This window comes from Endobacter medicaginis (assembly GCF_014192375.1).
In the GTDB taxonomy this organism is placed as follows: domain Bacteria; phylum Pseudomonadota; class Alphaproteobacteria; order Acetobacterales; family Acetobacteraceae; genus Endobacter; species Endobacter medicaginis.
On record NZ_JACHXV010000004.1, the window covers coordinates 1 to 56511 of the forward strand.

At 69.2% G+C, this 56511-nt stretch carries 50 protein-coding genes (1 of these 50 only partly in view); 25 read left to right on the forward strand and 25 right to left on the reverse strand.

Annotated elements, in window-relative coordinates; genetic code table 11:
• Window positions 1-74: 74 nt before the first annotated feature.
• A complete protein-coding gene (locus FHR90_RS05725; protein ID WP_218062212.1) occupies window positions 75-734 on the reverse strand; it encodes an alpha/beta fold hydrolase in 660 nt (219 codons plus the stop codon).
• Between the two features lie 173 nt (window positions 735-907).
• Window positions 908-1501, reverse strand: a complete 594-nt coding sequence (gene ssb, locus FHR90_RS05730; RefSeq protein WP_183274905.1) for a single-stranded DNA-binding protein — start codon at window positions 1499-1501, stop codon at window positions 908-910.
• Window positions 1502-1669: 168 nt separating this feature from the next.
• Here ssb and uvrA point away from each other — a divergent pair, with 168 nt between their 5' ends.
• The 3 genes from uvrA to FHR90_RS05745 all read left to right on the forward strand — a co-directional run bounded on the left by uvrA (window position 1670) and on the right by FHR90_RS05745 (window position 6049).
• Window positions 1670-4597 carry an excinuclease ABC subunit UvrA gene (gene uvrA / locus FHR90_RS05735; protein WP_176624289.1) on the forward strand — a complete coding sequence of 976 codons (2928 nt, stop codon included), beginning with the start codon at window positions 1670-1672 and terminating at the stop codon, window positions 4595-4597.
• Window positions 4598-4606: 9 nt separating this feature from the next.
• Complete coding sequence (locus tag FHR90_RS05740) at window positions 4607-5503, forward strand: NAD(P)-dependent oxidoreductase (RefSeq protein WP_176624291.1); 897 nt, start codon at window positions 4607-4609, stop codon at window positions 5501-5503.
• Between the two features lie 267 nt (window positions 5504-5770).
• Window positions 5771-6049, forward strand: a complete 279-nt coding sequence (locus FHR90_RS05745) for a MarR family winged helix-turn-helix transcriptional regulator (protein WP_176624293.1) — start codon at window positions 5771-5773, stop codon at window positions 6047-6049.
• Window positions 6050-6052: 3 nt separating this feature from the next.
• Here FHR90_RS05745 and FHR90_RS05750 read toward each other — a convergent pair whose 3' ends face one another.
• Window positions 6053-6604: a hypothetical protein gene (locus FHR90_RS05750; RefSeq protein WP_183274906.1), complete on the reverse strand. Its 552-nt coding sequence runs from the start codon at window positions 6602-6604 to the stop codon at window positions 6053-6055.
• Window positions 6605-6731: 127 nt separating this feature from the next.
• Entirely contained in the window at window positions 6732-7427 is a 696-nt protein-coding gene (locus FHR90_RS05755; RefSeq protein ID WP_183274907.1) for a squalene/phytoene synthase family protein, read from the reverse strand.
• A 125-nt stretch (window positions 7428-7552) separates the two neighbouring features.
• Between FHR90_RS05755 and FHR90_RS05760 the strand changes: the two genes are divergently transcribed.
• Entirely contained in the window at window positions 7553-8161 is a 609-nt protein-coding gene (locus FHR90_RS05760; protein WP_176623932.1) for a superoxide dismutase, read from the forward strand.
• Between the two features lie 189 nt (window positions 8162-8350).
• Here the strand turns inward: FHR90_RS05760 and FHR90_RS05765 are convergent, their stop codons facing one another.
• The 3 genes from FHR90_RS05765 to xylF are packed head-to-tail and all read right to left on the reverse strand — an operon-like array spanning window position 8351 to window position 12231.
• Window positions 8351-9565 carry a sugar ABC transporter permease gene (locus tag FHR90_RS05765; RefSeq protein WP_176623930.1) on the reverse strand — a complete coding sequence of 405 codons (1215 nt, stop codon included), beginning with the start codon at window positions 9563-9565 and terminating at the stop codon, window positions 8351-8353.
• A complete protein-coding gene (locus tag FHR90_RS05770) occupies window positions 9565-11127 on the reverse strand; it encodes a xylose ABC transporter ATP-binding protein (protein ID WP_176623928.1) in 1563 nt (520 codons plus the stop codon). The genes FHR90_RS05765 and FHR90_RS05770 overlap by 1 nt, the downstream gene beginning before the upstream one ends.
• Window positions 11128-11169: 42 nt before the next feature.
• Entirely contained in the window at window positions 11170-12231 is a 1062-nt protein-coding gene (gene xylF, locus FHR90_RS05775) for a D-xylose ABC transporter substrate-binding protein (RefSeq protein ID WP_176623926.1), read from the reverse strand.
• Between the two features lie 286 nt (window positions 12232-12517).
• Between xylF and FHR90_RS05780 the strand changes: the two genes are divergently transcribed.
• The 4 genes from FHR90_RS05780 to FHR90_RS05795 are packed head-to-tail and all read left to right on the forward strand — an operon-like array spanning window position 12518 to window position 16857.
• Complete coding sequence (locus tag FHR90_RS05780) at window positions 12518-13531, forward strand: LacI family DNA-binding transcriptional regulator (protein ID WP_183274908.1); 1014 nt, start codon at window positions 12518-12520, stop codon at window positions 13529-13531.
• A gap of 50 nt (window positions 13532-13581) precedes the next feature.
• Window positions 13582-14901: a xylose isomerase gene (gene xylA / locus FHR90_RS05785; RefSeq protein ID WP_176626062.1), complete on the forward strand. Its 1320-nt coding sequence runs from the start codon at window positions 13582-13584 to the stop codon at window positions 14899-14901.
• Window position 14902: 1 nt separating this feature from the next.
• Complete coding sequence (xylB, locus tag FHR90_RS05790) at window positions 14903-16369, forward strand: xylulokinase (RefSeq protein ID WP_183274909.1); 1467 nt, start codon at window positions 14903-14905, stop codon at window positions 16367-16369.
• Complete coding sequence (locus FHR90_RS05795; protein ID WP_176624910.1) at window positions 16366-16857, forward strand: GNAT family N-acetyltransferase; 492 nt, start codon at window positions 16366-16368, stop codon at window positions 16855-16857. Before xylB ends, FHR90_RS05795 begins: the two co-directional genes overlap by 4 nt.
• A 7-nt stretch (window positions 16858-16864) precedes the next feature.
• On the opposite strand, the gene yajC is transcribed toward FHR90_RS05795, so the two are convergent.
• The gene (yajC, locus tag FHR90_RS05800) at window positions 16865-17203 is read right to left on the reverse strand and encodes a preprotein translocase subunit YajC (RefSeq protein ID WP_218062087.1); all 339 of its coding nucleotides are present in this window, start codon (window positions 17201-17203) and stop codon (window positions 16865-16867) included.
• An 83-nt stretch (window positions 17204-17286) separates the two neighbouring features.
• On the opposite strand from yajC, the gene FHR90_RS05805 reads away from it, so the two are divergent.
• Window positions 17287-18126 (forward strand): ATP-binding protein, encoded by an 840-nt coding sequence (locus FHR90_RS05805; protein WP_176624912.1) that lies wholly within the window; start codon window positions 17287-17289, stop codon window positions 18124-18126.
• Between the two features lie 133 nt (window positions 18127-18259).
• Here FHR90_RS05805 and serS read toward each other — a convergent pair whose 3' ends face one another.
• From serS to FHR90_RS05845, 8 genes are all read right to left on the reverse strand, one after another.
• The gene (gene serS / locus FHR90_RS05810; RefSeq protein WP_176624914.1) at window positions 18260-19525 is read right to left on the reverse strand and encodes a serine--tRNA ligase; all 1266 of its coding nucleotides are present in this window, start codon (window positions 19523-19525) and stop codon (window positions 18260-18262) included.
• A 2-nt stretch (window positions 19526-19527) separates the two neighbouring features.
• Complete coding sequence (gene tatC / locus FHR90_RS05815) at window positions 19528-20322, reverse strand: twin-arginine translocase subunit TatC (protein ID WP_176624916.1); 795 nt, start codon at window positions 20320-20322, stop codon at window positions 19528-19530.
• An 8-nt stretch (window positions 20323-20330) separates the two neighbouring features.
• A complete protein-coding gene (tatB, locus tag FHR90_RS05820; protein ID WP_183274910.1) occupies window positions 20331-20867 on the reverse strand; it encodes a Sec-independent protein translocase protein TatB in 537 nt (178 codons plus the stop codon).
• Window positions 20868-20919: 52 nt separating this feature from the next.
• Entirely contained in the window at window positions 20920-21546 is a 627-nt protein-coding gene (gene scpB, locus FHR90_RS05825; protein WP_176626692.1) for an SMC-Scp complex subunit ScpB, read from the reverse strand.
• Window positions 21539-22336, reverse strand: a complete 798-nt coding sequence (locus FHR90_RS05830) for a segregation/condensation protein A (RefSeq protein WP_266153144.1) — start codon at window positions 22334-22336, stop codon at window positions 21539-21541. The genes scpB and FHR90_RS05830 overlap by 8 nt, the downstream gene beginning before the upstream one ends.
• Window positions 22333-23400 (reverse strand): beta-N-acetylhexosaminidase, encoded by a 1068-nt coding sequence (gene nagZ / locus FHR90_RS05835; RefSeq protein ID WP_183274911.1) that lies wholly within the window; start codon window positions 23398-23400, stop codon window positions 22333-22335. Before nagZ ends, FHR90_RS05830 begins: the two co-directional genes overlap by 4 nt.
• Window positions 23400-24305 carry an SPOR domain-containing protein gene (locus FHR90_RS17615; RefSeq protein WP_183274912.1) on the reverse strand — a complete coding sequence of 302 codons (906 nt, stop codon included), beginning with the start codon at window positions 24303-24305 and terminating at the stop codon, window positions 23400-23402. The genes nagZ and FHR90_RS17615 overlap by 1 nt, the downstream gene beginning before the upstream one ends.
• Before the next feature lie 82 nt (window positions 24306-24387).
• Window positions 24388-25017, reverse strand: coding sequence for a hypothetical protein (locus FHR90_RS05845; protein ID WP_183274913.1), 630 nt, complete (start codon window positions 25015-25017; stop codon window positions 24388-24390).
• Between the two features lie 42 nt (window positions 25018-25059).
• On the opposite strand from FHR90_RS05845, the gene FHR90_RS05850 reads away from it, so the two are divergent.
• Window positions 25060-25422, forward strand: coding sequence for a HesB/IscA family protein (locus FHR90_RS05850; protein ID WP_176624664.1), 363 nt, complete (start codon window positions 25060-25062; stop codon window positions 25420-25422).
• A 19-nt stretch (window positions 25423-25441) separates the two neighbouring features.
• The gene (gene xth / locus FHR90_RS05855; protein ID WP_176624666.1) at window positions 25442-26227 is read left to right on the forward strand and encodes an exodeoxyribonuclease III; all 786 of its coding nucleotides are present in this window, start codon (window positions 25442-25444) and stop codon (window positions 26225-26227) included.
• Here the strand turns inward: xth and FHR90_RS05860 are convergent.
• Entirely contained in the window at window positions 26221-28035 is a 1815-nt protein-coding gene (locus FHR90_RS05860) for a glycoside hydrolase family 15 protein (RefSeq protein ID WP_176624663.1), read from the reverse strand. The two genes, xth and FHR90_RS05860, sit on opposite strands and share 7 nt — an antisense overlap.
• Window positions 28036-28390: 355 nt before the next feature.
• Here FHR90_RS05860 and FHR90_RS05865 point away from each other — a divergent pair, with 355 nt between their 5' ends.
• Window positions 28391-30082: a DEAD/DEAH box helicase gene (locus tag FHR90_RS05865; protein ID WP_338082152.1), complete on the forward strand. Its 1692-nt coding sequence runs from the start codon at window positions 28391-28393 to the stop codon at window positions 30080-30082.
• A complete protein-coding gene (locus FHR90_RS05870; protein ID WP_266153116.1) occupies window positions 30079-31344 on the forward strand; it encodes an RsmD family RNA methyltransferase in 1266 nt (421 codons plus the stop codon). The genes FHR90_RS05865 and FHR90_RS05870 overlap by 4 nt, the downstream gene beginning before the upstream one ends.
• On the opposite strand, the gene FHR90_RS05875 is transcribed toward FHR90_RS05870, so the two are convergent.
• Window positions 31317-31814, reverse strand: a complete 498-nt coding sequence (locus FHR90_RS05875) for a DUF6622 family protein (RefSeq protein ID WP_183274915.1) — start codon at window positions 31812-31814, stop codon at window positions 31317-31319. The genes FHR90_RS05870 and FHR90_RS05875 overlap by 28 nt on opposite strands.
• A 159-nt stretch (window positions 31815-31973) precedes the next feature.
• Between FHR90_RS05875 and FHR90_RS05880 the strand changes: the two genes are divergently transcribed.
• From FHR90_RS05880 to FHR90_RS05900, 5 genes are all read left to right on the forward strand, one after another.
• A complete protein-coding gene (locus tag FHR90_RS05880) occupies window positions 31974-32774 on the forward strand; it encodes a LytTR family DNA-binding domain-containing protein (RefSeq protein WP_221188225.1) in 801 nt (266 codons plus the stop codon).
• A 1-nt stretch (window position 32775) separates the two neighbouring features.
• On the forward strand, window positions 32776-33822 hold the full coding sequence (locus FHR90_RS05885) for a 2OG-Fe(II) oxygenase (protein WP_176625045.1): 1047 nt from the start codon (window positions 32776-32778) through the stop codon (window positions 33820-33822).
• 31 nt (window positions 33823-33853) lie between these two features.
• Window positions 33854-34333: a glycine zipper family protein gene (locus FHR90_RS05890; protein WP_246330070.1), complete on the forward strand. Its 480-nt coding sequence runs from the start codon at window positions 33854-33856 to the stop codon at window positions 34331-34333.
• 87 nt (window positions 34334-34420) lie between these two features.
• The gene (locus tag FHR90_RS05895) at window positions 34421-35680 is read left to right on the forward strand and encodes an MFS transporter (protein ID WP_176625043.1); all 1260 of its coding nucleotides are present in this window, start codon (window positions 34421-34423) and stop codon (window positions 35678-35680) included.
• 42 nt (window positions 35681-35722) lie between these two features.
• Window positions 35723-36109: a nuclear transport factor 2 family protein gene (locus FHR90_RS05900; RefSeq protein ID WP_176625041.1), complete on the forward strand. Its 387-nt coding sequence runs from the start codon at window positions 35723-35725 to the stop codon at window positions 36107-36109.
• Window positions 36110-36182: 73 nt separating this feature from the next.
• On the opposite strand, the gene FHR90_RS05905 is transcribed toward FHR90_RS05900, so the two are convergent.
• The 6 genes from FHR90_RS05905 to FHR90_RS05930 form a co-directional block, all read right to left on the reverse strand.
• Window positions 36183-37484, reverse strand: a complete 1302-nt coding sequence (locus tag FHR90_RS05905; protein WP_183274916.1) for an MFS transporter — start codon at window positions 37482-37484, stop codon at window positions 36183-36185.
• The gene (gene thiL, locus FHR90_RS05910) at window positions 37474-38412 is read right to left on the reverse strand and encodes a thiamine-phosphate kinase (RefSeq protein ID WP_183274997.1); all 939 of its coding nucleotides are present in this window, start codon (window positions 38410-38412) and stop codon (window positions 37474-37476) included. The genes FHR90_RS05905 and thiL overlap by 11 nt, the downstream gene beginning before the upstream one ends.
• Window positions 38409-38912, reverse strand: coding sequence for a transcription antitermination factor NusB (nusB, locus tag FHR90_RS05915; protein WP_183274917.1), 504 nt, complete (start codon window positions 38910-38912; stop codon window positions 38409-38411). Before nusB ends, thiL begins: the two co-directional genes overlap by 4 nt.
• A 10-nt stretch (window positions 38913-38922) precedes the next feature.
• Window positions 38923-39441 carry a transcriptional regulator NrdR gene (gene nrdR, locus FHR90_RS05920; RefSeq protein ID WP_176623227.1) on the reverse strand — a complete coding sequence of 173 codons (519 nt, stop codon included), beginning with the start codon at window positions 39439-39441 and terminating at the stop codon, window positions 38923-38925.
• 18 nt (window positions 39442-39459) lie between these two features.
• Window positions 39460-40761, reverse strand: coding sequence for a serine hydroxymethyltransferase (gene glyA, locus FHR90_RS05925; RefSeq protein WP_176623225.1), 1302 nt, complete (start codon window positions 40759-40761; stop codon window positions 39460-39462).
• A gap of 204 nt (window positions 40762-40965) precedes the next feature.
• Window positions 40966-41376, reverse strand: a complete 411-nt coding sequence (locus FHR90_RS05930; protein WP_176623223.1) for a VOC family protein — start codon at window positions 41374-41376, stop codon at window positions 40966-40968.
• Between the two features lie 365 nt (window positions 41377-41741).
• Between FHR90_RS05930 and FHR90_RS05935 the strand changes: the two genes are divergently transcribed.
• From FHR90_RS05935 to FHR90_RS05960, 6 genes are all read left to right on the forward strand, one after another.
• A complete protein-coding gene (locus FHR90_RS05935; RefSeq protein ID WP_176623221.1) occupies window positions 41742-43196 on the forward strand; it encodes an amino acid permease in 1455 nt (484 codons plus the stop codon).
• Entirely contained in the window at window positions 43180-44067 is an 888-nt protein-coding gene (locus FHR90_RS05940; protein ID WP_176623219.1) for a glycerophosphodiester phosphodiesterase family protein, read from the forward strand. The genes FHR90_RS05935 and FHR90_RS05940 overlap by 17 nt, the downstream gene beginning before the upstream one ends.
• 31 nt (window positions 44068-44098) lie before the next feature.
• Window positions 44099-45097, forward strand: coding sequence for a porphobilinogen synthase (hemB, locus tag FHR90_RS05945; RefSeq protein ID WP_176623217.1), 999 nt, complete (start codon window positions 44099-44101; stop codon window positions 45095-45097).
• Window positions 45098-45190: 93 nt separating this feature from the next.
• Complete coding sequence (locus FHR90_RS05950) at window positions 45191-45736, forward strand: RDD family protein (RefSeq protein WP_176623215.1); 546 nt, start codon at window positions 45191-45193, stop codon at window positions 45734-45736.
• Entirely contained in the window at window positions 45733-46482 is a 750-nt protein-coding gene (locus FHR90_RS05955; RefSeq protein ID WP_176623213.1) for an arginyltransferase, read from the forward strand. Before FHR90_RS05950 ends, FHR90_RS05955 begins: the two co-directional genes overlap by 4 nt.
• A gap of 163 nt (window positions 46483-46645) precedes the next feature.
• Window positions 46646-52696 carry an autotransporter outer membrane beta-barrel domain-containing protein gene (locus FHR90_RS05960; RefSeq protein ID WP_183274918.1) on the forward strand — a complete coding sequence of 2017 codons (6051 nt, stop codon included), beginning with the start codon at window positions 46646-46648 and terminating at the stop codon, window positions 52694-52696.
• Window positions 52697-52786: 90 nt separating this feature from the next.
• On the opposite strand, the gene parC is transcribed toward FHR90_RS05960, so the two are convergent.
• Window positions 52787-54994: a DNA topoisomerase IV subunit A gene (gene parC, locus FHR90_RS05965; protein ID WP_183274919.1), complete on the reverse strand. Its 2208-nt coding sequence runs from the start codon at window positions 54992-54994 to the stop codon at window positions 52787-52789.
• A gap of 300 nt (window positions 54995-55294) precedes the next feature.
• On the opposite strand from parC, the gene FHR90_RS05970 reads away from it, so the two are divergent.
• Window positions 55295-56511, forward strand: the 5' portion of a protein-coding gene (locus tag FHR90_RS05970; RefSeq protein ID WP_246330071.1) for a carbohydrate porin. 322 nt of this gene lie beyond the right edge of the window; the window shows 1217 of its 1539 coding nt (coding positions 1-1217); it begins with the start codon at window positions 55295-55297; the stop codon falls past the right edge of the window.

Here is a 56511-nt window from a genome sequence, read left to right on the forward strand (position 1 = left end):
CCGGCCACCGGCCGCAATCCGCGCCGCGCAGCTTCCACTCGCGGCCGTCGCCGCGTAGGCTTCAGATCGGTGTCTCACAATCTGCGGGCGGTACAGCGACAGTCGTTCGGAAGCCTCATCCAGTTCGTCCAGCGAACTGCGGCTCGATACCAGTTGACCATGGCCCTGACAGCCCCACGCTCGCATGCCGCGGCGGCATAAATGTCGAGAAGCGCATCAGAAAAGCGCGACTTGTCGACGGCCATTCCGCGAAAAAGTCGGCGGATCGCCACGCCGTCACGTCGGCAAAGCCACCACTCCGGCAACCATGGGATCTGCATTGCCACGATGTACCAGCTGCGTCGCCGTTGAGGCCAGCGCCTCAGTGCCTCGCGCAGGCAGGCCGGATGGGGGTTGTTCATCACCACCAGTCGCTCGACGGGGCGAACCCTGTTGATCGCAAAAATCCAGGCGACAAAGCCACCCCAATCATGGCCGATGAGCGTAAGACGTGCAGCCTTGCTTGCATCGAACAGTGCCGCGACATCGGCGACAAGCTTGTCGACAGTATAGTCTTGGACGCCGCCCGGCCTCGACGATCCGCCATAGCCCCTCTGATTGGGTGCCCAGACCCGATACCCCATCCGGGCAAGCAGGAGCATCTGGTAGCGCCAGGCGTAGTTCAATTCGGGAAAACCATGGAGGCAGAGGGCAAGGTGGTCGCCCGAACCCGCTTCTGCCACATCGAAGGTCATCCCACCGATCTGGACCCGAAGCAGGCGAATACCTCGGGGCTCATGTTCGCTCCAGATCATGCCCCTCAGAGCCCAGCGCGCGGAATGGACGGCGGGTGGGTAATCGCCTGATCGACCGGAGTCCGGGGCCTGAGACTCCGACGGGTGCAGGGCGGTACCCCGCCCGCCCTCACTTAAAACGGGATTTCGTCGTCGAGATCGCTGGCGCCGGGTTCCCAGCCGCCCTGGGTGCCGCCGCCGCCCTGGACGCCGCGATTGTTGCCGCCCATGCCGCCGCTCTGGCGGTTGCCGCCGCCGGAGGGGCCGGAAAGCGCGCGGCCGCCGCCGTAGCCGCCGCCCATCTCGTTGCCGCCGCCGGAACGCGCACCGTAGCCGCCGTTGGAGTCGGAGTCGCCGCTGTCGTCACCGCCGCCGCGTTGGCTGTCGATGAGGACGAGCTGGCCGTTGAAGCGGTCGATCACCACCTCGGTGGTGTAGCGGTCCTGGCCGGACTGGTCTGTCCATTTGCGGGTCTGCAGGCTGCCCTCGACGTAGACCTTGCGGCCCTTGCGCAGAAAGCGCTCTACCACGTCCGAAATGCGTTCGTTGAACACCACCACACGGTGCCACTCGGTGCGCTCCTTGCGTTCGCCGGAGGCGCGGTCGTTCCAGGTGTCGGAGGTGGCGAGGGTGAAGGTGGCGATCTTGGAGCCGGACTGGGCGTTGCGGATCTCGGGGTCCTTGCCCAGATTGCCGACCAGAATGACCTTGTTGACGCTGCCGGCCATGGCGATGCTCTCCGCACTTTAGCGAGTGGTATCTATCGATGCGCCTCTATAGGCCGCCGAACCAAATCGGGACAGGCGGAGTTTAGGCTTTCCATAGGGGCGGCGGCACCCTATCTCATTGTGAACGCAAAGTGAACATGGCGGCGCCTCGGCGCGGCAAGGGGCAAGATGAGCGGCAGCAGCGGGGCGATCCGGGTCAGAGGGGCGCGGGAGCACAACCTCAAGAACATCGATGTGGCGATCCCGCGCGACCGGCTCACGGTGATCACCGGGCTGTCGGGGTCGGGCAAATCGTCGTTGGCGTTCGACACGATCTATGCCGAAGGGCAGCGGCGCTATGTCGAGAGCCTGTCGGCCTATGCGCGGCAGTTCCTCGAGCTGATGGGCAAGCCGGATGTCGATTCGATCGAGGGGCTGTCGCCGGCGATTTCGATCGAGCAGAAGACCACCTCGCGCAATCCACGCTCCACCGTCGGCACGGTCACGGAAATCCACGACTACATGCGCCTGCTGTGGGCGCGGGCAGGAACGCCTTATTCACCGGCGACGGGGCTGCCGATCGAGGCGCAGACGGTCAGCCAGATGGTGGACCGGGTGCTGGCGATGGATGAGGGCACGCGGTTGCTGCTGCTGGCCCCGGTGATCCGCGACCGCAAGGGCGAATACCAGAAGGAACTGGCCGAGCTGCAGCGGCGCGGGTTCACCCGGGTGAAAGTGGATGGCGTGCTGCACGAGATCGGCGATGTGCCGAAGCTGAACCGCAAGCTCAAGCACACGGTCGAGGCGGTGGTGGACAGGGTGGTGGTCAAGCCGGGGATCGAGCAGCGGCTGGCGGAGAGTTTTGAAAGTGCGCTCGGGCTGGCGGACGGGATCGCCTATACCGAGGAAGCGGTGCGGGCCGGCGATTCCGGTGAGCCGGTGCGCACGGTGTTCTCGTCGCGGTTCGCCTGTCCGGTGTCGGGGTTCACGCTGGAGGAAATCGAGCCGCGGCTGTTCAGCTTCAATGCGCCGCAGGGGGCGTGTCCGGAATGCGACGGGCTTGGGGTGGAGCATGTGTTCGATCCGCATCTGGTGGTGCCGGACGAGCGGCTGACGCTGGCCGGCGGGGCGGTGGCCCCCTGGGCGAATGCGAAGAGCCCGTACTATGCGCAAACCCTGCAGAGCCTGGCGGCGCATTACGGGGTGAAGCTGACGGTGGCATGGGAGGACCTGCCGCTGACGTTCCGCAACGCGGTGCTGTTCGGCACAGACAGCGAGGCGGTGGAATTGACCTACAAGGAGGGCTCGCGCGCCTATAAGGTGACGAAGCCGTTCGAGGGCGTGCTGCGCAATCTGGAGCGGCGCTACGCGGAGACCGACAGCGCCTGGGTGCGCGAGGAGATGGCGCGGTATCGGGCGGAGCGGCCGTGCGGGGTGTGTCATGGCGCGCGGCTGAAGCCGGAGGCGCTGTCGGTGAAGGTGGCGGGGCTGACCATCGCCGAGGCCTCGGAGATGCCGATCCGCCGCGCGCTGGACTGGTTCCGTGACGTCGAGGGGAAACTGCCGGCGCAGAAGGCGGAGATCGCGCGACGCGTCCTGCGCGAGATCGTCGAGCGGCTGCGGTTCCTCGACGATGTGGGGCTGGATTACCTCACCCTCGCACGCGGGTCGGCAACGCTTTCGGGCGGGGAGAGCCAGCGCATCAGGCTCGCCAGCCAGATCGGGTCGGGGCTGACGGGCGTGCTGTATGTGCTGGACGAGCCGTCGATCGGGCTGCATCAGCGCGACAACGAGCGGCTGCTGGGCACGCTGGAGCGGCTCAAGACGCTCGGCAACACGGTGCTGGTGGTGGAGCATGACGAGGATGCGATCCGGGCCGCCGACCATCTGATCGACATGGGGCCGGCGGCGGGGGTCAATGGCGGGCATGTGATCGCCCAAGGCACGCCGGCGGAGGTGGCGGCCCACCCCGACAGCCTGACGGGGGCGTATCTGTCGGGGCGGCGGCGGATCGAGGTGCCGAAGGCGCGGCGGAAGGTGGATGCAAAGCGGCGGCTGAGGCTGGTCGGCGCGTCGGGCAACAATCTGCACGATGTGGATGCGGATTTTCCGCTCGGCACCTTCACCTGTGTCACCGGCGTGTCGGGCGGGGGCAAGTCCACGTTGGTGGTGGATACGCTCTACAAGGCGCTGTCGCGGCGGCTGATGGGGTCGGGCGAGGTCCCTGCCCCGTATGTGCGGCTGGACGGGATCGAGCTGCTGGACAAGATTATCGACATCGACCAGTCGCCGATCGGGCGGACGCCGCGGTCGAACCCGGCGACCTATACCGACCTGTTCGCGCCGATCCGGGACTGGTTCGCCGAGCTGCCGGAGAGCAAGGCGCGCGGCTACAAGTCCGGGCGGTTCAGCTTCAACGTCAAGGGCGGGCGCTGCGAGGCGTGTCAGGGCGACGGGGTGCTGAAGATCGAGATGCACTTCCTGCCGGACGTGTTCGTCACCTGCGACACCTGCCGTGGCGCGCGGTATAACCGCGAGACGCTGGAGGTGAAGTTTCGCGGCAAGTCCATCGCCGAGGTGCTGGCGATGAGCGTGGACGAGGCGGTGCCGTTCTTCTCCGCCGTGCCGCGCATCCATGACCGGCTGTCGATCCTGCAGCGGGTGGGCCTGGGGTATGTGGCACTGGGACAGTCGTCGACGACGCTGTCGGGGGGCGAGGCGCAGCGGGTGAAGCTGGCCAAGGAGCTGGCCCGGCGGGCGACGGGGCGGACGCTGTATATCCTCGACGAGCCGACCACGGGGCTGCATGCGGAGGATGTGCGCAAGCTGCTGGAAGTGCTGCATGCGCTGGTCGACCAGGGCAATTCGGTGCTGGTGATCGAGCACAATCTCGACGTGATCAAGACCGCGGACTGGATCCTCGATCTCGGACCGGAGGGTGGCGAGGGCGGCGGGCGGATCGTCGCCGAGGGCACGCCGGAGGTGATCGCGGCCAATCCGCACAGCCATACCGGGCGGTTCCTCGCACCGCTGCTGCGGCGGGAGGCGGCGCCGGCTGCGGTCTCGACGCGGGGCGCGGTTGGGGCCAAAAGGAAGCGTGCGACGGCCAGTGCCTGAGGAGTGACGATGCCTGAACAGCCGCGACCCGAGACGATCGGGTTCATCGGGTTCGGTGCGATGGGCAAGCGCATGGCGCTGAACCTGCGCCGTGGTGGCTATGTGATCGCCGCCTATGCGCCCTCGCGCAGCTCGGAGAACAACAAGGAGGGGGTGAGTTTTCTCGCCTCCGCCCAGGATGTGGTGCGGGCGGCGGAGATCGTGGTGATCTCGCTGCCCAACGACAAGGTGGTGCAGCGCACGGCCTATGGCGAGGACGGGTTCCTGGCCGCGTGCCATCCGGGGCAGCTGCTGATCAACACCTCGACCATCTCGCCGCAGACCGCGCTGCATCTAGCGGAAGCAGCACGCGCGCAGGGGGTGGCGGTGCTGGATGCGCCGGTTTCGGGCTCGACGCCGGAGGCGGAGGCGGGCGAGCTGGTGGTGCTCGTGGGGGGCGAGGCGGCGGATGTGGCGCGCGCGCAGCCGATCTTCGATCTGATCGGCAAGAAGACGGTGCATGTCGGTGCGTCCGGCATGGGCGCGACGATGAAGCTCGCCGTCAACGGCATCATGGGCCAGGCCTATGCGGGGATTTCGGAGGCGATCGGCTATGGCCTCGCCGCCGGGCTGGACCGCGCGACGCTGTTCGACACGCTGGAGGGCCTGGCGGTGATCTCGCCGCATCACCAGCGCAAGCTCGGGCTGGCGGCGGACCGGCATTTCTCACCGCAGTTTCCGGTCAAGCTGATGCACAAGGATCTGTCGCTGCTGCTGGCCGATGCCGGGCGGCTGGGAATGCCGATGGGCAGCATCGCCGCCGCGACACAGCTCTTTGCCGCCGCACGTACGCAGCATGATGCGGACGATTATGCCTGCGTGGTGGGAATGCTGGAGGATTTTGCCGGCAACCGGCCCAAGGACTGACCGCAGCAACGGGCTGCCCTCTGCCACGCCCACCCGCGAGGAAACCGATCTTGTCCAAACGTGCCGACGGCCGTCCCGAGCCGATGGTTCCGCCGGATGCGTTGCGACGTCGCTATGCGGAGGTGCTGCCGGCGAGCGATGTGCTTGCGCTCGAGGTGCTGTTCACGCTGCGCTCGAGCGTGCACGCGGTGGACAATACCCTCGCCCGCTGGCTCGGGTCGGATGCGGTCAGTCCCGGGCGGTTCCAGGTGCTCGCCCTGCTGTGGTGTGGAGATCGCACTGCCGCAGCGCGATATCGTGGATGCGATGCGGGTGTCACGGGCGACGGTCTCGGACCTGATCGATGCGCTGGTCCGCGAGGGGATGGTCGTGACCAACCCGTGCGACAGCGATCGCCGCAGGGTTCTCTGTCGCCTAACCGAGGCCGGGCACGCGGCGACGCAGCGACTGATCTGCGACAATGCGACGCGGCTGCGCGAGAGTTTCGGCGGGCTGTCGGATGCGGAATTGATGACGCTCACCGGACTGCTGGGCCGGCTCGGCTGACACTCAGCCGGGGAGTGCGCCTGCCGAGCGGCGGACGGCGGCGAGGATCGCCTCGGCGCGCTGCGGGGGAAGGCCGGACCAGGTGACGGTGTAGGTCAGGCTGCCCTCGCGCCACTGGAGCTGCGCCGGAAACGTGTCGGCCATGGCGTGTTCAGGCGTGAACAAGGTGCCGTCGGGCAGGCGACGGGTGATGAGCATGCCGTGCAGGTCGCGCATCGGCTGCGGGGCGGCGGGCGAGACGGTCACGGCGCCGAGGCTGCAATAATGCGCCCCGTGGCAGTCGGGCGTGGTGTCGAACGAGATCGCGGCGTGGCGGCGGCGGTTCAGGGCGGGATCGGCCCAGGCGGTGAGGTGCTGGCCGGGGGCCGGCGGCGGGATGCGGCCGGGCAGGTCGAGGGCGATGCCGCTGCGCTGGGCGGCGAAGGCGGCGGCCTGCTCGTAGAAACGGGCGATGGTGGCCGGAGCCAGCACCGGCGGGGCGGGGTCGGCGCCGGGCGCTGGGGTGGCGAGCCAGGTCAGGGCGAGCGGGGCCAGGAGGCGGATCGCCTTCGGCATGCTGGAACTCCTCATTCGGCCGGCGCGCGAGCCTGTGGTCGCCGCGTGCAGCCGGGTGATGTGATGACCGTGTTGCGGGCGGCTGGCAACGGGTCGGGGTCCGTGTTTCCGCAGGTGGAACGGAGTGTCAGGGTCCACCGCCGAACAGCCACAGGCGCAGCATCGACGCCTGCACGGCGAGGCCGGTGTGACGGGCACGGATCCGGGCGGCACGGGCGGGCAGCAGCAGCATGCGGGCGGGGCGCGACAGGTCGAGGCGGCCGGCTGCGTCCAGCACGGCGGCGGCGGCGGCCGGAAGGTCGTCGAAGCGGGCGCCGGCGGGGAGGAAGGCGGTGTCGGGGCGGATCGACCAGATCGCGCGGGCGATGCCGGCCGGGGCGAGGTGCTCGGGGCGATCGACGCCAAAAAGGCGGGCGGAGGCGATGGCCCAGCCGCCGGCGGAAGCGCGCAAGGCATCGTGCCAAGTGGGCCAGTCGGGGACGCCCTCGGCCTCGGCTTCGCGGCCATCGAGCATGGCGAGCAGGTCGGACGCAGCCACCCTGCCCTGCGCAAGCGCCGCGTGCAGCGGGCCGGCGATTCCGTGGTTGGGATCGGCGGTGCGCCCTTCGATCAGGTCGCGCCACCATTGCAGGCGGATCAGCGCCGGGTACGGGCCGGCGAGCTCGGTGCGGCGGCGGGCGGCGGCTTCGATCTCGAGGTCGAAGGCGGCGAGCAAAGCGAGGTCGGCGCGCAGCGCAGCGGGGGCGAGCAGGACGGCGAAGAAGCGGTCGGGGTCGTCGCGGCGGAGGCGGGCGACGAATTGAGGCAATGCGGGTCCGGGCATGGCGCCTGAATGCGCGTTGCGCGGGCTGCAGCGCAAGCCGGGGCACATGACATCACGGCGACGCGCCTTGACGGGTCCGGGGCAGGCTCATAGCTCTTGGACATCCCATCAATGGAGATGCCGTCATGGCCTTCGAACTGCCGCCGCTGCCCTTCCAGACCAATGCGCTTGCCGCGAAGGGCATGTGCCAGGAGACGCTGGAGCTGCATCATGGCAAGCACCACCAGGCCTATGTCACCGCGCTGAACGGGTTCGTCGAGAAGAACCCCGATCTGCAGGGCAAGTCGCTCGAGGAGATCGTTCTGTTCAGCAAGGACAAGCCCGATCTGGCCGGCGTGTTCAACAATGCCGGGCAGGACTGGAACCACATCATCTTCTGGCAGAACCTCTCGCCGAACGGCGGTGGCATTCCGGGGGCGTTGGAGAGCAAGATCGTCGAGGATTTCGGCAGCGTCGAGGCGTTCAAGGACGCGTTCAAGACGGCGGCGACGACACAGTTCGGCTCGGGCTGGGCGTGGCTGGTGCTGGGGCCCGACGGCAAGCTGAAGGCGACCAAGACGCCGAACGGCTCGAACCCGCTGGCGACCGGCGAGGGCAAGGTGCTGCTGGCCCTCGACGTGTGGGAGCACAGCTACTACCTCGATTTCCGCAACGTGCGTCCGAACTACGTCACCAACTACCTCGACAAGCTGGCGAACTACGAATACGCCGAGGCCGCGCTGAAGGCGGCCTGACCCCCCTTCCCCACACGAGACGAAACGGGCGCCCCACGGCGCCCGTTTTTCGTTTCAGTCGGCGGTCGTGAATGGCGTCTGGAATGGCCAGATGGCGTGAGGCTTGCGAGACCCGGAGCGGAGCCGCCTTGATGGCCGTGAGCACCGAAGCGCAGCAAACGCGCGCCAGATGGCCGTTCCAGGCGCCATTCACCTGCGCGAGGTGGTGGCGACGTCGAGCCAGACGGCAAGCAGCAGGATCCCGCCCTTGACGATCATCTGCCAATAGGTGTCGACGCCGAGCATCGACATGCCGTTGTCGAGCGTGGCCATGATGAGGGCGCCGGTCAGTGCGCCGAACACCGTCCCTGCCCCGCCGCGCATCGAGGTGCCGCCGATGATGCAGGAGGCGATGGCGTCGAGTTCCTGCAGCGAGCCGGCCGAGGGGGAGCCGGCGGCGAGGCGGGCGGTGGTGGAGATGCCGGCGAGAGCGGCCATCACCCCCATCAGCACGAACACCAGCAGCTTGACCATCTGCACGTTGACGCCGGACAGGCGGGTGGCCTCGATGTTGCCGCCGATGGCATAGATGCGGCGGCCGAACACGGTGCGGCGCGCCATCACGGTGAGCACGCCGAGCAGCACGATCACCACCAGCACCGGCAGGGGCACGCCACGATAGGCGTCGAGGATGGCGAAGAAGCCGAAGATGCCGATGGCATAGACGGCGAGCCGGGCGAGATCGGCCCAGAGCGGCGGCACGGCGAGGTTGAACGCGGCGCGCTTGCGGCGCGACATCATCTGCGTCGTGGCGAGGGTGGCAAACACCAGGGCGGCGAGGATCCACCCGGCCACGGTCGGCAGGTAGCTCTGGGCGACGGCGACGAGCGGGCGCGAGACCGGGGCGATGGTCACGCCGCCGGTGATGCCGAGCAGGATGCCGCGGAAGGCGAGCAGGCCGGCAAGGGTGACGATGAAGGAAGGCACGCGCAGCCAGGCGACCCAGTAGCCGTTGAACGCGCCGACCAGCCCGCCGGCGAGCACCACGATGGCGATGTTGAGCGCGAGCGGGAGATGGAACTGGACGTCGAGGATGGCGGAGATGCCGCCGAGCAGGCCGAGCAGCGAGCCGACCGAAAGGTCGATCTCGCCTGCGATGATGACGAACACCATGCCGCAGGCGAGCATGCCGGTGATGGCCATCTGGCGCAGCAGGTTGGACAGGTTGCGCGCGGTGAGGAAATCGCCGTCGGTGGCGTGGGCGAACAGCGCCCAGAGCAGCGCGATCGCGACCAGCAGGGCGAGAATCTTGTAACGGGAGAACAGGGTCTTGATGTGTTCGGCGCGAAAGGTGCGGCGGCGTTCGCCGATGGCGGCCTCGGCGACGGCGGGGCTGATGGCGGCTGGAGGCGGTCCCTGGGTCATCACGAATGGCTCACGGCGGAAAGTTCACTGATCGGTTGAGCGTTGATGGCGGCGGCCATGATGCGTTCCTGGGTCAGGGTCTCGTCGTTGACGAAATCGCCGCGCAGGCGCCCTTCCCCGATCACCAGCACGCGGTCGGAGATGCCGAGCACCTCGGGCAGCTCGGAGGAAACCATGATGATCGACAGGCCCTCACGCACCAGGGCGAAGATCAGCTTGTAGATCTCGTATTTGGCGCCGACATCGACGCCGCGCGTCGGCTCGTCGAGGATCAGGATGCGCGGGTTGGGGCCGAGCATCTTGGAGATCACCGCCTTCTGCTGGTTGCCGCCCGAGAGATTGGCGATCGGCAGCAGGGGGGATGCGGTCTTGATGCGCAGGCGCGAGATGGCGGCGTCGATGTCGGAGAGTTCGCGCGCCTCGTCGATCAGGCCGCCGCGGGTGAGGTCGCCCAGCACCGAGAGCGAGATGTTGTAGCCGACGGCGAGGCCGGGGACGATGCCGTGATGCTTGCGGTCCTCGGGCACCATGCAGATGCCAAGGCGCACCGCGTCGCGCGGGGTGCGGATGCGCACGGGCCTGCCGTCGAGCAGGATCTCGCCGCTATGGCTGCCGGGCCAGGCGCCGAAGATGGCGCTGACCAGTTCGGTGCGGCCCGAGCCGACCAGGCCGGCGATGCCCAGGATCTCGCCGCGGCGCACCGAGAACGACACGTCGTCGACGCGGCGGCGGGCGGGGTTGTCGGGATCGAGACAGGTGATGCCGACAGCCTGCAGGATGGTGTCGCCGATCTCGTGCGCCTCGCGGGGAAAGAGGTTGCTCATGTCGCGGCCGACCATCAGGCGGATGATGTCGGCGCGGGTGAGTTCTCCCATCGGTGCCTCGCCCACGAAGCGGCCGTCGCGGATCACGGTGACGGTATCGGCGATCTCCTCAATTTCCTCGAGCTTGTGCGAGATGTAGACGCAGGCGGTTCCCCGCGCCTTGAGGTCGTGGACCAGGCGCAGCAGGGTGGCGGTCTCGGTGGAGGTGAGTGACGAGGTGGGTTCGTCGAGGATCAGCAATTTTGCATCCTTGCTGAGCGCACGGGCGATCTCGATGAGCTGCTGTTGCCCGCCGCCATAGCGCGAGACCGGCTGGGTGGGATCGATATGGCCCATGCGCAGCTCGGCAAGCAGACGGGCGGATTCGATATACATGCGGTCGAAATCGATCAGTCCGGCCGCGTTGTGCGGCTCACGGCCGAGGAAGATGTTCTCGGCCACCGAGAGCTGCGGCACCAGCATCAGCTCCTGATGGATGATGACGATGCCGACGGCCTCGGTGTCGCGGACGGACGCGGCGCGCAGGGGCTCGCCGCGCCAGAGGATCTCGCCGCCCCAGCTTCCGTAAGGATGGACGCCGGACAGCACCTTCATCATCGTCGATTTGCCGGCGCCGTTCTCGCCGCACAGGCCAACGCATTCGCCCTCGCGCACGCGCAGGTCGATGCCGCCAAGAGCGACGACGCCGGCAAAGTCCTTGGTGATGCCGCGCATCTCCAGAAGATAAGGTGAGGTCATGAAGTGCTCGCCTTCAACCGGCAGACGATCCCGGAAGGTCTCTCAGTTGCCGTAGATCTGGGCGTGGGTGAAATACCCGTCCGTCACGAGGCGGTCGATGTTGGACTTGTTGAGCGGGATCGGGGTGAGCAGGATCGTGTTCACGTCCTTCATGCCGTTGTTCATCTTGGTGGTGTAGGCAGGGGACTTGCCGCGCACGAGGTCGACGGCGAGTTGGGCCGCGGTGGTGGCGATCAGCTTGAGCGGCTTGTAGACGGTCATCGTCTGGGTGCCCTTGACGATGCGCTGGGCGGCGGCGAGGTCGGCGTCCTGGCCGGAGACGGCGGTCTTGCCGGCCAGCCCCTGCGCGGCGAGGGCCTGGATGGCGCCGCCGGCGAGGGCGTCGTTGGAGGCGACGATGCCCTGGATGTTGTTGTTGTTGGCCGTCAGCGCGTTCTCGACGATCGAGAGGCCTTCCGTGGGGCTCCACTCCTTGACCCACTGCGCGCCGACGATCTGGATCTTGCCGCCGTCGACGAGCGGCTTGAGCACCTTCATCTGGCCTTCGCGCAGCAATTTCGCGTTGTTGTCGGTGGGCGCGCCGCCGAGCAGGTAGTAGTTGCCGGTGGGGGCGGCATCGACGACGCCCTGAGCCTGCATCTGGCCGACGCGGACGTTGTCGAAGGAGACATAGGCGTCGATGTCGGAATCGAGGATCAGGCGATCGTAGGAGATCACCTTGATGCCGGCCTGCTTCGCCTCCGCGATGGTGTTGGCCAGAACCTTGCCGTTGAACGGCACGATGACGATCACGTCCATGCCGCGCGAGATCAGGTTCTCGATCTGGGCGGTCTGGCGCTCTTCAGACGCGTCGGCGGACTGGACGTTGACTGTGGCGCCGAGAGCCTTGGCGGCGGCGACGAAATAGTCGCGGTCATGGCCCCAGCGCTCGAGACGCAGGTCGTCGATCGAGAAGCCGATCTTGGGGTGGGCGGCGTCGGCGCGCGCCTGGCCGGTGGTCGCGATGCCCGCGCCCAGCGCGAAGCCGGCGCAAAGCGCCAGTGCGCCGACGCGCCGACGCGCGATACCAGAGACGCGCGCCTTCGCGCGTGACCGAGTGATCATCCGTATCCTCCCTGCGCTCCCCGCACGAATCGTTGCCGTGCGGGGGCGTCGCTCAGTGTCCAACCGCTCTGAATGGCGATCTTGGGGGAAAGTTGAAAGCAGAATGCGGTGCGTTACGCAAGGGCCGGAATTGGAACGAAATTTTGCTGCATTGCGGAAAGCAATGGAAATGGCTGCTGTATTCCGGATTTCGCATGCCGGGTGCGCGAGAACTGTGTCAATTGCGACGCGACGTGAGGGGCGCATGATTGACGTAACTCAGAACTCGGCGTAGGTCGCTGGACCCATGAACCGGGTGACCGTCTTCGATGTCGCGGCAGAAGCGGGGGTCAGCGTCGCGACGGTCGATCGCGTGCTCAACAATCGCGGCGGCGTACGCCCGGCCACGATCGAGCGGGTGCAGGGCGCGGTCGGGCGGCTGGGATTCCGGCGCGACGCGTTCGCCGCCGGGCTCGCGACGCGCAAGGTGGAGCGCTACGCTTTCGTGATCCCCGAAGGGCCGAACAGCTTCATGAACGCGCTGCGCGCCTCGGTGCTGACGCTGGCCGGGTCGATGGTCGAGCAGCGGGTCGATGTGACGGTCATCGGGTACCGGGCGTTCGACGACCGTTCGCTGGTGGGCGCCCTCGTCGCGCTGGACCCGGAGCACTGTCACGGGGTGGCGCTGGTCGGCATCGATTCGCCCGCGGTGCAGCGCGAGATCGATCGGCTGGCGGGCAGCGGCGTCCGGGTGGTGACGCTGGTGTCGGATGTCACACCGTCGCGGCGGCAGGCCTTCGTCGGTGCCGACAACAAGGCGGCCGGGCGGGTCGCGGCGGCGCTGATCGGGCGGATGACGCGAGCGTCGGGCCGGGTGGCGATGGTGGTCGGGCACATGACGCTGCACGACCATGTCGAGCGCCGACTGGGCTTCGAGCAGGTGCTGCGGCGCGATTATCCGCATCTGTCGCTGGCGGGCGTGATCGAGGGGTTCGACGACAGCGATCGCACGCGCCCGCTGCTGGCGGCGCTGCTCGGCGAGCACCGCGATCTCGTGGCGCTGTACAGCGCGGGCGCGGGCAATCGCGGGGTGGTGGCGGCGCTGCGCGACAGCGACGCGCGGCCCGTGACGATCGCACATGAGCTGACGCCGCATGCGCGCGAGGCGCTGCTGGACGGCATCTTCACCGTCGTGCTCGACCAGGATCGCGCGCAGGCGGCGGCGGAGGCGCTGGGGGCGCTGCGCGCGCTGGTGCGCGGTGAGACGGCGCGCCCACCCCATGTACGAACACGGATTTTCCTGCGCGAGAACCTGCCCTGAAGCAGGCGCGGGACAACGACAAGAAGAGGAACGGGATCATGGAGGGGACGATGCTGACCACGGGGGAGTTCTCCGGGTTCGAGACGGTGCGCTACGAGGGGCCGCAGAGCGAAACGGCGCTGGCGTATCGGTGGTACGATGCCGGTCGGGTGGTGATGGGGCGGCCGCTCGGCGAGCATCTGCGGTTTGCGGTGGCCTACTGGCACAGTTTCGTGATGAACGGGGCGGACCCGTTCGGCGCGCCAACCATCCGGCGCGGCTGGATGGCGGAGGGCGACGCCATGACGATGGCGCGGGCCAAGGCGGACGCGGCGTTCGAGTTTTTTCGCATCCTCGATGTGCCGTTCTTCTGTTTTCACGACCGCGATGTGGTGGCAGAGGATGACAGCCTCGCCGGCACGCTGAGGCGGCTCGAGGAGATGACGGCGTATCTCGGCCGCAAGATGGAGAGCTCGCGCACGAAGCTGCTGTGGGGGACGGCGAACCTGTTCTCGCATCCGCGCTTCATGGCCGGGGCGGCGACCAATCCCGATCCGGAGGTGTTCGCCTGGAGTGCGGCGACGGTGAAGGCTTGCATGGACGCCACCCAGGCGCTCGGCGGCGCGAACTACGTGCTGTGGGGCGGGCGCGAGGGCTACGAGACACTGCTCAACACTGATATGGGGCGCGAGCTCGAGCAGATGGGGCGGTTCCTGTCGCTGGTGGTCGAGTACAAGCACCGGATCGGGTTCACCGGACAGATCCTGATCGAGCCGAAGCCGAAGGAGCCGACAGCGCACCAGTATGATTTCGATGCGGCGACCGTTTACGGCTTCCTGCGGCGCTTCGGGCTGGAGGGCGAGGTAAAGCTCAATCTCGAAGCGAACCATGCGCTGCTGGCCGGCCACAGTTTCGAGCACGAGATTGCCACCGCGGGGGCGTTGGGCATTCTCGGCTCGCTCGACGTCAATCGCGGCGATCCGCTGCTGGGCTGGGACACCGACCAGTTCCCCAACAACCTCCACGACATGACCCTCGCGATGATCGAGGTGATCCGCGCCGGCGGGCTCGGCATGGGCGGGATGAATTTCGACGCCAGGATCCGCCGACAGTCGATCGATCTCGACGATCTGGTCGCCGCCCATGTCGGCGCGATGGATCTGTGTGCGCGAGCGTTCCTGATCGCGGCGCAGATCGTCGAGGATGGGCGTCTCGATGCCTTCCGCACCGCGCGCTATGCAGGCTGGGAACGGCCCGAGGCGCAGGCGATGCTGGGTGCCGGGGCGTCGCTGGAGGCGATCGCGGCCGATGCACTGTCGCGGGATGTCGATCCGCGACCGCGCTCGGGCGGACAGGAAAAGATCGAGAACATGCTGGCAAGGTTCTTCTGAGATGACCTATCTCGGCATCGATATCGGCACCTCCTCGGTCAAGGCGGTGCTGATCGGCGAGGACCAGGCGGTGCTCGCCACCGCTTCGGTCGGGCTCGGCGTCTCGCGGCCGCAGCCGGGTTGGTCGGAGCAGGATCCGGAGGAGTGGTGGCGCGCGAGCGAGGCGGCGGTCGATGCGATCGCGGCGGAAGCGCCGACGGCGCTGACGCGGCTGCGCGGGATCGGGCTGTCGGGGCAGATGCATGGCGCGACGCTGCTGGATGCATCGCACAAGGTGCTGCGTCCGGCGATGTTGTGGAACGATACGAGGGCTGCCGCCGAGGCGGCCAGTTTGCAGCGCGAGCATCCCGAGATCCTCGACATCATCGGCAATCCGGTAATGCCCGGCTTCACCGCGCCGAAGCTGATGTGGTTACGCGCGCACGAGCCGCGGATCTTCGAGCAGGTCGCGCTGGTGCTGCTGCCGAAGGATTACGTGCGGTTGCACCTGACCGGCGAGGCGGTCACCGACATGTCGGACGCGTCGGGCACCGCCTGGCTGGATGTCGGCGCGCGGCGATGGTCGGAGCGCGCCCTTGCCCTCACCGGACTGTCGGAGGTGCAGATGCCGCGTGCGGTCGAGGGCAGCGCGGCGGGCGGCATGCTGCGCGCCGAGCTGGCACAGCGTTGGGGCATCAGCGGACCGGTCGTGGTGGCCGGCGGGGGTGGCGACAATGCGACCTCGGCGTGCGGGATCGGTGCGGTGGCGCCGGGCAGCGCGTTCGTCTCGCTGGGCACGTCGGGAGTGCTGTTCGCCAGCACCGAGCGCTTCGCGCCCAATGTGGAGCAGGCGGTGCACGCGTTCTGTCACGCGGTCCCGGACACCTGGCATCAGATGGGGGTGATCCTGTCGGCCTCCGATTCACTCGAATGGCTGTCGCGGCTGCTGGTGGCGCCGGTGCCGGAACTGATCAGCGCGCTCGGCGAGCGAGTGGAGCGGCCATCTTCGGTGCTGTTCGCGCCCTATCTGTCGGGCGAGCGCACGCCGCACAACTCCGCGCGGCTGCGCGGCGGGTTCGCAGGGCTCGGGCAGGAGGCGGACCGGGTGTCGATGACGCAGGGCGTGCTGGAGGGGGTGGCGTTCGCGTTCCGCGACTGTCTCGATGCGCTGTCCTCGGCCGGGACGCGGGTGGAGCGGGCCTGGGCGGTAGGCGGCGGGGCAAGATCACGCCTGTGGTTGCAGATCGTTGCTGATGTGCTGGGCCTGCCGATCGATGTGCCCGACGGCGCCGAAATCGGCGGGGCGTTCGGAGCGGCACGGCTGGCAATCTGTGCGGCCGGCGAGGGCGCGTGGCGCGAGGTGATGGCGCCGCCGGCGCGGGCAGCGACACTGGAGCCCCGCCCTGCCCTGCGCGAGGCTTATGCGGAGGTGCTGACGCGCTGGCGCGGGCTCGCGCCGGCCCTGGAACAGGTGGCGGCGCCCTCATGACCGGGCTGACGATTCGCCCGGCCACGATCGCGGACGCGGACGCGATCTGGGCGATGGTCGAGCCGGTGATCCGGTCCGGCGAGACCTATGCGCTGGATCGCGGGCTCGGCCGCAACGCGGGTGTGGCGGTGTGGCTGGCTTCGGACCGGCACACCTTCATCGCGCAGGAGCCGGGAGGGCCGGTGGGATGTTATTTCCTCAAGGCCAACCAGCCGGGCGGCGGGGCGCATGTGGCCAATTGCGGCTATGTCACCGCCAGCCCTGCGACCGGGCGGGGCGTGGCGCGGGCGATGTGCGCGCATTCGCTCGATGTCGCCCGCACGCTCGGCTTTGCCGCGATGCAATTCAATTTCGTCGTCACCAGCAATACCCGCGCAGTCGCGCTGTGGGAGTCGATGGGGTTCGCGATCGTGGGGCGGCTGCCGGGCGCGTTCGTCCACCCGCGTCTGGGCGAGGTGGACGTGCTGGTGATGTACCGACGCCTGTAGAGGCGGCCTACTTGTCGTTCGCGGGCTTGACCATCACCGGGACCAGCGTGTCGCGCAGCACGGTAATGCGGAGCTGGGGGGCGATCTCGACCTCGGCCTCGTTGGAGTCCTCGCGCACGCGGGTGATGGTGCCCAGGATGCCGTTGGCCGAGACGCGGTCGCCGCGCTTCAGAGCCGCGACCATGGCGCGCTGCTGCTTCTGCTTGGTCATCTGCGGACGGATGATGAGGAACCAGAACACGCCGAAGATCAGGATCAGCGGCAGGAAGCTGACCAGGTTCTGGGTCAGGCTGGTGGGCGCGGAGGCACCGGCAGACTGGGCATAGGCAGCGGCGATCGGGTTCATGATGGTTCCGGCGGAATTGAATTGCGCGGACCATAATCGGCGCGGCGCTTGACGCAAGCCCCGGCGACACGCACGCAAGAGGCATGGAACACGACCTGCTTGCCCGCATCGCCGACGCGCTCGACCGGCTGGCGCCGAAACCACCCCTTCCCCCTGCACCGGATGGCGCGGATGCGTTTGTCTGGCAGCCCGGACCGCCGGCGCAGCTGGCACCGGTGTCGCGCGTGGCGGGCGTGTCCCTCGGCCTGCTGCAGGGGGTCGAGCGGCAGGCACGGGTGCTGCTCGACAACACGCAGCGCTTCGCCGATGGCCACACGGCCAACAACGCGATGCTGTGGGGTGCGCGGGGAACGGGCAAGTCGTCGCTGGCCAAGGCGGTACATGCCGAGATCAACGCCGCACGGCCCGGCGCGCTGGCGCTGATCGAGATCCAGCGCGACGACCTGACCACCCTGCCCGCTCTGCTGGAGATCCTGCGTGCCAGCCCGCGCCGCTGCGTAGTATTCTGCGACGATCTGTCGTTCGAGCGCGAGGATGCGGATTACAAGGCGCTGAAATCGGTGCTCGATGGCGGCATCCGCGGGCGGCCGGAGAACGTGCTGTTCTATGCGACCTCGAACCGGCGCCACCTGATGCCGCGGGCGATGATCGACAACGAATCCGCCACCGCGATCAATCCCGGCGAGGCGGTGGAGGAGAAGGTGTCGCTGTCGGACCGGTTCGGGCTGTGGCTGGGGTTCCACAATGTCGACCAGGCGACCTATCTGGCGATGATCGAGGGTTATGTGCGCGACGCCGGGCTCTCGCCCGATCCAGAGCGCCTGCGGGCCGAAGCACTCGCCTGGGCGATGGAGCGCGGCGGTCGTTCGGGGCGGGTGGCGTGGCAGTTCTTCGTGGATTATGCGGCGCGCAACGCAGAGTAGAGGCCTTCTTTTTCTGAAGAAAAAGAAGCAAAAAGACTTCTATCCGTTGTCCGAGTGGTTCGAGATGGCTCGTTCCCCACGGGCCATCCAGACAATTTCAGAAGTTTTTTGGTTCTTTTTTCAAAAAAGGACATCAACCGATCCTGTCGATATTGCCCATGTAAGGGGCCAGAACCGGCGGGATGACGATACTGCCGTCCTCCTGCTGATGGGTTTCCATCACCGCGATCAGCGTGCGGCCCACCGCGAGGCCGGAGCCGTTGAGCGTGTGGAGATAGGCCGGGCCACCTTCGGCCGGGCGGTAGCGGGCGTTCATGCGGCGGGCCTGGAAGTCGCGGGTGTTGGAGATCGAGCTGATCTCGCGCCAGGCCTGCTGGCCGGGCAGCCAGACCTCCAGATCGTAGGTGCGGGCGGCGGAGAAACCGGTATCGCCGGCGCAGAGGAGCACGCGGCGGAAGGTCAGGCCGAGTTCGGCGAGCAGGGATTCCGCGTGACCGACCATGCGCAGATGTTCGGCGTCGGACTGTTCGGGGGTGGTGATGGCGACCATCTCGACCTTGCCGAACTGGTGCTGGCGCAGCATGCCGCGGGTGTCACGCCCCGCGGAGCCGGCTTCGGCGCGGAAGCACGGGGTGAGCGCGGTCAGGCGGATCGGCAGGGCGGATTGAGGGATGATCTCGCCGGCGACGGAATTGGTCAGCGGCACCTCGGCGGTGGGGATCAGCCAGCGGTCGTCGGTGGTGTGGAACAGATCGTCGGCGAATTTGGGCAACTGGCCGGTGCCGAAGATGGTCGCCTCGTTGACCAGCAACGGTACGGTGCGTTCCTCGTAGCCGTTGGCCAGCGTCTGGCGGTCGATCATGAACTGGCCGAGCGCGCGTTCGAGACGGGCGAGCGAGCCCTTCAGGATGGTGAAGCGGGCCCCGGCGAGCTTGGCCGCGCCGGGGAAGTCCATCATGCCCAGCGCCTCGCCGAGCTCGAAATGCTGCCTCGGGATGAAGGCGAATTCGGCCGGGGTACCGTGGACGTGCTCGACGCGGTTGGCGGTCTCGTCGGGGCCGTCGGGCACCTCCGGATCGAGCCGGTTGGGCAGTTCGGCGAGGGCGTCGCGGATGGCGCGGTCGAGGATGGTGCTGCGGCTTTCGAGCTCGTCCATCGCGCCTTTCAGGGCGACAGCCTCGGCCTCCAGCGCGGTGGAATCAGCCTTGCCGCGCTTGAGCTGGCCGATCTCCTTCGCCAGCGCATTGCGGCGCTGCTGATGCTCCTGCTGGGCGGTGATGGCGGTGCGGCGTTCCTCGTCGAGGACCAGCAGTTCGGCCGAGCGCGGTGCGAGCCCACGGCGGGCAAGGGCGGCGTCGAACGCTGCCGGATCGGCGCGGAGCGCGCGGATATCGTGCATGATCAGGGATTTTCCGTGGTTTCTTCGAGTTTTGGTTCGACGAGCTTGGCGCAGAGGATGGATATCTCGTAGAGCCCGATCAACGGCAGCGCGAGGCCGGTCTGGGTGATGACATCAGGCGGGGTGAGGATCGCGGCGGCGACGAACGCGCCGACCCAGGCATAGCGGCGCACGCGGCGCAGGCCTGTGGAGCGCACAAGGCCAACCTTGGCGCACAAGGTGAGGGCCACCGGCAGCTCGAAGGAGATGCCGAACGCCATGATCAGCTTCATCACCAGAGCGAGATACTCGCTGACCTTGGCCTGGAGCTGGATCTGCAGGCCGTCGCCGCCGGTATTCGTCTGGAAACTGAGGAAGAACTTCCAGGCGGTTGGAAATATGAAATAATAGGCGAGAGCGGCGCCCATCAGGAACAGGATCGGGGTAGCGATCAGGAACGGGGCGAAGGCGCGCTTCTCGCTGCGGTAGAGGCCCGGGGCGATGAACATCCAGGCCTGGATGGCGATCATCGGGAAGGACAGGAACGCCGCACCGAACATCGCCACCCGGATGTAGGTGAAGAACGCCTCGTAGAGCGCTGTATAGATGAGATGTGGCTGCTCACCCTGCTGGCGCATGATCTCGGCCAGCGGCTGGGCGAGGAACAGGTAGATGCGGCCCGAGAAATGGTAGCAGAGCGCGAAGAACACCGCGAAGGAGACCCCCGACCACAACAGGCGGCGGCGCAGTTCGACCAGATGGTCGAGCAGCGGCATCGGGGTGTCGTCGATCGGGTCGGTGCTGGCGCGGTCGGTCATCTTGGCAGTCAGTAGGCGTGTCGGCCCGGGATGTATCCCGCCGGATCGGGTGGCAGGAAATCGGGCCGTGGCGCCGAGCGGCGCAGGATGTCGGCGGCAATGCGCGGCGGGATGGCGTCCGGGGCCGGGCCGAGACGTTCGGACGCCGTGGCGTCGAACGGGCCCGGGGTGAAGGCGGGTGCGGGGGCTTCGGGCGGGGGCGCGGCGGTGCTGCCGAGCAGAGGGGGTGCGGCGGCGGAGAAGGCGGGCGGCGGGGTGGTGGCCTCACGCACGGAGCGGCGCAGGCTGCCGTCCTCGTCGAGCAGGCCCATCACCTTGCCGCGCACGTCGAGCCGGCGCATCTGACGCAGCGTGTCGCGGGCCTCAGTGAGATCGGCCTCGCGCAGCATCTCGTCGACGTGGCCCTGGAACTCGCTGGCCATCGAACGGGCCTTCTTCACCACGCCGGCGACGGTGCGCATGGCGATGGGCAGGTCCTTGGGGCCGATCAGGACCAGGGCCACGCCGCCGACCAGCGCGATCTCGGACCAACTGAAATCGAACATCGACCTTCCTTGGGGTAAGCCCTTGGGGGTAAGCCCTGGGGCGGCCCGGAGACTACGCCGCCGCGTCGTCCTTTGCGAGGTCCAGCTCGGGAGTGGGGGCGATGACGCCCGGCAGCTCGGCGACCAGCTCCTCGCGGCGTGGCAGGTCGCGCAGCGAGCGCAGGCCGAAGCGTTCGAGAAAGCCGGGGGTGGTGCCCCACAGGGTCGGACGGCCGGGGACTTCCTTGCGGCCGCAGGGCATCACCAGTTCGGCCTCGATCAGCGTCTCGAGCACGTTCTGGCCGAGCGAGACGCCGCGGATCTCCTCGATCTCGGTTCGGGTGCAGGGCTGGTGGTAGGCGATGATCGCCAGCGTCTCCATCGTCGCGCGCGGCAGGCGGCGAGGACGCTTCTGCACCTGGGTCAGGAACGGGGCGAGATCGGGCGCGGTGCGGAACTGCCAACCGCCGGCGACCGCCTGGATGCACAGGCCGGAGCCCTCGTGCCGCGTCGCGACGCGGGCGACGATCGCCTCGACATCGGTCTGGTCGAGGGGGGCGAGCAGCGCGAGCAGCGCACGCGCAGTGACCGGCTCGGCGGAGGCGAACAGGGCGGCCTCGACCAGGCGGATGGCGAGGTCGTGCTGGGTGGCCGTCTGCTGTTCGGCGAGATCGTCGAAGCGGGCGGAATGGTCATCCATGGGCAGCCTCGCGGGTCGGGGCGTTGGTATCGTTGGCGGCGCGGAGCAGGATCGGGCCGAAGCCGCTCTCCTGATGCAGCTCGATCGCACCGTCGCGGGCGAGTTCGAGCCCGGCGAGCAGGGTGGAGGCCAGGGCCGCGCGCTGCTGGCGCGGGTCGATGTCCTCGCTGTCGCCGGGGTCGGGCAGGAACCGGTCGAGGCGGTTCCAGCCCGGCGGCAGGGTGCCGAGCATACGGCCGAGCCGACGCAGCGCGTCCTGGGTGGTCCAGAAGCGGATCGGGCGCGGGCGGTAGACGCGCCTGGGCGCGGTGCGGCGGACCAGGCCGAGCCAGGCGGTCATCAGCTGCGGCAGGTCGAGCAGGAGATCGGAGCGGTCGATCTCGATCAGGTCTTCCGGCGCGCCGCGGGCGAATTGGTCGAGGCCGAGCTGCGGGCGGGCGGCGAGCAGTCGGGCGGCGGCGACCATCGCCTCGAGCTCGGCGAGACGGGCGGCGAGTACCTCGGCCGCGATCTCGCCCTCCTCGGCCGCCGCGGGATCGGCGGGCAGCAGCAGGCGGGATTTGAGCCAGGCGAGCCAGGCGGCCATCACCAGCCAGTCGGCGGCGAGCTCCAGCTTGACGGCGCGGGCGGCCTCGACGGCGGCGAGATACTGTTCGACGAGGGCGAGGATGGAGATGCGGGCGAGGTCCACCTTCTGGGCGCGGGCGAGGTCGAGCAGCAGGTCGAGCGGACCCTCGAACCCGTCGAGGCGCAGCACCGGAGCGATGGAGGTGGTCGCGGGCGCGTTCACGCGGGGATCGCCAGCAGGGTGCTGCGTTCGGCGAGCAGCGGTGCGACGGCGAGGTCGCGGCGGTGACGGGCGGCGACCCAGGCGCGGGCGGCGGCGATGCGCGACAGGGTCGCCTCGCCCGCCTCGCCGGCGGCGATGGCGGTAGCGGCGCTGTCGTCGAAGCGGCCGGAGCAGTCGAGCGCAAGGTCGCAGCCGGCGGCGATGGCGGCGGCGGCGCGCTCGGCCGGGGTGCCGGACAGGGCCTGCATGCCGAGATCGTCGCTGACCAGCAGACCGTCGAAGCCGATGCGGCGGCGGATTATGCGCTCGATCACCGTGGCCGAGCAGGTGGCGGGGTGCAGCGGGTCGACGGCGCGGTAGCGGATATGGGCGGTCATCAGCGCCGGCAGGGCGCGGTTGGCGATGAAGGGGGCGAGGTCGTCCTCGGTGACGTCGTCGAGCTCGGGCAGGTGCAGATGGCTGTCGGCCAGCGCCCGGCCATGGCCGGGGACGTGCTTGCCGATCGCGATCACGCCCGCCGCGCCGAGGCCCTCGGCCATGGCGGCGCCGAGGGCGGCGACGCGGTCGGGGGTGCCGCGATAGGCGCGGTCGCCGATCACCGCGTCCGAGCCGGGGACGGCGAGGTCGAGGACGGGGGCGGAGACCATGTCGAAGCCAGTGGCGCGGGCTTCGAGGCCGATCAGCGCGCCGGTGAGCCAGGCGGCGCGGGGCGTGGAGATGGCGGCAGCGGGCGGGTGGGCGAGGAAATCCGGCGGGCGCAGCCTTGCGACACGGCCGCCCTCCTGGTCGATGGCGATCAGCACCCCCTGCCCCGCCGCATCGCGGATGGCGGCAGTGAGCGCGCAGAGTGCGGCCGGGGAACCGATATTGCGTCGAAACAGGAAAATGCCGGCGGGGCGCAGACGGCGCAGCAGGATGGCTTCGGCGTCGGTGAGCGCGGTCGATTCGAGGCCGATCATCGCGGCCGAGCAGGCGCGCTGCGGCAGGCGTGCGGTCGCGGCGTGGCCGCAGGCGGCGTCAAGCCGGCCGCCGGTCTCGGTCGGATCGGGGGCGGCGGCGGTCATCAGAACCCGGCCGGCGTGCAGGCGCCGCCGGCGGCGCGGATCCGCACGCAGAACTCGCTCGCCTGGGCGGTGGTGTCGAAGCCACCGGTGCGCAGGCGCCAGAAGGTCTCGCCGGCATGGTTGGTGATGCGCTCGACGGTCGGCGTATGGCCGGCGAGCAGCGCCGGGGCGCGGGCGGTGAGGCGTTTCCATTCGGTGCGGGCGGAGACTTCGGACGCGAGCGCGCCAAGTTGCACCTGATGGGAGCCGGTGGCGGGGCCGGTGGGGGCCGGGTGCAGGGGCTCGGCGGCAGCGGGCTTCGGCTCCGGCTGGGGGGCGGCGGGTGCCGCAGCAACCGGAGCAACTGGCGTCGAATCATGTTCGGGCGCAGGGGCGGAGGGCGGGGCCGCCAGTTGCGGTGCGGGCGGCGGGGCGGCGTCACGTCGAGCCTCGTCGACCTGATGCTGGAGCGCCTGTGGACGCGGCTGTTCGGGTGCCGGAGCGAGTTTGGGCTTGCCGTCGCCGTCGTCGTCACCGAGCGAGGGAAGCGCCTGCACCTGCATCCCGCCCGGGTTGAGCGGCTTGACGCGCACCGGGCCGGGCGGGGCGGAAATCACCACCAGCCCGTGATGACGATGACCGAGCAGCGACCACGCGCCGACCAGCACCACCAGCAGCGCGGCGAGCGACGCGGCACCGATGGCGAGGCGCCGGGTGGCCCGGTCGGTGGAGGGCGGCGGGCGGATGCCGAGATCGGGGGTGTCGTCGCGGAAGTGCGGCGAAGCTGCGCGGGGACGCTCGGGAGTGGTGTCGGCAGAGGCGCGGCCGATCGGGGCGAAGGCGGACTCGTCGCGGTCGTCGCGCGCGGCCGCACGGCCCGCGGAACCGGACCAGGTGGGCTCGCGCCGCTCGCTGCCGTCGCGCATCGTCGTCTCCGTTCCTAACGCACGCCCCTGGGCACGCCCTTGGACACGCCCCGGCCGCACGCGACTCGGGAGCGAGGGGTGATCATACCAGCCCTGCCGCCGCCGCGCGCGCCAGCAGTGTCGCCGCCCGGCCGGCCAGAGCGAGGCGGCCGGTGGTGGCGTCGGGGTCGGCAGAGTCGATCAGCCGCATGAGCGGTCCCTGCCCTGCCCGCCATTGCGCATCCAGCGCGTCGGCAAGGCGCGCGAGCCAGGACGCCGGGGGGGTGGCGGCACATTCGCGCGCAGCGGCCAGCAGCATGCGCAGCAGCGGCAGCGAGGCGGGGTCGATGGTGCCCGGCCAGTCGGGGGCGGCGTCGAGGCCGCAGCTGGCGAGCGCCGCGAAGACCCGGATCGCGGCGATGCGGGGCAGGCCGCCGCCGTGCAGGACGAAGCCAGCGGGAAAGCCGGGCGGCGACGCCACCTTGGGCAGGTCTGCGATGGCGCGGCGCACCGCGTCGGGGTCGAGATGCAGCTCGACCGGCCCTGCCCCGGCGGTCTGCAGGCCAAGCGCGGCGACCGGGCCCGGGGCGATGATGCGCAGGACGGCGTTATGTGGACGGTGGGCGACGAGCAGTGCCGTGCCGTGCCGCGCCGGGGCGACGCGGACGGGCGCGCCGCCGGCGCGCAGGCAGGCGGCGGCCATAGCGATCAAGTCGGTGCAACCATCGAGCATGCGCCTCTTCAATCACGTCGCGGGCGGCGCTATCTAGAGAGCATGGACCAGATCAGCGCTCCCTCGTTCAGCGTCACCGACCGCGCGGCCCGGCGGATCGCGCGGATCGTCGCCAGTGAGGCGAAATCGGGCGGCCCTGACACCCAGGCGATGCGGGTGGCCGTGCTCGCCGGCGGGTGCAGCGGGTTCCAGTATCAGTTCGGGCTGGAGGCACACCCCGCGGCGGACGATCTGGTGATCGATACCGGTGTGGCACGGGTGGTGATCGATCCGGTGAGCCTCGACCTGCTGTCCGGGTCGGAGCTGGATTTCGATGATACCTCGCTGATGGGGGCGTATTTTACCGTGCGCAATCCGCAGGCGAGCTCGTCCTGCGGCTGCGGCACCAGTTTCTCCGTCGCCTGAGCCGACTGCGTCCGTGAGCCTGTCGATCGCGACCTGGAACGTCAATTCGGCGCGGCAGCGGGCCGGGCATATCGCGGCGTTTCTCGACCGGGTGCGGCCGGATCTGCTGCTGTTGCAGGAAATCAAGTGCGAGGCGAAGGCGTTTCCGGCCGAGGCGTTCGCCCAAGCCGGCTATGGCGCCGAGATCGTCGGGCAGAAGGCGTATAACGGGGTCGCGGTGCTGTCGCGGGTGCCGGTGCGGGTAACCGAGCGGGCCCTGCCGGGCCTGGACCCCGCACTCGCGGAGCAGGCGCGTTATATCGAGGTCGAGACGCGTGGCGTGCGGGTCGGCAACCTGTATCTGCCCAACGGCAATTCCGGTGGCGAGGCGGGGTATGAGGGCAAGCTGGCCTGGATGGGCGCGCTGGCCGACCATGCGCAGCGTCTGCTGGACGAGGATGTCGATCTGGTGCTGGCCGGGGACTACAATGTCTGTCCGGAGGACGTGGATTTCGCCCCGCGCACGCTGCCGGCCGGCGATGCGCTGATCCGGGATCAGACGCGGGCGGCGTTCCGGCGACTGATCTGGTTGGGGCTGACGGATGCGCTGCGTGCGGTGCAGCCAGGCGGGCCGGCCTATACGTTCTGGGACTATCAGGCCGGGTGCTGGCCGCAGGACCGAGGCTTGCGCATCGACCATGCTCTGCTGTCGCCACGCCTGGCTGAGCGGCTGGAGAGCGTGCGCATCGAACGCGACGAGCGCGCGGCCGAACAGCCGTCGGATCATGTGCCGGTGGTCGTCACCCTCGGCGATCAGCCTCAGTGATGCATGTCCTTCGCTGAGCCGCCTTCCAATGCCTTGCGCAGGCGCATGCCGGCGCTGACGAGGCCGACATGGGTGAAGGCCTGGGGGAAGTTGCCGACCTGGCGTTGGGCCGCGGTGTCGTACTCCTCGGAGAACAGGCCGAGATCGTTGCCGTAGCCGAGCAGGCGTTCGTAAAGCGCGCGGGCTTCGTCGATGCGGCCCGACATGGCGTAGACCTCGACCAGCCAGAAGGTGCAGGCGAGGAAGGCGCCCTCGTGGCCGGGCAGGCCGTCGGTGCCGTCATCGGTGCGGTAGCGCAGCACGAAGCCGTCCTCGATCAGATCGGTTTCGACCGCGGCGATGGTGGCGGTGATGCGCGGATCGGACGCCGGCAGGAAGCCGATCAGCGGCAGCAGCAGCAGGCCGGCATCGAGCCCCTTGCCGCCGAAATACTGGGTGAAGCAGTTGCGTTCGGGGTCGATGCCTTCGCGGCAGACGGTGGCGTGGATTTCGTCGCGCAGTGCGCTCCAGCGTTCGCGCGGCCCGTCGAAGCCGAACTTGTCCATGTCCTTGAGCGCACGGTCGAAGGCCAGCCAGCACATCGCCTTCGATACCGTGAAGGGCTTGCGGCCGCCGCGGACCTCCCACATGCCCTCGTCGGGGTCCTGCCAGATGGTCTCCAGGTGTTCGAGCAGATTGAGTTGGAGCTTCCAGCCGTCGCCAAGCCCGGGCATGCCGTTAGTGCGCGACAGGTGCAGGGCCGAGGAGACCTCGCCGTAGACATCGAGCTGGAGCTGGCCGGCGGCGGCGTTGCCGACGCGCACGGGGCTGGAGTTCTCGTAGCCGGCGAGCCAGTCCGCCTCCCATTCGACGAGCTGACGTTCGCCCGAGAGGCCATACATGATCTGGAGCTGGTCGGGGCTGCCGGCGATGCTGCGCTGCAGCCAGTCGCGCCAGGCGGTGGCCTCTTCCTCGTAGCCGCCGCGGATCAGGGCAAAAAGGGTGATCGCCGCGTCGCGCAGCCAGCAATAGCGGTAGTCCCAGTTGCGCGGGCCGCCGAGCTGTTCGGGCAGCGAGGTGGTGGGGGCCGCGACAATGCCGCCGGTGGCCGCGAAGGTCATCGCCTTGAGGGTCACCAGCGAGCGACGGATCTCGCTCGCATAGGGACCGTCCTGCACGGTGCAGCGCTGCGACCACTGTTTCCAGAAATCGTCGGTGTGGGAGAGCAGATGCGGAATGTCGAGCGGTTCGGGCGGGGATTTGTGGCTGTCGTTCCACGACATCGCGAAGATGTGGCGCTCGCCCTTCGCGACCGAGAACTCGGCGATGGTGGCCATGTCCTCGCCGGCCAGCGCGGTCGTGGCGCGCAGGACCACCATCGACGGACCGGCGATGCAGGCGATGGCATGCTCCTCGCCGGGCAAGCGCGACACCCAGGGAACGGAGACGCCGTAGTCGAAGCGCAGCTTGAGCTCGGAGCGCATCGCGACGGTGCCGTCGAGCGCCTCCACGATGCGGATCAGGCTGGGGCGTGGGGCGTCGACCGGCATCAGATCGGTCAGCCGGACACGGCCGGACGCAGTGGTGAAGATGGTCTCCAGCACCACGCCGCCATCGGCATAGGTGCGGGTGGCGGTGGCTTCGGCATCGGCGGGGGCGATCTGCCAGCGCCCGTTATCGTCGTCGCCGAGCAGGGCAGCCATACAGGCCGGGCTGTCGAAGCGCGGCCAGCACAGCCAATCGATGGAGCCGTTGCGACCGACCAGGGCGCAGCTCGAACAGTCGCCGATCAGGGCGTAGTCCTCGATGCGCAGCGGGCGGTAGCTCATGGCGGTCGTCTCTCCCAAGGTCATTGGTAGCTTCAAAGCATCCGTCGCGCAGAGGTTGCGCGCTTGACTTTGCAGGGGTTTGTGACCATACGCGACGCGGTGAAAACCGGGCCTCGCGCCCGATCGGGCGCTGCCGCGGTTGCGGCTAGATGGGCGTCCGCAGCTTTCGAGAGTATGATTGAGCGAACATCCAGCCTCCGACGCAGGCCATGGCGGACCGGATCATTCCGGTCGTGACGACCCGCAGACCGACACCACCGAAATCGCGGTCACGCCCCCGGTGAGCACCGACGAGCCGCAGCCGCTGTTCGCCGATCTCGGCCTGTCCGAGCCGCTGCTGCGGGCCATCGACGAGATGGGCTACCGCCATCCGACGCCGATCCAGGCCCAGGCGATCCCGGTGGTGCTGATGGGCCGCGACGTGATGGGCGTGGCCCAGACCGGCACCGGCAAGACCGCCTCCTTCACCCTGCCGATGCTGGATATCCTGTCGGGCTCGCGGGCACGCGCACGGATGCCGCGCTCGCTGATCCTGGAGCCGACGCGCGAGCTGGCGTTGCAGGTGGCGGAGAACTTCGTCCAGTACGGCAAGCATCTGAAGCTCAACCACGCGCTGCTGATCGGCGGCGAGAGCATGGCCGACCAGCGCGATGCGCTGATGCGCGGCGTGGACGTGCTGATCGCCACCCCCGGGCGGCTGCTCGACCTGTTCGAGCGCGGCGGGCTGCTGCTGACGCAGACCTCGATCCTGGTCATCGACGAGGCGGACCGGATGCTGGACATGGGGTTCATCCCCGATGTCGAGCGGATCGTGTCGCTGCTGTCGCCGAACCGGCAGACGCTGTTCTTCTCGGCGACGATGGCGCCGGAGATCCGGCGGCTGTCGGAGGCGTTCCTGTCCAACCCGAAGGTGATCACGGTGGCGCGGCAGTCGTCGGTGGCCACCACCATCGAGACCGGGCTGGTGCTGGTGGCCGAGGAGGACAAGCGCCGCGCGCTGCGCGCGATGCTGCGGGCGGAGGATGTCTCCAACGCGCTGATCTTCTGCAACCGCAAGCGCGATGTCGATACGCTGCTGAAATCGCTGCTCAAGCACGGGTTCAAGGCGGGGGCGCTGCATGGCGACCTGCCGCAATCGGTGCGGTTCGCGACGCTGGAGAAGTTCAAGGCGGGCGAGCTGCAGCTGCTGGTGTGCTCGGATGTAGCGGCGCGCGGCATCGATATCGGCGGGCTGTCGCACGTGTTCAATTTCGACGTGCCGATGCATGCCGAAGATTACGTCCACCGCATCGGCCGCACCGGTCGCGCCGGGCGGTCGGGGCATGCCTACACGCTGGCCTCGCCCTATGACCGGCTGGCGGTGGCGGCCATCGAGAAGCTGACCGACAAGACGATCCCGCCGATCACACTCGACGGCATCGAGACCGCCGAATGGTCGGAGGACGATGTAGGGCGCGGCCGCGGGCGCGATGGCAAGCGCGGGCGCGGACGCGACGGGCACAAGGGCGGCAAGGATGCTCCGCGCGGAGGCAAGGAGCCTCGCCGCGAGGCGCAGGCGGTGCCGCAGGCGCCGGACGCCGCACCCGTGGCGGAGAGCGCCCAGCCGGTGGCGGAGCCGCGGCCGCGCCGCGAGCCGAAACCGGAGACGCGCCGCGAGCCGCGTGCGGAGCGTGGTCCCTCGCGCGACGGCCGCCGCGACGCACCGCGCCCCGAGCGCAGCGAGCAGCGTCACGACCAGCGCAGCGAGCAGCGTCATGACCAGCGGAGCGAGCAGCGTCACGACCAGCGCGGCGAGCAGCGTCATGACCAGCGCAGGGGGCGTCACAATGACGATCTCGGCCCGGCGGAAATCGGCTTCGGAGCCGAGATCCCGGCCTTCATGCTGCTGCCGATGCGACGCGACAGGGTGGCGCGGGCCGAGCCGGCGCAGCGTTATCCCGATCCGCTTGAAGGTGAGACGGACGCGGTGATCGTGCGCGAGATTCCGATCGCGGATGCTCCCGTGCCGGACCTGCCGCCCGATCTGCCCTTCGACGACGGGATGTGAGCGGCCTCCCCACGCTCGACATCACCGCACTCGGCCGCGAAGGCGACGGTATCGCCCATGCCGGCGGTGCGGCGATGTTCGTGCCGTTCGCGCTGCCTGGCGAGACCGTGCGCGCAGCGCCCGATGGCGGTCTGCCGGAGGTGTTGCGGGCCTCGCCCGAGCGCGTCGCGCCGCCCTGTGCGCTGTTCGGGGCCTGTGGTGGCTGCGTGTTGCAGCATCTCGACCGCCAGGCCGGGCTGGCGTGGAAAGCCGAGCGGGTGAGCGCGGCGCTGCGCGGGGCCGGGTTCAGTCCGCCGGCGCCGGCGCTGTTCCAGGCCGCGCCGCGCACGCGGCGGCGGATCGATCTGGCGATCCGGCGCGAGGGGGATCGGGTGGCACTCGGCCTGCATCGGCGGCGGGGCGCGCCGGTGGACATGAGCGTCTGCGAGGTGCTGGAGCCAAGGCTGTTCGCGCTGCTGGAGCCGCTGCGCGGGCTGTTGCGGCGGTTTCCGGGCCTGTCGCGCGAGGCGTCGGTGGCGATCAACGGGCTCGATTCGGGGCCGGATCTGCTGTTGCGCGGCGCTGGGCGGCTGGATGCGCCGCTGCGGCGGATCCTGGCGGAGTTTGCCGCCACCCACGCGATCGCGCGGATCGGCTGGGCGGATCGCGAGGGGGTGGAGACCGCCTGCCAGCTGCGGCCGGTACGGCATGTTCTGTCGGGTCATGCGGTGCAGCCGGCGCCAGGGGCGTTCCTGCAGGCGACGCGCGATGGCGAGGCGGCGATCATCGCGGCGGTGATGGCGGGCGTGCCGGAGAGGCTGCGAGCGAAGGGCCGGATCCTCGATCTGTTCGCCGGCATCGGCACGCTGAGCTTCGCGCTCGCGGCACGGGGCAAGGTGCTGGCGTTCGAGGGGGATGCGGCGGCGGCATCGGCGCTGGCGGCGGCGGCCGGAGGGACGCGGGTGCTGGCCGCACGGCGCGACCTGGTGCGCCAGCCGGTGCTGGCGCGCGAGATGGCGGAAAATGACGTGGTGGTGCTGGACCCGCCCTTTGCCGGGGCAGCGGTGCAGATCCGCGAGATCGCCGCCGCGCGGCCGGCGGTGGTGATTTACGTGAGCTGCAATCCGGACCGGCTGGGCGAGGACGCGGGTGCCCTCGCTCGTGCCGGCTACAGCCTCGACGCGGTCAGCGTAATCGACCAGTTCCTGTGGTCGGCGCATGTCGAGAGCGTGTCGGTGTTCACGCGCGCGGGGCGTCAGGCGGCGGGTCGGGCAGCCCGGTAGAGGGCCAGCGCCCAGCCGAGGAAATAGCCCGCCATCGCGCCGGAGAGGGCCGATTTCATCGCGACGAGGGTGTCGCGGTGGTCGGGGTGCAACGCCATGGCGATGCCGAGCCAGAGCTGGGCGGCGAACAGGGCGACGTTGCGCACCAGCGGCAGAACGCTGCCCGGGCGATGGACGAGCCCGCGCGCGGGCTCGATGCGCAGGCGACGACCCGACAGCAGCCCGGCCGGGGCGAGCACGACGGCGCAGGCCAGCCAGACGAGAACCGGTGTGGTGCCGTGGTGGCCGAGCAGCAGGTTGGACAGGCCCCACAGGATGAAGACCACGGGGACGATGGCGAGCCGGGCCACGCGCTGCTCGCGGTCGCGCAACGCGCACAGGCCGCTGTAGACCAGCCAGGCGAACAACAGCCAGACCCAGACCGGGACGTGGGCGAGGATGATCGGCAGGGTGTCGAGGTCGATGGACATGGAGGCGCGCTCTCTGTGTGCGTCGGGATGTCGGGACGCGGTCAGTGCTGCCTGGGGAGTGCGGGCGAGGCCAGCGCGATTGCGCGAAAGGCTCGCCGGTTACGCGAAACGATGCTTTGATCCGCTGGCGAAGCGCGAATGGCGGTGGTGGGCACGAGCATGAACGAGCCGGGCGTGATGGCGCAATTGCTGCGGCCCGCCGAACTGCGGCGGCGTGGGCTGCTGATGGCGGCGACGGTGCTGGTGCTGACCTTCCTCGCGCCGTGGGGGACCGACCGGCTGCCGCCGATGAGACGCGCCTGCGGCTGGCTGGCGATGGTGGTGGTGTGGGAGGTGGCGATCGTGCTCGTCGTAGGCGCGGTGCTCGCCTGGCGGCGCCGGCACGGACGGCAGGCTGCGTGTCTTGGGCCCGGCTGGACCGTCGCCATCGTGATGATTGCCGCGGTGCCGGCGGTGCCGCTGTGTCTGCTGGCGACGTTCAGGCACATCCCGTCGGCCGCGACCTGCGCGGTGTTCACGCTGAACTCGGTCGGGCTCGGGGCGATCATCTCGCTGCTGCGCACGCGGTGGCGGGCCGGGCCGAGCGAGGCGGCGCCGGAGGCGGCGGCGATAGCGATGGCGCTCGCGGATGGCGCGCGGGGCGATGCGGATGCGTTTCTCGCCCGGCATGCGCCGCATCTGGCCGGGACACAGCTGCTCGCACTGGAGGCGGAGGATCACTACCTGCGCATCCATACCGATGCCGGCGACGCGCTGGTGCTGCTGCGGCTGCGCGACGCGGTGGAAGGTCTCGGCGCGGAGAGCGGGTTGCAGGTGCACCGCTCGTTCTGGGTGGCGCGCGATGCCGCACCGCTGGCGCGGCGGCGCGGGCAGGCCTGGGCGCTCGAATTCGCCGGCGGGCTGAGCGTGCCGGTCAGCCGGGCGAATGTCGCCGCCTGCCGCGCGGAAGGCTGGCTCTGAGATGGGCGAGGCGCTGCTGATCGGCGATCCCGCGCCGTGGTTCCGGCAGCGCTGCACCACACCGCATGGCGACTACACGTTCGACATGAGCGCAGGGCGCTATGTGGTGCTGTATCTGTATGCCTCAAGTCGCGATCCGCTGACGGTGGTGGCACTCGACGCAGTCCGGGCGCGGCGCGCGCTGTTCGACGACCGGCAGGCGAGCTTCTTCGGCGTGAGTGCCGATACCGACGATGCAGGCGTGCTGGCGGCCGAACTGCCGGGGATCCGGCACTTCCTCGATGCGGACGGGGCGGTCGGCAGCGCCTATGGCGGTTCGGGACGGTGGTATCTGCTCGATCCGATGCTGCGGGTGCGCGGTGCGGCGGAGGACGGGCCGGGGATCGCCGAACGGGTGCTCGACACGGTGGCAGGGCTGCCGAGGGTGGAGGAGGCGCAGGGGCCGGCGCCGGTGCTGCTGCTCGACGAGGTGTTCGAGCCGGAATTCTGCGCGCGGCTGATCGCCTATCTGCGGGCGAGCGGTACGAGTGCCTCGGGAATGTTCACCGCCGATTCGCAGGGGCGCACGCAGGCGGTTCTCGATACCGGGTTCAAGCGCCGGCGGGACTGCACGATCACCGATGCGGCGCTGGCCGGGCAGGTGCAGGCGCGGCTGGTGCGCCGGGTGGTGCCGCAGATCCGACGCGCCTTTGCCTTCGAGGCGACGCGGATGGACCGGCTGCTGCTGGCCGCCTATGCGGCGGAGGAGCGCGGCGCGTTTGGCGCGCATCGCGACAACACGGTTCCGGCGGCCGCCCACCGGCGGTTTGCGGTGTCGATCAACCTCAACGAGGATTTCGAGGGTGGCGAGCTGATCTTTCCCGAGTTTGGGCGCACGCGCTACCGGCCGGCGGCCGGCGGGGCGGCGGTGTTCTCGTGCTCGCTGTTACATGCGGTGCTGCCGGTGACGCGCGGGGTGCGCTTCGCCTGTCTGCCGTTCGTGTTCGACGAGGCGGCGGTGCGGCAGAAATCGGCGAGCGTTCATCCTCCGGTCACGATTGCGGGTTAGACTGGTGGTCCGTCAGAAGGAACAACCAACGATGCGCATGCTGCCCCTTCTCGTCACCACCGCGCTCGCCGCGTCGGCGCTGTCGGGCTGTGCCGAGCAGCCGATGGGCCCGATGGTGCAGGTGTTGCCCAAGCCCGGCAAACCCTATGCGACCTTCGTGTCTGAGCAGAATTTCTGCGAGCAGCAGGCCGGCGGCGCGGTGGCGGGGCAGGCCAGTTCCGCCAATCAGCGGGCGGTGGTCGGCGGGCTTCTGGCGACCGCGGCCGGTGCGGCGTTGGGCGGCGCGATCGGCGGCGGCTATGGGGCCGGGATCGGAGCGGCTTCCGGCGCGGGGCTGGGCCTGGGGGTCGGATCGAGCTATTCGGGCGGCCATCAGGGCGCGATCCAGCGCCAGTACGACACTGTCTATCTCCAGTGCATGGTGTCCTACGGCAACGTCCCGCCGCAGCCGGTGATCGTGCAGCCGCCACCGGTCGTGGTGCAGCCTTCCCCCTATTACGCGCCCTATTGACCGATCGCCGGTTCGTGATGCGGCGGGAGGCAGCCATGCCCGCCGAGGCACTGGCCGTCATGGCCGGGCACGGCCATAGATGGAAACATGGCTAACCACTCCGACGCGACGATCCTCACCCCCGGGCAGGTGATCGACAAGATCGAGCGCGGCAGTCCGCAGTTCCGGCGTGTGACGCTGGGGCTTTTCCTCGCCGGGCTGTCGACCTTCACGCTGCTGTACTGTGTGCAGCCGCTGCTGCCGCTGTTCTCCACCCTGTTCGGAGTGACGGCAACGAACAGTTCGCTCGCGCTGTCGCTGTCGACCGCGTCGCTGGCGATCTCGATCGTGCTGGCCTCGGTGCTGTCGGAGCGGTTCGGGCGCAAGCCGGTGATGGCGGTCTCGCTGGTCAGCGCGGCGGTCTGCCAACTCGCGGTCGCAGTGGCACCGGGCTGGCACACCCTGCTGGTCTTGCGCGCACTGGAGGGATTATGTCTCGGCGGCACGCCGGCGGTGGCGATGGCCTATATCGCCGAGGAGGTCGGACCCGGCGCCCTGGCCTCGGTGATGGGGTTGTATATCGGCGGCAATGCGATCGGCGGCATGTCGGGGCGGCTGCTGACCGGGATCATCGTGGAGGCGTCGGACTGGCGGGTGGCAATGGGGGTGATCGGGGCGATCAGCCTCGCCGCGGCATTCGGTCTGATCGCGCTGCTGCCCGCCTCGCGGCATTTCCGCGCCCAGCCGGACATCAGGCCGCATTACCACCTCGCCGCCTGGACGATGCATCTGCGCAATCCGCGCATGCGCTGGTACTACCTGATCGGCTTCCTGGTGATGGGGGCGTTCGTCACCATCTACAACTATACCGGCTACCGGCTGGAGCGGCCGCCCTATGCGCTCGGGCAGAGCGCGCAGGGTGCGATCTTTCTCGTCTACATCCTCGGCACGATGGCCTCGACCTGGTCGGGGCCGCTCGGCGACCGGTTCGGGCGGGCGAAGGTGCTCAATATCTCGGCGCTCATCGCGCTGGCGGGCGCGCTGCTGATGCTGGCCGCCCCCCTGCCCCTGATCATCGCCGGCGTGTCGCTGGTCACGATCGGCTTCTTCGGCGCGCATTCGGCGGCGAGTGCGGCGGTGGGACGGCTGGCCGAGAGCCACAAGGGGCACGCCTCGTCGCTGTATCTGCTGTTCTACTATCTGGGCTCCAGCGTGGTCGGCTCTGCGGGCGGGCTGTTCTGGGCGGAATTCGGCTGGCCCGGCGTGGTGGCGTTCGTGGCCACCGGACTGATCGGGGTGTTCGCGATCGGGGCCTATCTGGCGCGCACGGCGCCGATGACGACGGCGCAGATGCTAGCGGCGCGGTAAAGGACCTCGGCGTCCTTACATTTCCGAGGGCATTCAGTGACCATGTACCAGCTCTGCATCGACTATCTGACTGCCTTGAACGAGGGCGACCTTGATGCTGTTCGCGCCCTGTTTGCCGAAGGCGCAAGCGTCGTGTCTCCACTCTACGGCAAGCGCCCGGCCCACGATTTCTATGCCGAGCTCTTCGCTGATACGAGCAGGTCGGACACGACATTGTTGAACATTTTTGACACCTCCGAGGCATCACGGTCCGTGGCACTGCATTTCCGTTACCTATGGACCCTGGCTGATGGAACGTCGGCCTCATTCGAGTGTGTCGACGTGTTCGAGCTGAATGTGGAACGGACGAAATTCGAGAAGCTGACGATCATTTACGATACGGCTCCGTTACGGCTGGATTTCGAAAGATCGAGCAACCGAACAGCCTGACCGAATGACGAAGACCATCGCATGCCGGGGTCTGGGGCCTGCGGCCCCAGCGGGTGCAGGGCAGCGCCCTGCGTCAGCCTGCCTCGATCCGGTCCAGTCGCCGTAGCGAGGGGAACAGCTTCATGCCCGCCGCACAGACCAGCAGGGTGCCGATGCCGCCGAGCAGGGCGGCGTTGACCGGGCCGATCAGGGCGGCGAGGGTGCCGCTTTCGAACTCGCCGAGTTGGTTGGAAGAGCCGATGAACAGCAGGTTCACCGCAGCCACCCTCCCGCGCATCTCGTCGGGGGTGCGGAGCTGGATCAGGGTGGAGCGGATCACCACGCTGACCACGTCGGCCGCACCGAGGATGGCGAGGGCGAACACCGAGACGGCGACCGAGGTGGAGAGCGCGAACACGATGGTGGCGACGCCGAACAGGGCCACCGCACCGAACATCTTCGGCCCCGCCCGCCCCGCGATCGGGTGGCGGGCGAGCCACAGGGCGACGCCGAGGGCGCCGATGGCGGGGGCCGCACGCAGCAGGCCCAGGCCGATCGGGCCGGCATGGAGGATGTCGCGCGCATAGACCGGCAGCAGCGCGGTCGCGCCGCCGAGCAGCACGGCGAACAGGTCGAGCGAGATCGCACCCAGGATCTCGGGGCGCTTGCGAAGGAAGGCGATGCCGCCGAACACGGCCGCGAGATCGGCGGCGGGGCGGTGCTCGCGGCGTGCCGGGCGGGGGATGGTGGACATCGCGACGGCGGCGGCGAGGAAGGCGCAGGCGACCGCGGCATAGGCGACGGACGCGCCGACGCCGTAGAGCAGGCCGCCCAGGGCGGGGCCGATGATGGTGGCGGTCTGGAACAGCGACGAGGACAGGGCGGCGGCGCGGGAGAAGCGTTCGGGCGGGACGAGGCCGGGGAGCAGCGCCTGCAGCGAGGGGCCCTCGAAGGTGCGTGCGGCGCCGAACACGGCCACCAGCGCGTAGATCGCGAGCGGGGTCAGCCAGCCCATCGCAGCACCGACCGCGAGTGTGGCCGCACCGGCCGCCTCGATGAGCTGGCAGATCATCGCGATCCGCCGCCGGTCGAAGCGGTCCACGGCATGGCCGGCGATGAACACCAGCGAGAACACCGGCAGGAATTGCGCAAGGCCCACCAGGCCGAGCGAGAGCGGGCGGCCGGTCAGCGCGTAGATCTCCCAGCCGACCGCCACCGCCTGCATCTGGGAAGCGAAGGCGGTGAGCGTGCGGGAGGTGAAGAAGGCGAGCAGGCGGCGGTCGTGCAGCAGCGGTGACGCGTCGTCGATCCGGGTGGCGGCGGTGTCGGTGGCGGCCTCGGCCGGCGCATCCTCGGGCGGTGGCTCGAGCCCCGGCCCGGTGGTGTCAACGGACATGGCTCCATCCCTTCCGTTCGAAAATCATCTCGTCGCCCCGTGCGTCGCGCACCCGCACGCCCACGCCCGGCAGGAAGCGGCCGATGCGGGTGAAGGGGATGGCGGTGCGGGCGGCCTCGTCGCGCAGGGCGGCGTCGTGTTCCGGCGGCACGGCGAGCAGCAGCTCGTAGTCGTCGCCGCCGGTCAGGCACTCTGCGAGCGCGTCGGCGGCGCGCGCAGGCGCGGACAGCGGCACGCTGGCGGCCGCGATCTCGACGGCGAGGCCGGATTCGCGGGCGAGATGGCCCGCGTCTTGCACCAGCCCGTCGGAGACGTCCATCGCGGCATGGGCGATGCCGGCGAGATGCAGGCCGAGACGCGGTTCGGGGAGCAGGTAGCGGCGGGCGAGATGGGGATGCGCACCGTCGCGCAGGCCGAGGGCGGCGTCGCCGATAGTGCCGCTGACCCACAGCGCGTCCCCTGCCCGCGCGCCGTTGCGGCGCAGCGCGGTGCCCGGGGCGAGATGGCCGAGGATGGTGATCGAGACGACGAGCTGGGCGCTGCCGGCGGTGGTGTCACCGCCGAGCAGGGTCAGGCCGAACTGTCGCTGGTCATGGGCGAGGCCGGCGGCGAAGGCGGCGAAGAAGGCGTCGTCGCGCGTGGGCGGGATGGCGAGCGTGAGCAGGTAGCCGAGCGGGTCGGCGCCCATCGCGGCGAGGTCGGAGAGGTTGGTGCGCAGGACCTTGCGGGCGATGAGATCGGGCGGGTCGCCGGCGCGGAAATGCACGCCCTCGATCGCGGCGTCGGCCGAGACCACCAGCTCGCGGCCCGGCGGCGGGATGAGCACGGCGGCGTCGTCGCGCAGGTCGAGTGCGGCCGGGCCGGCGAGGGAGAGGAAATGCCGCGCGATGAAGCCGAATTCGGCGGGAAGATCGCGGTCGGTGCTCAGGCGGCGAACTCGTCGGGGCGCAGCTCGCGACCCAGGCGGTCGAGCAGGCCGTTGGCCATGCGCGGCTCGTCGCCGGAGAAGAAGCCGTAGGCGACGTCGAGATACTCGTTGATCACGACGCGCGCCGGCGGGCCGTCGGCCATGCCGAGCTCGGCCGACGCGGCGCGCAGTAGAGCGCGCAGCACGGGGTCGAGCCTCGCGAGCGGCCAGTCCTCGGGCAGGGCGTTGGCGAGCCGCGGGTCGATGCTGTCCTGCTGGAGGGCGGCGGTGCGCACGATGCGGGCGAACAGGGTGACGTCGGCGTCGGGCACCCTGCCCTCCTCGTAGCCACCGGTGCCGGGCAGCTCGCCGAGACGGTGGCGGATGAACTGCTCGATCACCGCCTCGGGGGCTTCGGTCGCGTGCTCGGATTGGAACAGCGCCTGCACGGCGGCGACGCGGGCGGCGGTGCGCGGGCGGGTGGTGGGGGGCTTGCGGGTCTTACCGGGGGTGTCGTTCATGGCGGGGGCTTCATCGCGCCTTTGCCCGCGCGCGTCCAGAGACCGGCGGTTCGAGATCGAGCCTCGGCTGCTCCAGGCCGGCGCCGGTCAATGAGCCGAGGATCGCCTCGAAATCGGAGATCTCGCGGAAGTCCTTGTAGACACTGGCAAAACGCACATAGGCGACGGAATCGACCTCGCGCAGCGTATCCATCACCTCGGCGCCGAGTTGCGTGGTGGGAATATCTGCTTCCGCGGAGGCTTCGAGCTTGCGCACGATGCTGCTGACGATGCGTTCGAGACGCTCGGCATCGACGGGGCGCTTGTTGAGCGCGATGCGGATCGAGCGCGCCAGTTTCTCGCGGTCGAACGGCTCACGGCGGCCGTCGGACTTGACGACCACCAGCTCGCGGAGCTGCACGCGCTCGATGGTGGAGAAGCGCTGCCCGCAGCTCGGGCAGAAGCGACGCCTGCGGATGGCCGCCTGTTCCTCGGTCGGGCGGCTGTCCTTCACCTGGGTGTCGTCATGGCCGCAGAACGGGCAGCGCATCTGGCGCGGGGCGCTCCCTCAGCGACTGTAGATCGGGAAGCGGGCGCACAGCGCGCGTACGCGCTCGTGCACGGCGGCCTCGACGGCCTCGTTGCCGTTGTTGTTGGAGCCGGAGAGCCCTTCGAGCACCTCGTCGATCATCAGCCCGACCTCACGGAACTCCTCCGTGCCGAAGCCGCGCGCGGTGGCGGCCGGGGAGCCGAGACGGATGCCCGAGGTGATGGCGGGCTTCTCGGGGTCGTAGGGGATGGCGTTCTTGTTGGCGGTGATGCCGGCCCGTTCGAGTGCGGCCTCGGCGATCTTGCCGGTGACGCGCTTGGGCCGGAGATCGACCAGCAGCAGATGCGAATCCGTTCCGCCGGTAACGATGTCGAGGCCGCGCTCGACGAGGGTCGCGGCCAGCGTGCGGGCGTTGTCGAGCACCGCCTTCTGGTAGGTGCGGAACTCGGGGCGCAGCGCCTCGCCGAACGCCACCGCCTTGCCGGCGATGACATGCATCAGCGGGCCGCCCTGCAGGCCGGGGAACACTGCCGAGTTGATCTTCTTGGCGATCGCCTCGTCATTGGTCAGCACCATCCCGCCCCTCGGACCGCGCAGGGTCTTGTGGGTGGTGGTGGTGGTGACGTGGGCGTGCGGGACCGGGCTGGGGTAGAGACCGGCGGCGACCAGGCCGGCGAAATGGGCCATGTCGACCATGAAATACGCACCCACCTCGTCGGCGACCGCGCGGATACGGGGGAAGTCGATCACGCGCGGATAGGCGGAGCCGCCGGCGATGATGAGTTTCGGGCGGTGCTCGCGGGCTAGACGCTCGAGCTCCTCGTAATCGAGCAGCCCGTCCTCGCGGCGCACGCCATACTGCACGGCGTTGAACCACTTGCCGGAGAGATTCGGCGCCGCCCCGTGAGTGAGATGGCCGCCGGAGGCGAGGCTCATGCCCAGGATGGTGTCGCCGGCGTTGATGAGCGCAAGGAACACCGACTGGTTGGCCTGCGCACCGGAATGGGGCTGCACGTTGGCGAAGCCGGCGCCGAAGATCTGTTTGGCGCGATCGATGGCGAGCTGTTCGACCACATCGACCTCGACGCAGCCACCATAATAGCGGCGGCCGGGATAACCCTCGGCGTACTTGTTGGTCAGCACCGAGCCCTGGGCCTCGAGGACGGCGCGGCTGACGATATTCTCGGACGCGATCAGCTCGATGCCGTCCTGCTGGCGGGTCAGCTCGGCGTCGAGTGCGGCGCGGACGGCCGGGTCGACTTCGGCAAGCGGAGCCTCGAAGAAGCGCTGCAGGCTGATGGGGGCGGTCTGCTCGTTCACGTGGGTCGGGTCCTGGGTCGGTGGAGTGCGGGAGGCCGGCTCGTTGTGGACTACGCCGGCCGCTGATGGTGGGCGACTTGATATGCCGTGATCGCGGGTGCGGTTGAGTGTTTCGCATCGCGGCGACGGTTTGGCGAGCGCTTTTGCATCCATCGCAGGGGTGCCGCACGGCGTGGCGCGCCCGGACCCGACACACGACCGGGACTATGACGGACTTCCGCGACAGACGTCCTTGGGGCGGATCGGGGTCGGTGTGGTCACCTCGACGAAATAGCCGCCCTTGGCGCGGAAGTAGAACGACCACGCGCCATGCGTGACATGCGGCGGCGTCTGCGTCGTCCAGCCGTCTGCGCACAGACGCGCATACAGGGCATCGACGGCATCACGCGATGGCAGGATGAAGCCGACATGCAGGATGTCGAACTGCGCGGGATAATCGAATCCGTCGAGCCTGCGTTCGAAGTGATTGACGATCAGCACCAGCCCGTCGTCGTCCTGCATGACGGCCATCACGCTGCCGCGGACGACGAGCGTTCGCAGGCCGAAATAGCCTTCGAACATCGCCCGATCGCCGTCGATGTCGTGACTGTAGAGGTTGACGTGGTTCAGCTTCATGGTCGTCGCAGTCCGCTTGTGGGACGGACACAGGCCGATCGACGTCCGGATGACAGCCGACCGCCACCGAGCGAGAGGTCGCCCTCGCCCTGTGTCCGGCCATGGCCAGGAGCAGTGTCGTCCACCGCTCGAGCGTGACTGTCTCCGGGGAGACCGCGGGTTGTCACCATACCCGCATCGCTGTCTTTTCAGGCGATCGCTAGCTTAGAAGCAGCAGCTGACACGTCAAGCGGCGCGCGGTTCCGGCCGGGGCTCGGCCGGAAGCGAATATCGGCATTGCGAGATCGTCATGGCGGCGTCATCGTCTGGCCGGCAGACGACGCATGGCCAGCGCCGCCCAAAGGACGAAAGAGCCCATCGCGACCATGAGCAGCACCACGCTCCCCTCCCCCTCGCTGTTCCGCCGGCGGTCGGTGGCGAGTCTCACGCGGGAGGACGGGGCACATGCGCTGGCGCGTCGGCTGGGACCGTTCCAGCTCATCCTGCTCGGGGTGGGCTGCACGATCGGCGCGGGGCTGTTCTCGCTGACCGGGCTGGCCGCGGCCGACGATGCCGGGCCGGCGGTGGTGATCGCCTATCTGATCGCGGCCACCGGATGCGTGTTCGCCGGGCTCTGCTATTCCGAGATGGCGAGCATGATCCCGGTGGCGGGCAGTGCCTATACCTATGCCTATGCCTCACTGGGTGAGATCGTCGCCTGGATCATCGGCTGGGACCTGATCCTGGAATACGCGGTGGCGGCCTCGACGGTGGCGGTGTCGTGGTCGGGCTATGTGAACGTGCTGCTGGAGACGTTCGGCGTGCATCTGCCGCCGCGACTGCTGGCCTCGCCATTCGAGACGGTCACGCCGGCCGGGGGCGGGCATGCACATGGGCTGGTGAACCTGCCGGCCGCGCTGGCGATCGTGGGCGTGTCGCTGCTGCTGATCCGTGGCATCAGCCAGTCGGCAAAGGTCAATGCGGCGATCGTCGCGATCAAGCTGGCGGTAATCCTCGCCGTGGTGTGTTTCGGGTTGCCCTACACGAAGGCGGCGAACTGGCACCCCTTCATTCCGGCCAATACCGGCCATTTCGGCGAATTCGGGTGGTCAGGGATCATCCGCGCGGCGGGGATGCTGTTCTTCGCCTATATCGGCTTCGATGCGGTCTCGACGGCGGCCCAGGAGAGCCGCAATCCGGGGCGCGACATGCCGATCGGGCTGATCGGGAGTCTCGCGCTCTGCACCATCGCCTATGTGGTATTCGCCTTCGTGCTGACCGGGCTGGTGAACTACCGCACCATGCATGGCGATCCGGCACCGGTGGCCACTGCGATCGACCAGACGCCGTTCGAGTTCCTGCACCTGCTGGTCAAGATCGGCATCGTGTGCGGTTTCACCTCGGTGTTGCTGGTGCTGCTCCTGGGGCAGTCGCGCATCCTGTATGCGATGGCGCGCGACGGGCTGCTGCCGCGCTTCTTCTCCGACGTGCATCCGCGGTTTCGCACGCCGTGGCGGTCGAACCTGCTGGTGATGGTGATTTCGGCGGCGATCGCGGCATTCTTTCCGCTCGGCGAACTCGGGTCGATGGCCTCGATCGGTACGCTGTTCGCATTCGTGGTGGTGTGCGCGGGCGTGCTCGCGCTGCGGCGCATCGATCCCGCGCGTGAGCGGCGCTTCCGGGTGCCGTTCGGGCCGGTGATCCCGGTCTGCGGCATCGTGTTCTGTTTGGGGCTGATGGCCTCGCTCGGGCGCGATACCTGGATCCGGCTGGTGGTGTGGCTCGCGGTCGGACTGGTGATCTATTTCGCCTACGGACGGCGGCATGCGCGCGGCGATTGAAGGGTGTCGCGCAGCCGCGCTCGGCTTGCTGGGCTGCGGGGCGTGTCTCGCGGCGCCGGCGAACGGAGCCCCCGGCCTGATCGAGCGGACCGCGGCCGGGCCGCTGGTCTGTGCGCATCGGGGCTGGCTGTCGCCCGAAGAGCCCGAGAACAGTCTGGCGACATTCCGCCATACGGAGCGGGCCGGCCGCTTCATGCTGGAAATGGACCTCGTGGAGAGCAAGGACCGGCAGATCGTGCTGATGCACGATGCCAGTGTCGAGCGCACCACCACCGGGCACGGCGAGGTCGCCGAGTTGCAGGCGGCGACGATCGACGGGCTGCGGCTGCGGACCCGCTCGGGTCGAGTCCTGCAGGAAGCACCCCCTCGCTTTCGCGCCGTACTGGATTGGGCCGCGCGCAAACCCACGGTACTGCTGATGCTCGATCTCAAGCGGACGCCGCCCGAGGATGCGATGAGGCTGGTACGGGCGGCCGGGCTGGTGGGACGGGTCCTGCTGTTGACCTTCGATCCGATCACCGCAGCCAGGGCGTTCGCCGCCGATCCCGATGTCGCCGTGTCGGTGCTGGTCACCGACATGGCGATGCTGGAACGCTATCGGCGTTCGGCCGGGACAGATCGGCGCCTCGTCGCCTATATACCGGCCGGAAACGGTGCCTCGCTGTTCGATGCCGCGCATCGCGCCGGCGTGCCGGTGGCGACGGACCTGCTGGATCCGACCGACGCGCTGCAGCCCGGGCGCGACCCCGCGATCCTGGCGGGCAAGCACGTGGACATCGTGGTGAGCAACCGTCCGCAGGCGACGCGCCGGGCGCTGTACGGGCGTGCCGCCGTGCCCGACCCTGACGGCGGTGGCAATGGCGGGTTATAGATCGACGGTCCGCTCACCATATGGGGTCGTCATGTCGGTCGGTGCCTATCCTGCCACACGTCTTCGTCGCAACCGCTTCGACGAGGCCACGCGCCGTCTGGTCGCCGAGCATCGGCTGTCGGTTGACGACCTGATCTGGCCGATCTTCGTCATCGAGGGCGAGGGTCTGGTGACCGAGGTGGCGTCGATGCCCGGCGTGCAACGCGTGTCGCTGGACCGCCTGGAGGCGCATGTGGCGCCGGCGGTGGCGCTCGGCATCCGGGCGATCGCACTGTTTCCGGTCACGCCCCCCGATATCCGCGACGCCGAGGGCTCGGAGGCGCGCAATCCCGACAACCTGATGTGCCGGGCGGCACGTATCCTCAAGCGCGCCTTCCCCGATACGCTGCTGGTCGGCGACGTCGCCCTCGACCCCTATACCGATCACGGCCATGACGGGGTGATCCGCAACGATTATGTCCATAACGACGATTCGCTCGATGTGCTGGTCGCGCAGGCGCTGAACCAGGCGCGGGCCGGGATCGATATCCTTGCCCCGTCCGACATGATGGACGGGCGGATCGGCGCGATCAGGACGTCGCTGGACGCGGAAGGGCTGATCGACACGCGGCTGATGAGCTACGCGGCGAAATATGCCTCCGCCTTCTACGGGCCGTTCCGCGACGCGCTCGGCTCGGGCGGCCTGCTCAAGGGCGACAAGAAGACCTACCAGATGGACCCGGCCAACACCGACGAGGCGCTGCGCGAGGTGGCGATGGACCTCGCCGAGGGCGCCGACATGGTGATGGTCAAGCCGGGGCTGCCCTATCTCGACGTGATCCGACGGGTGCATGAGCGCTTCGGCGTGCCGACCTTCGCCTATCAGGTGTCGGGCGAATATGCGATGATCATGGCGGCGGCCGGACAGGGCTGGATCGACCGCGACCGCGCGGCGATGGAAAGCCTGCTGGCATTCAAGCGCGCCGGAGCGGCAGGGATATTGACCTATTTTGCGCCGCTGGCGGCCAGGCTCCTGCGCGAGGGTGGCTGACGCGTCATCAAATTGCCGCGGAGCGGCAATTTTCGTGCGAAATCAGGCGGTATCGGGTATCATCGGTTGAACTTCGCGATGGGAGTCGGACCTGTGCAGTCAGGGGACGCTTATGGTTCGGGGTATGGCGGCGGGTTCGTTGCCGGGCGCATCTCGCCGCACGATCCGCTGACGGGCTCGCCGCAGATGCGCATCGATGCGGCGGCGTCGGGCGTACTGCCGGCGCGGATCGTGGCGTGGTGTCTCGATGCCGTGTTCATCACCCTGATCGCCGGTGCGGTGGCCCTGCTCGTCGGCGCGCTGACGCTGGCGAGTTTCGGCCTGCTGCACGGGCTGTTCGCGCTGCTGGGCATGATCCCGTTCCTCTATTCGTGGCTGTTCGTGGGCTCCTCGCTGGCAGCGACGCCGGGCCAGGCGATCTGCGGGCTGGGCTTGCGTGACAACCGCACGCTGGGGCGGCCGGGCATGGCGGCGGCCCTGCTGTGGACGATTGGCTATGCGGTGACGATGATTCTCGGCGCGTTCCTGCTGCTGTTCGCGCTGATCACGAAGCGGCACCGTACGCTGCATGACCTTGTTTCGGGGCTGGTGATGGTGCGCGTCGGCACCCTCCCCGGCGCGACGTTCGGCGCCGCATGACCTATACCTCGCCCCGCCGGCCGCAATTCTTCTACACCACCGCCCCGCTGCCCTGCCCTTATGTCGGCGATCGCGTCGAGCGCAAGATCGTCACCGAGATCGCCGGGCCGGATGCGGAGGCGATGCACGACCGGCTGTCGCGCGCGGGCTTTCGCCGCAGCCACAACATCGCCTATGCCCCCGCCTGCCCCGGCTGCAATGCCTGCGTGCCGATCCGCATTCCGGTGGACCGGTTCGTGGCCTCGCGCGGGCAGCGGCGGGTGCGTCGCGCCAATGACGGCGTGATCGGCTTCGAGGTGCCGGCGCGCGCGACGGCCGAGCAATATGCGCTCTTCCAGCGCTATCAGGCCGCGCGGCATGCCCAGGGCGACATGGCTGCGATGAGTTTTCATGATTATCGGGCCATGGTCGAGGACACACCGATCGAGACCATGGTGGTTGAGTTCCGCGAGCGCGACGATACGCTGGTCGGCGTGTGCCTGATCGACCGGCTCGGCGACGGTACCTCGGCGGTCTACAGCGTGTTCGACCCGCTTCTCTCGGCCCGCTCGCTCGGCACCTTCGCCATCCTGTGGCTGATCGACCGGACCCGAGCGCTTGGCCTGCCCTATGTCTATCTGGGCTACTGGGTCTCCGACAGCCGCAAGATGGCCTACAAGACCGCCTTCCGGCCCTACGAGATCCTCCAGGCCGGTGCCTGGCGCTCGGGGTCCGACAGCGTCGAGCCGGTCGAGCCTCCAGAATAGTCCACGCCCGGCGCAGGTCTCGATGTCTGGCCACCCGGCTCCAATGTAACGACATGTTAACAGTTTGCCCGCATAGATCGGATCGCCTCCCCACCGGAGGCTTCCACGAGCGCGGCGACGGGGCATCCATTTCCTGGCCGGTGCTTTCGCCCAAGGAGCGGGAATGGCTGGCCGACGGTTCGAGATCATGGCGCTGGCGACGGGCTTGCTGTCGATCGGCGCCGCAGCGGCCGCGCCCGGCCGGCCCGCCGCTCCCGTCGATATCGAGCCGGTCGCCGCGAAGGGGGAGAAAGGGAACGCGAAGCTGTTCGGCCGCGGGACCAGCCCCGGCGGCCCGGGCGGTCTCGGCACGACCCTCAACGAGACGGTCGCCGCGCCCCTGACCGGCCAGGGGCCGCAGGTCCGCATCGGCTCGACCGGCGGCGCCGGCGGCGCCGGCGACACCTTCGGCTTCGGCTATGCCGCGGCCGGTGACGGCGGAACCGGCGGTTCGGTCACCGTCGACCAGCTCGCCGCACTCTCCGGCACGTCCACCCTGTCGACCCCCGATTCTGTCCTGCTCGCCTACTCGCAAGGCGGCCATGGCGGCAGCGGGGCGGTGCGCAAGGGGGCGGGTCGCGGCGGCGACGGCGGTCCGGTCAGTCTGCGGATCTCGGCCCCGGTCATGGCACAGGGCAATCTGGCCGCTGTGTGGGCCCGGTCAATCGGTGGCAACTCGACCAATATTGGCGTCGAGACCCCAGCCCTTGCGGCGACCACCACTGGAGGAAATGGCGGCACGGTCCTGCTGACGCTGTCCGAAGGGGTCGGCGTGTCCAGCGATGGCGCCCGCGCGCCGGCGGCGATCGCCGAGTCGCTCGGCGGCCGGGGCGGCGATGTCGGCAACCAGGGGTTCGAATATCCCAATGTCGCCAATGGCGGGGCCGGCGGCACGGTCGCGGTGCGGGATGCGGGCGCGCTGTCCGCATCGGGCGACAACGCCACCGCCCTGCTGGCGCAGAGCGTGGGCGGCCGCGGCGGCGACGGTGCCAGCAGCGGTGGCGCCGTCGGCGGCAGCGGCGGCAAGGGCGGCGCGGTGAACGTTTTCATCGATGGCCCCGTCAGCACCACCGGGGAGGCCGCGACAGGCATCCTGGCGCAGTCGATCGGCGGCTCCGGCGGCCGAGGCGCAAGCGTGCTGTTGGCGGGACAGGGCGGAACCGGCGGCGCGGCCGGCGGCGGCGGTGCCGTCTCGGTGACCAACACGGCGTCGGTCAGCACCGCGGGCGACCGGGCCAGCGCGCTGCTCGTGCAAAGCGTCGGCGGCGGCAATGCCGGGGATGCCTTCCAGATCGCCGACCCGACCACCTCGGCCGGCGGCGGCACGGGAGGCTCTGGCGGCCCGCTGTTCTTCGGCACCGGCGGCCAAGGCGGATACGGAGGCAAGGGCGGTGCAGCGACCGCCATCAATCAGGGCAGCATCGCCACCGAGGGCGACCAGTCCTACGGCATCCTCGCGCAGAGCGTCGGCGGCGGCGGCGGCAATGGCGGCAGCACCCGCACGATCGGCGCGCTGGTCAGCGTCGCCCTCGGCGGCGGCGGTGGCGGCGGCGGTGACGGCGACACGGTCACCGTCAGCCAGGCGGCGTCCGATGCGGGCGGCGCGATACCCTCGATCATAAGCTACGGCGACGGCGCCGCCGGCATCCTCGCGCAGAGCGTCGGTGGCTCCGGCGGGGTCGGCGGGTCGGCGAAAGCCTATTCGGGCGGGCTGCTCGCCTCGCTGTCCTATGCCGTCGGCGGCAGCGGCGGCGGCGGCGGCTCGGGTGGGCTGTCACAGGCGAACAATGCAGGCCTGATCTCGACGGCCGGTACCGGATCGGCGGGGATTAGCGTACTCAGCGTCGGCGGTGGCGGCGGCACGGCGGGGGATGCCAGCAGCTTCGCCATCGCCGGCTCGATCCCGAGCGTGCCTGCCCCGACCTTCAGCCTCACCTACGCGCTTGGCGGCTCCGGCGGCGACGGGGGCGCGGGCGGTATCGCGGGCGCGACCAATGTCGGATCGATCGAGACCAGCGGTGCGCGCTCCGTCGGCCTGCTGGCCGCCAGCATCGGCGGCGGTGGCGGCGATGCCGGTTCCGGCACGACGGAATCGGTGATGCTCGGCACGGTCCTCAATGTCGGCATCTCGGCCGCGCTGGGCGGTTCGGGAGGTGGCGGTGGCGGCGGCAGCAAGGCCACGGTGACCAATACCGGCCTCATCGAGACCAGCGGCCGGTTTTCGGCGGGCATGGTCGCACTCAGCGTGGGCGGCGGTGGCGGCATCGGCGGCGGTGCGACGTCGACCTCCTATGTCGGCATCCCCAAGGGCCTGCCCGGCGAGGCCTATCTCACCACGACGGCGTCGCTCGTCACCGCCGCCCCGCTCAACCTCAATCTCTCGCTGGGCGGCAGCGGCGGCAAGGGCGGCAGCGGCGGCGAGGCCGTGGCGACCAATCAAGGGACCATTTCCACCACCGCGGCGAATGCGGCCGGCATCTTCGCCGAAAGCATCGGCGGCGGCGGCGGTAATTCGGCCAGCTATTCCGGCGACGGCTCCGCGTCGGCCAACATCAAGATCGGCGGCAGCGGCGGTGGCGGCGGCAATGGCGGCGCAGTCGAGGTCACCAACGACATTTCGGCAACAATCTCGACGCAGGGGGCCGGGGCGTCCGCCATCGTGGCGCAGAGCATCGGCGGCGGTGGCGGCAATGCCGGCGCACCCAGCGCGGCCGAGACCACCAGCGTGACCTCGTCGGGCGCTTTCAAGAAGATCAAGACCGTAACCACCGTCCTGAAATTGCTCAACAAGAGCGGAAAGATCAGCACTGGTCTGTACAAAAAGATCAGTCGGAACTCTGTGTATTATGAATACTTCAACAAGAATTCGGCGATCCAGGGGAACTTCAAGATCTACACCAATTTCATCAGCCGCCTGAGTTCTCTCTACGAGGCGGGCGACAGCGATGCGGTCACCTTCGTCAAGACGAGTTTCGTCACCGGCCTGGCTGTGATCGAGAAGGCCTTCCAGGAGAGCCTCAGGAAGATCTCCGATCGCAGCGTCTCGGTACCGCCGGTCGCGGTGAACGTCTCCTTGGGTGGCAGCGGCGGCTTGGGCGGCGATGGCGGCAATGTGACGGTGACCCATGCCGGCACGATCCTCACCTCGGCGGACGATGCTTTCGGGATCATGGCGCAGTCGATCGGCGGCGGCGGCGGCACCGGCGGCGGCGCCGTCACGGAAGGCATCAAGGCCCTCAACATCGACGTCAGCGTCGGTGGCAGCGGCGGCAAGAGCGGCAGCGGCGGCGAGGTCGCCGTCACGCTCACACCCGCAAGCTCTCTCGCCACTGCGGGATACGGATCCTACGGCGTGCTGGCGCAGAGCATCGGCGGCGGCGGTGGCGTCGGGGGCGAATCCACGGCGGGCGGCAAGCTGTCGCTCACCGTCAACGTCTCGGTGGGCGGCAAGGGCGGAACCAGCGGCGACGGCGGCAAGGTCAAGGTCGATCTCGGCGGCTCGATCGTCACCACCGGCGACGAGGCGCATGCAGTCTACGCGCAGAGCGTCGGCGGCGGCGGCGGCGTCGACTTCCTCGCGCCAGCCGTGCTGACGGACGGCGACGGCGGTACCGGAGATGCCTCTCTCGACGCGGCCCTGGCCGCCACCTATCGCCTGATCCAGGATGCCGGCGGCGGCGGCGGCAGTGTGAGCAAGACCGATTCGGCCAATTTTCCCTCGCCCAGCCTCAATCTCAGCTATGGCGCCGATGGCGGCTTGGCCGGTCGCGGTGGCGATGTCAGCGTCGTCGATCGGGGGCGCGTCAGCACCACTGGCGATGGCGCCTTCGGCATCTTCGAACAGTCGATCGGTGGCGGTGGCGGCGGCGGCACCAACGGGCTGGCACAGACCAACAACAGCCTGGTCCCCGTCAAGCTGACGCGCTCGTTCGGCGGCAGCAACGGCGCGTCGGGCAATGGCGGCACAGTCGCCTTCGTCATCGCCGGCATGCCGCAGGTCACCACACAGGGTGCGGGCTCGGTCGGCGTGTATCTGCAGTCGATCGGCGGAGGTGGCGGCTATGGCGGCCTGTCGTCGACCGCCACGCTCTCGCTGGCCGATTCGACCGCCCGCGGCGATGGCGGTGCGATCAGCGTCAGCACCCTCGACGCGCAATCGTCGATCGACATCTCCACTTCGAGTCAGCGGGCACACGGGCTGTTCGCCCAGAGCCTCGGCGCGGGCGGCGGTTCGGTGACGGTGATCGGCGACGATGCGACCCCTGCCCCGGGCGTGACCCGGAACGGCGCGATCGGCCGAGGTGGCCCGATCGACATCAACGCCCGCGGCACGATCACCGCCACCGGAGACGGCTCCGACGCGATCCGCGCCGAAAGCGGCGTGCAGACCACCACAGGCGCGCTCGATCCCAAGCGGCTCGGCCACGCCATCGTCATCGACTGGACCGGAACCCTGCGCGGCGGCAGCGGCGGCGGCGCGGCCATCGCCGTCGATGGTGGCCTGTGGAACAAGATCACCATCGAGGCCGGATCGACCGTTTCCGCGGCGTCGGGCATTGCGATCACCGGCGGTGCGCAGAATGAGAAGATCTACAACAACGGCACCATCATCGGCGACGTCCTGCTCGGCAGCGGCGACAACGCGTTCGAGAACCAGGCGGGCGCGGTCTACCGCACATCGGCGATGGGAACCGTCAGCCTCAACAAGGGCATGCTGCGCAATCTCGGCACCGTGGACATCGGCGGCGTCGGCGTGGTGTCGACGGCGACGGTGAACGGCGTTTTCGCACAGACCGACGACGGCCACCTGCTCGTGGATGTCGGCGCGGGCGACGGCGGCCGGACCAGCGACCTGCTGCAGGTCAACGGACGCGCACTGCTCAGGGGCACGATCGACGTCAACGTCATCGGCGGCCTGCTCGCAGGCGACTATACCGTGCTGACGGCGACGACGTCGGTGCTGAACCTGCTCGGCGGAGCCGAGAGCAGCCAGACGGCAGCGAGCGTCATTCCGGTCTCGTGGAGCGTCGAGCGGACCGGCAATTCGATCGCCGTCGCGCCGCATGCCGATTTCGCCCATCCCAAGGACACGGTGCTTGCGGCCAATGCGGCCTCGGTGGCGGACGCGATCCAGAAATCCTGGCTGGCCGGCACCGCCGACGATGCCGAGTTCTTCGGGCGGGTGATCGGCATCCGCAGCGGTCGCCAGTACCAGTCGGTGCTCGACGATCTCGACCAGGAGAGCAACCAGAACGTGATGAGCACGACATTCGGCGAGGCCAGGGTCAGCCTGCGTGCGGTGATGAGCTGCCCGGCCTTCGCGCAGGGCGTGCTGATCGAGGAAGGCGAATGCGTCTGGAGCAAGGTGACGGGAACCGCGACCAGCATGTCGTCCTCGGTCGAGGATACCGGCTACAATTCACGCAACTTCATCTACCGCGTCGGCGCGCAGAAGGCCGTCGCGGAAGGTTGGTTCGTCGGCGCGAGCGGTGCCTACGGCTCGGGGGTGATGTCGAGCCTCGATGGGCTGGCGCGGTCGCATGGCCAGTCCTACGAGGGTGCTGCCGCGCTGAAGCACCAGGTCGGACCGTGGCTGTTCGCATCTTCGGTGAGCGTCGGGCTGCAGCAACAGAACAATTCGCGCGGCATCGATCTCGGCGACATGATCGACGAGGCCTACAGCAGGACGCATGTGCTCACTGCAGGGGGCAAGCTGCGCGGCCTCTACGAGTTCCTGCTCGGCCGCTGGTATATCCGGCCGTCGCTGGATGTCGACGTCACCTATGCCCATAGCGGCGCCTATCGCGAGCGCGACGGCGAAGGTCTCGCGCTTGCCGTCGGCGGCGCCTCCAAGACGCTTTTCGATGTCGCTCCCGCGGTCGAATTCGGCGGGCGGTTCGATCTCGACAGGCTGACCTGGGCGCGACTCTACACCTCGCTCGGCTTCACCGCCCTGTCGAGCGACCGGTTCCGCTCCTCGGCCCGCTTCGCCGACGATCCCGACAATATCGATTTCGACATCAGCTCACGCCTGCCCGATCGCGTCGGTGACGTGACGGCAGGCGTTCAGCTGGGCAGATCGCATGGGTTCGAGCTGTTGGTGGAATACGAGGGGCATGTGGCGTCGGGCTTCGGATCGCACTCCGGCACGGGGCGCATGACCTACAGATGGTAACGCGCGGGGCAGGCGGCGGGACGACATGTCGTCCCGCCCGTTCCGGGCGAGCTTTCCGGTCGCGCTTGTACCACTGCCATCTCAGCGCCCTCAGCGGTTGCGCAGCATCCAGCTCGGGGCCGGTTTACCGGGATCGGCACGCTTGCCGAGCCAGGGGGCGAGGTCTGCGGGCAGGCGACGGCGGCCGTTCCAGTCGAGACCATCGGCGAGGGTGAATACCGCGGCCAGGCGCAAACCGCCGTCCTTGTATTTCTGCAAGGCCACGCCGGCGCCGCGGGAGAGCTCCGGCAAGGCGTCGATCGGGAAGACCAGCAGGCGACGGTTGTCGCCGAGCACGGCGACATGATCGCCGATCGCCGGGATGCACAGCGCGGCGGTCTCGCCGTCGCGCAGGTTGAGCACCTGACGGCCGGTGCGCTTCTCTGCGACCAGATCGGCGTCGCGCACCAGCAAGCCGCGTCCGGACCCCGCCGCGACGAGCCGGCGGCCGGATTCGGTGAGGGTGAAGACGGCGACGACGCTTTCCTCGCTGCCCAGCGCCGAGATCACCCGGATCGGCTGGCCGTCGCCGCGGCCGCGCGGCAGGTCGGCGGCGCGCAGGGTGAAGGCCCGTCCGGCCGAGCCGAACAGGCACAGGCGGTCGGTCGTCGAGCACTCGACGAGATGGGCGAGGTCGTCGCCCTCCTTGAATTTCAGCGCCTCGCGGTCAAGGCCGTGGCCGCGCAGCGCGCGCACCCAGCCCTGCCGGCTGAGCAGCACGGTGAGCGGCTCGCGCTCGATGGCGACGATCTGGTCGAGCACCACCGGCGCGGGTGCGGTCGCCAGCGTGGTGCGCCGCGCGCCGAGCCTGCCGGCGCCGAACGCCTTGCGGGTGGCCTCGATCTCGGTGGCGATCCTCTTCCAGCGCAGCGTCTCGTCGCCGAGCAGGGCGCGCAGGGCGGCCCCCTCCTCGATCAGCTTGCCATGCTCGGCGCGGATCTCGATCTCCTCGAGCCGGCGCAACGAGCGCAGGCGCATGTTGAGCACCGCCTCGGCCTGGGTCTCGGTCAGCGCGAAGGTGGCGATCAGCCCGGCCTTGGCGTCGTCCTCCTCGCGGATGATGCGGATCACCTCATCGAGGTTGAGATAGACGGCGAGGAAGCCCTCGAGGATCTCGACGCGGCGGTCGATGGCGGCGAGGCGATGGCGCGAGCGGCGCTCCAGCACCTCGTGGCGATGGTCGAGCCAGGCGCGCAGCACGCTGCGCAGGCCGAGCACCGAGGGGACGCGATCCGCACCCAGCACGTTCATGTTGAGCGGAAAGCGGCTCTCCAGGGCGGTGGCGCGAAACAGCGTCTCCATCAGCACTTCCGGCTCGACGCCGCGGCTCTTCGGCTCCAGCACCAGACGCACCTCCTCGGTGCTCTCGTCGCGGATGTCGCCGAGCAGGGGGAGCTTCTTGGCCTCCATCAGCTCGGCGATCTGCTCGATCAGCCGGGATTTCTGCACCTGATAGGGGATCTCGGTGACGACGATCTGCCAGGTGCCGAAGCGGCCCTCCTCCTTCTCCCAGCGGGCGCGCAGGCGGAAGCCGCCGCGGCCGGTCTCGTAGGCCTGGGCGATGGCGGCGGCGTCCTCGACGACGATGCCGCCGGTGGGAAAATCCGGCCCCGGCATCACCGCGAGCAGCGCCGAGAGCGGCGCGTCGGGGCGGCGGACCAGCACCAGGGCGGCCGCGCACAGCTCGGCTGCGTTGTGCGGCGGGATCGATGTCGCCATACCGACGGCGATGCCGGCCGCACCGTTGGCAAGCAGGTTGGGAAACGCCGCCGGCAGCACCACCGGCTCGCTGTCCTCGCCATCATAGGTCTGGCGGAAATCGACGGCGTCCTCGTCGATGCCGGCGAGCAGCGCCTGGGCGGCGATGGTCAGCCGGGCTTCCGTGTAGCGCATGGCGGCGGCGTTATCGCCGTCGATGGAGCCGAAATTGCCCTGCCCTTCGACCAGCGGATAGCGCACCGCGAAGTCCTGCGCGAGCCGCACCAGCGCCTCGTAGACCGCGACGTCGCCATGGGGGTGGTATTTGCCGATCACGTCGCCGACGACACGGGCGCATTTCTTGAAGCCCGCAGTGGGATCGAGCCGCAGCTGGGCCATGGCGTAGATCAGCCGGCGATGCACCGGCTTGAGCCCGTCACGGACATCGGGCAGCGAGCGCGACATGATGGTCGACATCGCATAGGCCAGGTAGCGCTCACTCAGCGCGTCGCCCAGCCTGGTGTCGAGAATCTGACCGCCTTGTCCGCCGTGTTCCGCCATCCGCCTCACCTGCCCTGACTTGCCCGACCCTGCAATCCCGGGAACAAATAGCGAAACGGGCCACTGTCGCCAAGCGCGTCTCCCGGCAGGCGAAACTGCCGTCGACGTCCGTCAGGCCAGCCATGTGCTGAACGCAGGATCTGCGGCGCTTTTGCTACACGTCAGTTTGTTCACTATTTCCGGTCGCGAAATGGGTCTCTGCCGCCGGCGGCTTCGGCGCTAATCGTCGGGAAGTCCAGGGGCAACGAAAACGCCGGCTTAAGGCGCAACGACGCGGCCCCCTGCAAGAGGGATACGTCCATGAGTCCGAAGATCACCCCTGCCCGCATCCGGGCGGCACGGGTCGCATTCACCGCCATGCTGCTGGGTGGCACGACGCTCGCTGCGATTTCGCACGGTGCGCAGGCGCAGACCGCGCTCGACACGACCGCGCCGGCCGCCAGCGCCACCGGCCCGACCGTGGCGCCGGTGAGCAAGACCCCGAGCTCGCGGGTCAACGTCGCGCTGCCGCGTCCGCCGGCCTACAACCAGCCGGTACCCGACTACGTCTCGTCGGTGCCGCCGCTGCCGCAGCCGCCGTCGCTGTTCGGCTCCATCGCGCCGATGCAGTATCTGCGTGACCACGGCGTCGCGATCCTGCTCGACAACGTCAACGAATTCAGCGGCATCATCTCCGGCCCGCGCAAGGGATCATCGAATGCCGGCCAGTATGGTCTCGAGACCGATATCGACTGGGAGCGTCTCGCGGGGCTGACCGGCTTCTCGACGCACAGCGTCGCCGTCGGCCGCTACGGCATCCCGGCGAGCCGGATGTTCGGCGACAACATCAACCCGAGCTCCGAGATCTATGGCGCGGGCGGCAATGTCGTCTACCATCAGGTGTTCTTCTATGGGCAGGAGACCCTGGCGCATGGGCGCGTCGACATCGCGGCCGGGCGGATGTCGTTCCTGTCGGATTATTCGGCATCGCCGCTGTACTGCAACTTCCAGAACAACGCGTTCTGCGGCAACCCTAAGGCGTCGTCGGACAACACCGCGCATTCGTCGTATCCGGATGCGAACTGGGCAACCCGCTGGCGCGTGCGGCCGACCCACAACACCTATGTCTCGACCGGCATCTATTTCGACGAGAGCAACATCTACCAGGCCAATAATGGCTATCGCTCCGGGTTGAAGTTCAACGGTGCCAAGATCATCGGCGAGACCTTCCCGATCGAAGCCGGCTGGGAGCCGCTGTTCGGGCCCGACCAGCTGCCGGGTCACTACAAGATCGGCTTCGCGTATGACGACATCAACCATGCCGACAATCTGCGCGACATCAACGGCGATTACTGGGTGCTCAGCGGCCTGGGCCGACGCCAGCGCAAGGGTGCGGCGGCAGAATGGGCGCTGGCCGACCAGATGCTGGTCCGCCACGGGCCCGGCCAGGACAACGGTCTGGTGGTGTTCGGCGGCTTCTACCACAACTCGAAGCGTTCGTCGGTGCGCAACTACCAGTTCGAGGCCGGTGCGATCGA

What these genes read in the sequence shown, in the direction of transcription:
- FHR90_RS05725 (WP_218062212.1), bottom strand. Translation starts at nt 734, where the DNA reads ATGACCTTCGATGTGGCAGAAGCGGGTTCGGGCGACCACCTTGCCCTC.
- ssb (WP_183274905.1), bottom strand. Translation starts at nt 1,501, where the DNA reads ATGGCCGGCAGCGTCAACAAGGTCATTCTGGTCGGCAATCTGGGCAAG.
- uvrA (WP_176624289.1), top strand. Translation starts at nt 1,670, where the DNA reads ATGAGCGGCAGCAGCGGGGCGATCCGGGTCAGAGGGGCGCGGGAGCAC.
- FHR90_RS05740 (WP_176624291.1), top strand. Translation starts at nt 4,607, where the DNA reads ATGCCTGAACAGCCGCGACCCGAGACGATCGGGTTCATCGGGTTCGGT.
- FHR90_RS05750 (WP_183274906.1), bottom strand. Translation starts at nt 6,604, where the DNA reads ATGCCGAAGGCGATCCGCCTCCTGGCCCCGCTCGCCCTGACCTGGCTC.
- FHR90_RS05755 (WP_183274907.1), bottom strand. Translation starts at nt 7,427, where the DNA reads ATGCCCGGACCCGCATTGCCTCAATTCGTCGCCCGCCTCCGCCGCGAC.
- FHR90_RS05760 (WP_176623932.1), top strand. Translation starts at nt 7,553, where the DNA reads ATGGCCTTCGAACTGCCGCCGCTGCCCTTCCAGACCAATGCGCTTGCC.
- FHR90_RS05765 (WP_176623930.1), bottom strand. Translation starts at nt 9,565, where the DNA reads ATGACCCAGGGACCGCCTCCAGCCGCCATCAGCCCCGCCGTCGCCGAG.
- FHR90_RS05770 (WP_176623928.1), bottom strand. Translation starts at nt 11,127, where the DNA reads ATGACCTCACCTTATCTTCTGGAGATGCGCGGCATCACCAAGGACTTT.
- xylF (WP_176623926.1), bottom strand. Translation starts at nt 12,231, where the DNA reads ATGATCACTCGGTCACGCGCGAAGGCGCGCGTCTCTGGTATCGCGCGT.
- FHR90_RS05780 (WP_183274908.1), top strand. Translation starts at nt 12,518, where the DNA reads ATGAACCGGGTGACCGTCTTCGATGTCGCGGCAGAAGCGGGGGTCAGC.
- xylA (WP_176626062.1), top strand. Translation starts at nt 13,582, where the DNA reads ATGCTGACCACGGGGGAGTTCTCCGGGTTCGAGACGGTGCGCTACGAG.
- xylB (WP_183274909.1), top strand. Translation starts at nt 14,903, where the DNA reads ATGACCTATCTCGGCATCGATATCGGCACCTCCTCGGTCAAGGCGGTG.
- FHR90_RS05795 (WP_176624910.1), top strand. Translation starts at nt 16,366, where the DNA reads ATGACCGGGCTGACGATTCGCCCGGCCACGATCGCGGACGCGGACGCG.
- yajC (WP_218062087.1), bottom strand. Translation starts at nt 17,203, where the DNA reads ATGAACCCGATCGCCGCTGCCTATGCCCAGTCTGCCGGTGCCTCCGCG.
- FHR90_RS05805 (WP_176624912.1), top strand. Translation starts at nt 17,287, where the DNA reads ATGGAACACGACCTGCTTGCCCGCATCGCCGACGCGCTCGACCGGCTG.
- serS (WP_176624914.1), bottom strand. Translation starts at nt 19,525, where the DNA reads ATGCACGATATCCGCGCGCTCCGCGCCGATCCGGCAGCGTTCGACGCC.
- tatC (WP_176624916.1), bottom strand. Translation starts at nt 20,322, where the DNA reads ATGACCGACCGCGCCAGCACCGACCCGATCGACGACACCCCGATGCCG.
- tatB (WP_183274910.1), bottom strand. Translation starts at nt 20,867, where the DNA reads ATGTTCGATTTCAGTTGGTCCGAGATCGCGCTGGTCGGCGGCGTGGCC.
- scpB (WP_176626692.1), bottom strand. Translation starts at nt 21,546, where the DNA reads ATGGATGACCATTCCGCCCGCTTCGACGATCTCGCCGAACAGCAGACG.
- nagZ (WP_183274911.1), bottom strand. Translation starts at nt 23,400, where the DNA reads ATGACCGCCGCCGCCCCCGATCCGACCGAGACCGGCGGCCGGCTTGAC.
- FHR90_RS17615 (WP_183274912.1), bottom strand. Translation starts at nt 24,305, where the DNA reads ATGCGCGACGGCAGCGAGCGGCGCGAGCCCACCTGGTCCGGTTCCGCG.
- FHR90_RS05845 (WP_183274913.1), bottom strand. Translation starts at nt 25,017, where the DNA reads ATGCTCGATGGTTGCACCGACTTGATCGCTATGGCCGCCGCCTGCCTG.
- FHR90_RS05850 (WP_176624664.1), top strand. Translation starts at nt 25,060, where the DNA reads ATGGACCAGATCAGCGCTCCCTCGTTCAGCGTCACCGACCGCGCGGCC.
- FHR90_RS05860 (WP_176624663.1), bottom strand. Translation starts at nt 28,035, where the DNA reads ATGAGCTACCGCCCGCTGCGCATCGAGGACTACGCCCTGATCGGCGAC.
- FHR90_RS05865 (WP_338082152.1), top strand. Translation starts at nt 28,391, where the DNA reads ATGGGCTACCGCCATCCGACGCCGATCCAGGCCCAGGCGATCCCGGTG.
- FHR90_RS05875 (WP_183274915.1), bottom strand. Translation starts at nt 31,814, where the DNA reads ATGTCCATCGACCTCGACACCCTGCCGATCATCCTCGCCCACGTCCCG.
- FHR90_RS05880 (WP_221188225.1), top strand. Translation starts at nt 31,974, where the DNA reads ATGAACGAGCCGGGCGTGATGGCGCAATTGCTGCGGCCCGCCGAACTG.
- FHR90_RS05885 (WP_176625045.1), top strand. Translation starts at nt 32,776, where the DNA reads ATGGGCGAGGCGCTGCTGATCGGCGATCCCGCGCCGTGGTTCCGGCAG.
- FHR90_RS05890 (WP_246330070.1), top strand. Translation starts at nt 33,854, where the DNA reads ATGCGCATGCTGCCCCTTCTCGTCACCACCGCGCTCGCCGCGTCGGCG.
- FHR90_RS05895 (WP_176625043.1), top strand. Translation starts at nt 34,421, where the DNA reads ATGGCTAACCACTCCGACGCGACGATCCTCACCCCCGGGCAGGTGATC.
- FHR90_RS05900 (WP_176625041.1), top strand. Translation starts at nt 35,723, where the DNA reads ATGTACCAGCTCTGCATCGACTATCTGACTGCCTTGAACGAGGGCGAC.
- FHR90_RS05905 (WP_183274916.1), bottom strand. Translation starts at nt 37,484, where the DNA reads ATGTCCGTTGACACCACCGGGCCGGGGCTCGAGCCACCGCCCGAGGAT.
- nusB (WP_183274917.1), bottom strand. Translation starts at nt 38,912, where the DNA reads ATGAACGACACCCCCGGTAAGACCCGCAAGCCCCCCACCACCCGCCCG.
- nrdR (WP_176623227.1), bottom strand. Translation starts at nt 39,441, where the DNA reads ATGCGCTGCCCGTTCTGCGGCCATGACGACACCCAGGTGAAGGACAGC.
- FHR90_RS05930 (WP_176623223.1), bottom strand. Translation starts at nt 41,376, where the DNA reads ATGAAGCTGAACCACGTCAACCTCTACAGTCACGACATCGACGGCGAT.
- FHR90_RS05935 (WP_176623221.1), top strand. Translation starts at nt 41,742, where the DNA reads ATGAGCAGCACCACGCTCCCCTCCCCCTCGCTGTTCCGCCGGCGGTCG.
- FHR90_RS05940 (WP_176623219.1), top strand. Translation starts at nt 43,180, where the DNA reads ATGCGCGCGGCGATTGAAGGGTGTCGCGCAGCCGCGCTCGGCTTGCTG.
- hemB (WP_176623217.1), top strand. Translation starts at nt 44,099, where the DNA reads ATGTCGGTCGGTGCCTATCCTGCCACACGTCTTCGTCGCAACCGCTTC.
- FHR90_RS05955 (WP_176623213.1), top strand. Translation starts at nt 45,733, where the DNA reads ATGACCTATACCTCGCCCCGCCGGCCGCAATTCTTCTACACCACCGCC.
- FHR90_RS05960 (WP_183274918.1), top strand. Translation starts at nt 46,646, where the DNA reads ATGGCTGGCCGACGGTTCGAGATCATGGCGCTGGCGACGGGCTTGCTG.
- parC (WP_183274919.1), bottom strand. Translation starts at nt 54,994, where the DNA reads ATGGCGGAACACGGCGGACAAGGCGGTCAGATTCTCGACACCAGGCTG.